Annotated in this window: 45 protein-coding genes (2 of these 45 only partly in view); 18 read left to right on the top strand and 27 right to left on the bottom strand. The window is 66.9% G+C overall.

Annotated features, from left to right (window positions below; genetic code table 11):
• Positions 1 to 5,917, bottom strand: the 5' portion of a protein-coding gene (locus A5760_RS05200; protein ID WP_064878324.1) for a type I polyketide synthase. Its footprint begins 5,129 nt before the window's first position; the window shows 5,917 of its 11,046 coding nt (coding positions 1-5,917); it begins with the start codon at positions 5,915 to 5,917; its stop codon lies beyond the left edge, outside the window.
• Between the two features lie 286 nt (positions 5,918 to 6,203).
• Between A5760_RS05200 and A5760_RS05205 the strand changes: the two genes are divergently transcribed.
• The 8 genes from A5760_RS05205 to A5760_RS05240 all read left to right on the top strand — a co-directional run bounded on the left by A5760_RS05205 (position 6,204) and on the right by A5760_RS05240 (position 18,987).
• A complete protein-coding gene (locus A5760_RS05205; protein WP_064878444.1) occupies positions 6,204 to 7,625 on the top strand; it encodes a condensation domain-containing protein in 1,422 nt (473 codons plus the stop codon).
• 117 nt (positions 7,626 to 7,742) lie between these two features.
• Positions 7,743 to 10,754, top strand: coding sequence for an RND family transporter (locus A5760_RS05210; RefSeq protein ID WP_082279343.1), 3,012 nt, complete (start codon positions 7,743 to 7,745; stop codon positions 10,752 to 10,754).
• A gap of 57 nt (positions 10,755 to 10,811) precedes the next feature.
• The gene (gene pe / locus A5760_RS05215; RefSeq protein WP_064878328.1) at positions 10,812 to 11,924 is read left to right on the top strand and encodes an acyltransferase PE; all 1,113 of its coding nucleotides are present in this window, start codon (positions 10,812 to 10,814) and stop codon (positions 11,922 to 11,924) included.
• 10 nt (positions 11,925 to 11,934) lie between these two features.
• Complete coding sequence (locus A5760_RS05220) at positions 11,935 to 13,671, top strand: AMP-binding protein (protein ID WP_082279344.1); 1,737 nt, start codon at positions 11,935 to 11,937, stop codon at positions 13,669 to 13,671.
• Positions 13,672 to 13,704: 33 nt separating this feature from the next.
• Positions 13,705 to 14,355, top strand: a complete 651-nt coding sequence (locus tag A5760_RS05225) for a GAP family protein (protein WP_064878332.1) — start codon at positions 13,705 to 13,707, stop codon at positions 14,353 to 14,355.
• Positions 14,356 to 14,424: 69 nt separating this feature from the next.
• Positions 14,425 to 15,483: a hypothetical protein gene (locus A5760_RS05230; protein ID WP_064878334.1), complete on the top strand. Its 1,059-nt coding sequence runs from the start codon at positions 14,425 to 14,427 to the stop codon at positions 15,481 to 15,483.
• Positions 15,484 to 15,622: 139 nt separating this feature from the next.
• The gene (locus tag A5760_RS05235) at positions 15,623 to 16,090 is read left to right on the top strand and encodes an MmpS family transport accessory protein (RefSeq protein WP_196771996.1); all 468 of its coding nucleotides are present in this window, start codon (positions 15,623 to 15,625) and stop codon (positions 16,088 to 16,090) included.
• A complete protein-coding gene (locus A5760_RS05240; protein WP_064878336.1) occupies positions 16,087 to 18,987 on the top strand; it encodes an RND family transporter in 2,901 nt (966 codons plus the stop codon). Before A5760_RS05235 ends, A5760_RS05240 begins: the two co-directional genes overlap by 4 nt.
• Here A5760_RS05240 and A5760_RS05245 read toward each other — a convergent pair.
• The 10 genes from A5760_RS05245 to A5760_RS05290 all read right to left on the bottom strand — a co-directional run bounded on the left by A5760_RS05245 (position 18,984) and on the right by A5760_RS05290 (position 29,829).
• Positions 18,984 to 19,817, bottom strand: coding sequence for a DegV family protein (locus tag A5760_RS05245; RefSeq protein ID WP_064878337.1), 834 nt, complete (start codon positions 19,815 to 19,817; stop codon positions 18,984 to 18,986). The genes A5760_RS05240 and A5760_RS05245 overlap by 4 nt on opposite strands.
• Before the next feature lie 2 nt (positions 19,818 to 19,819).
• On the bottom strand, positions 19,820 to 20,563 hold the full coding sequence (gene octT / locus A5760_RS05250) for a diglucosylglycerate octanoyltransferase (RefSeq protein WP_064878339.1): 744 nt from the start codon (positions 20,561 to 20,563) through the stop codon (positions 19,820 to 19,822).
• Positions 20,553 to 21,227, bottom strand: coding sequence for a glucosyl-3-phosphoglycerate phosphatase (gene gpgP, locus A5760_RS05255; protein WP_064878341.1), 675 nt, complete (start codon positions 21,225 to 21,227; stop codon positions 20,553 to 20,555). The genes octT and gpgP overlap by 11 nt, the downstream gene beginning before the upstream one ends.
• Complete coding sequence (gene rsfS, locus A5760_RS05260) at positions 21,224 to 21,619, bottom strand: ribosome silencing factor (RefSeq protein ID WP_064878343.1); 396 nt, start codon at positions 21,617 to 21,619, stop codon at positions 21,224 to 21,226. Before rsfS ends, gpgP begins: the two co-directional genes overlap by 4 nt.
• Positions 21,616 to 22,281 (bottom strand): nicotinate-nucleotide adenylyltransferase, encoded by a 666-nt coding sequence (gene nadD / locus A5760_RS05265; protein WP_082279346.1) that lies wholly within the window; start codon positions 22,279 to 22,281, stop codon positions 21,616 to 21,618. Before nadD ends, rsfS begins: the two co-directional genes overlap by 4 nt.
• Before the next feature lie 164 nt (positions 22,282 to 22,445).
• Positions 22,446 to 23,891, bottom strand: a complete 1,446-nt coding sequence (locus A5760_RS05270) for a vWA domain-containing protein (RefSeq protein WP_064878347.1) — start codon at positions 23,889 to 23,891, stop codon at positions 22,446 to 22,448.
• Between the two features lie 10 nt (positions 23,892 to 23,901).
• Positions 23,902 to 24,777 (bottom strand): AAA family ATPase, encoded by an 876-nt coding sequence (locus tag A5760_RS05275; RefSeq protein WP_007769847.1) that lies wholly within the window; start codon positions 24,775 to 24,777, stop codon positions 23,902 to 23,904.
• Between the two features lie 37 nt (positions 24,778 to 24,814).
• Positions 24,815 to 26,074 (bottom strand): glutamate-5-semialdehyde dehydrogenase, encoded by a 1,260-nt coding sequence (locus A5760_RS05280; RefSeq protein ID WP_064878349.1) that lies wholly within the window; start codon positions 26,072 to 26,074, stop codon positions 24,815 to 24,817.
• A 159-nt stretch (positions 26,075 to 26,233) separates the two neighbouring features.
• The gene (locus A5760_RS05285; protein WP_064878351.1) at positions 26,234 to 27,637 is read right to left on the bottom strand and encodes a mechanosensitive ion channel domain-containing protein; all 1,404 of its coding nucleotides are present in this window, start codon (positions 27,635 to 27,637) and stop codon (positions 26,234 to 26,236) included.
• Positions 27,637 to 29,829 (bottom strand): adenylate/guanylate cyclase domain-containing protein, encoded by a 2,193-nt coding sequence (locus A5760_RS05290; RefSeq protein WP_064878448.1) that lies wholly within the window; start codon positions 29,827 to 29,829, stop codon positions 27,637 to 27,639. The genes A5760_RS05285 and A5760_RS05290 overlap by 1 nt, the downstream gene beginning before the upstream one ends.
• 155 nt (positions 29,830 to 29,984) lie before the next feature.
• Here A5760_RS05290 and A5760_RS05295 point away from each other — a divergent pair, with 155 nt between their 5' ends.
• A complete protein-coding gene (locus A5760_RS05295) occupies positions 29,985 to 30,863 on the top strand; it encodes a ribokinase (RefSeq protein ID WP_082279348.1) in 879 nt (292 codons plus the stop codon).
• Here the strand turns inward: A5760_RS05295 and A5760_RS05300 are convergent.
• Positions 30,860 to 31,672: a GntR family transcriptional regulator gene (locus tag A5760_RS05300; protein WP_155764213.1), complete on the bottom strand. Its 813-nt coding sequence runs from the start codon at positions 31,670 to 31,672 to the stop codon at positions 30,860 to 30,862. The two genes, A5760_RS05295 and A5760_RS05300, sit on opposite strands and share 4 nt — an antisense overlap.
• 83 nt (positions 31,673 to 31,755) lie before the next feature.
• Here A5760_RS05300 and A5760_RS05305 point away from each other — a divergent pair, with 83 nt between their 5' ends.
• The 6 genes from A5760_RS05305 to A5760_RS05330 all read left to right on the top strand — a co-directional run bounded on the left by A5760_RS05305 (position 31,756) and on the right by A5760_RS05330 (position 36,953).
• Entirely contained in the window at positions 31,756 to 33,186 is a 1,431-nt protein-coding gene (locus A5760_RS05305; RefSeq protein ID WP_064878357.1) for an MmgE/PrpD family protein, read from the top strand.
• Positions 33,187 to 33,197: 11 nt separating this feature from the next.
• On the top strand, positions 33,198 to 34,085 hold the full coding sequence (locus A5760_RS05310; RefSeq protein WP_064878359.1) for an isocitrate lyase/PEP mutase family protein: 888 nt from the start codon (positions 33,198 to 33,200) through the stop codon (positions 34,083 to 34,085).
• Complete coding sequence (locus A5760_RS05315) at positions 34,076 to 35,323, top strand: 3-isopropylmalate dehydratase large subunit (RefSeq protein ID WP_064878361.1); 1,248 nt, start codon at positions 34,076 to 34,078, stop codon at positions 35,321 to 35,323. Before A5760_RS05310 ends, A5760_RS05315 begins: the two co-directional genes overlap by 10 nt.
• Positions 35,320 to 35,880: a 3-isopropylmalate dehydratase gene (locus A5760_RS05320; RefSeq protein WP_064878363.1), complete on the top strand. Its 561-nt coding sequence runs from the start codon at positions 35,320 to 35,322 to the stop codon at positions 35,878 to 35,880. Before A5760_RS05315 ends, A5760_RS05320 begins: the two co-directional genes overlap by 4 nt.
• Positions 35,877 to 36,425: a YbhB/YbcL family Raf kinase inhibitor-like protein gene (locus A5760_RS05325; protein ID WP_064878365.1), complete on the top strand. Its 549-nt coding sequence runs from the start codon at positions 35,877 to 35,879 to the stop codon at positions 36,423 to 36,425. Before A5760_RS05320 ends, A5760_RS05325 begins: the two co-directional genes overlap by 4 nt.
• Positions 36,426 to 36,545: 120 nt before the next feature.
• Positions 36,546 to 36,953: a hypothetical protein gene (locus tag A5760_RS05330; protein ID WP_064878367.1), complete on the top strand. Its 408-nt coding sequence runs from the start codon at positions 36,546 to 36,548 to the stop codon at positions 36,951 to 36,953.
• Between the two features lie 57 nt (positions 36,954 to 37,010).
• Here the strand turns inward: A5760_RS05330 and A5760_RS05335 are convergent, their stop codons facing one another.
• Complete coding sequence (locus A5760_RS05335) at positions 37,011 to 39,053, bottom strand: NAD(+) synthase (protein ID WP_064878369.1); 2,043 nt, start codon at positions 39,051 to 39,053, stop codon at positions 37,011 to 37,013.
• A gap of 59 nt (positions 39,054 to 39,112) precedes the next feature.
• Here A5760_RS05335 and A5760_RS05340 point away from each other — a divergent pair, with 59 nt between their 5' ends.
• Both A5760_RS05340 and A5760_RS05345 read left to right on the top strand, forming a co-directional pair.
• Positions 39,113 to 39,652: a cysteine hydrolase family protein gene (locus A5760_RS05340; RefSeq protein ID WP_064878451.1), complete on the top strand. Its 540-nt coding sequence runs from the start codon at positions 39,113 to 39,115 to the stop codon at positions 39,650 to 39,652.
• 17 nt (positions 39,653 to 39,669) lie between these two features.
• A complete protein-coding gene (locus tag A5760_RS05345; RefSeq protein WP_064878371.1) occupies positions 39,670 to 40,518 on the top strand; it encodes an SIR2 family NAD-dependent protein deacylase in 849 nt (282 codons plus the stop codon).
• Here A5760_RS05345 and A5760_RS05350 read toward each other — a convergent pair.
• Positions 40,515 to 41,792, bottom strand: a complete 1,278-nt coding sequence (locus A5760_RS05350) for a cytochrome P450 (protein ID WP_064878373.1) — start codon at positions 41,790 to 41,792, stop codon at positions 40,515 to 40,517. The two genes, A5760_RS05345 and A5760_RS05350, sit on opposite strands and share 4 nt — an antisense overlap.
• A 103-nt stretch (positions 41,793 to 41,895) precedes the next feature.
• Here A5760_RS05350 and A5760_RS05355 point away from each other — a divergent pair, with 103 nt between their 5' ends.
• The gene (locus A5760_RS05355; RefSeq protein ID WP_064878375.1) at positions 41,896 to 42,546 is read left to right on the top strand and encodes a TetR/AcrR family transcriptional regulator; all 651 of its coding nucleotides are present in this window, start codon (positions 41,896 to 41,898) and stop codon (positions 42,544 to 42,546) included.
• A gap of 44 nt (positions 42,547 to 42,590) precedes the next feature.
• Here the strand turns inward: A5760_RS05355 and proB are convergent, their stop codons facing one another.
• From proB to A5760_RS05420, 13 genes are all read right to left on the bottom strand, one after another.
• Complete coding sequence (gene proB, locus A5760_RS05360; RefSeq protein WP_064878453.1) at positions 42,591 to 43,697, bottom strand: glutamate 5-kinase; 1,107 nt, start codon at positions 43,695 to 43,697, stop codon at positions 42,591 to 42,593.
• 44 nt (positions 43,698 to 43,741) lie between these two features.
• Positions 43,742 to 45,190 carry a GTPase ObgE gene (gene obgE / locus A5760_RS05365; RefSeq protein ID WP_064878377.1) on the bottom strand — a complete coding sequence of 483 codons (1,449 nt, stop codon included), beginning with the start codon at positions 45,188 to 45,190 and terminating at the stop codon, positions 43,742 to 43,744.
• A 61-nt stretch (positions 45,191 to 45,251) separates the two neighbouring features.
• Complete coding sequence (gene rpmA / locus A5760_RS05370) at positions 45,252 to 45,518, bottom strand: 50S ribosomal protein L27 (RefSeq protein ID WP_008255217.1); 267 nt, start codon at positions 45,516 to 45,518, stop codon at positions 45,252 to 45,254.
• 15 nt (positions 45,519 to 45,533) lie between these two features.
• Positions 45,534 to 45,845 carry a 50S ribosomal protein L21 gene (rplU, locus tag A5760_RS05375; RefSeq protein WP_007769829.1) on the bottom strand — a complete coding sequence of 104 codons (312 nt, stop codon included), beginning with the start codon at positions 45,843 to 45,845 and terminating at the stop codon, positions 45,534 to 45,536.
• A 211-nt stretch (positions 45,846 to 46,056) separates the two neighbouring features.
• Positions 46,057 to 48,936 carry an Rne/Rng family ribonuclease gene (locus A5760_RS05380; protein WP_064878380.1) on the bottom strand — a complete coding sequence of 960 codons (2,880 nt, stop codon included), beginning with the start codon at positions 48,934 to 48,936 and terminating at the stop codon, positions 46,057 to 46,059.
• A 332-nt stretch (positions 48,937 to 49,268) separates the two neighbouring features.
• On the bottom strand, positions 49,269 to 49,679 hold the full coding sequence (gene ndk, locus A5760_RS05385) for a nucleoside-diphosphate kinase (protein ID WP_064878382.1): 411 nt from the start codon (positions 49,677 to 49,679) through the stop codon (positions 49,269 to 49,271).
• Positions 49,680 to 49,765: 86 nt separating this feature from the next.
• Positions 49,766 to 50,143, bottom strand: a complete 378-nt coding sequence (locus tag A5760_RS05390; RefSeq protein WP_064878384.1) for a DUF4233 domain-containing protein — start codon at positions 50,141 to 50,143, stop codon at positions 49,766 to 49,768.
• The gene (gene folC / locus A5760_RS05395; protein ID WP_064878455.1) at positions 50,140 to 51,612 is read right to left on the bottom strand and encodes a bifunctional tetrahydrofolate synthase/dihydrofolate synthase; all 1,473 of its coding nucleotides are present in this window, start codon (positions 51,610 to 51,612) and stop codon (positions 50,140 to 50,142) included. Before folC ends, A5760_RS05390 begins: the two co-directional genes overlap by 4 nt.
• Before the next feature lie 7 nt (positions 51,613 to 51,619).
• Positions 51,620 to 54,277, bottom strand: coding sequence for a valine--tRNA ligase (locus tag A5760_RS05400; protein WP_064878386.1), 2,658 nt, complete (start codon positions 54,275 to 54,277; stop codon positions 51,620 to 51,622).
• A 77-nt stretch (positions 54,278 to 54,354) separates the two neighbouring features.
• A complete protein-coding gene (locus A5760_RS05405) occupies positions 54,355 to 54,963 on the bottom strand; it encodes a LysM peptidoglycan-binding domain-containing protein (RefSeq protein WP_064878388.1) in 609 nt (202 codons plus the stop codon).
• A 170-nt stretch (positions 54,964 to 55,133) separates the two neighbouring features.
• Complete coding sequence (locus tag A5760_RS05410) at positions 55,134 to 55,733, bottom strand: DUF937 domain-containing protein (RefSeq protein WP_064878390.1); 600 nt, start codon at positions 55,731 to 55,733, stop codon at positions 55,134 to 55,136.
• 110 nt (positions 55,734 to 55,843) lie between these two features.
• Positions 55,844 to 57,100 carry a saccharopine dehydrogenase family protein gene (locus A5760_RS05415; protein ID WP_064878392.1) on the bottom strand — a complete coding sequence of 419 codons (1,257 nt, stop codon included), beginning with the start codon at positions 57,098 to 57,100 and terminating at the stop codon, positions 55,844 to 55,846.
• A gap of 109 nt (positions 57,101 to 57,209) precedes the next feature.
• Positions 57,210 to 57,671, bottom strand: the 3' portion of a protein-coding gene (locus A5760_RS05420; RefSeq protein WP_064878457.1) for a transglycosylase family protein. 99 nt of this gene lie beyond the right edge of the window; 462 of the gene's 561 nt are visible here — the last part of the coding sequence; the start codon falls outside the window, past its right edge — the gene reads right to left on this strand; its stop codon occupies positions 57,210 to 57,212.

Here is a 57,671-nt window from a genome sequence, read left to right on the forward strand (position 1 = left end):
TGGGCCGCCACGGCATCGCCTTGTCCACGACCCGTACCGGCAGCGAATCCCACGGGATGTGCGGCGACGGCTCCTCGAAGTGGAGGCTTTGCGGCAGGACGTCGTGCTGCAGCGACAACACAACTTTGATCAGACCTGCTGCGCCTGACGCGGATTCGGTGTGACCGATATTGGTCTTCACCGAGCCCATCAGCAGCGGCCGGTCCGCGTCGCGCGAGCCGCCGTAGGCGGCGGCCGCCGCCTGCACCTCGATCGGATCGCCGAGCGGGGTGCCCGTCCCATGCGCCTCGAGGTAATCGACATCTCCGCCTGCCAGACCGGCACGAGCGAGCGCCGTCCCGATAAGCCGTTGCTGTGCACCACCATTGGGCACTGTCAGGCCACTTGATGCCCCGTCCTGGTTGACCGCGCTGCTGGCAATGACCGCACAGATCCGATCACCTTCGCGCTCGGCGTCGCTCAGTCGCTTGAGCACGAGAATCCCGCAGCCTTCACTGCGCACGTAACCGTCGGCGGAGGCGTCGAAGGTCTTGCATCGCCCCACCGGGGAAAGCATTCTCGCGCGCGAGGCGGCAACAACGGTCACTGGACTGAGCAAGACGTTCACGCCCCCGGCGAGCGCCATGTCACAGTCACCGGAGTGCAATGCCTGGCAGGCCTGATGGACGGCCACCAGCGCGGAGCTGCATGCGGTGTCGATCGCTACCGCCGGTCCTTCGAGTCCCAGGGCGAAGGCAACGCGACCGGAGATGGCGTTGAGCGCATTGCCGGTGATGAAGTGCGGTTCTATCTTGTCGATCGACTCCGACGACAGCAGGTGCGCATACTCGTTGGCCGCCACACCCACGAAAACTCCGGTCCGGCTGCCGCGCAACGTCGCTGGCGAGTGCCCGGCGCGTTCCAGGCCTTCCCATACCGTTTCGAGCATCAGACGTTGCTGCGGCTCGATCCAGACAGCCTCGCGGGGCGAGATGCCGAAGAATTCGGGATCGAATCCGTCTATTTCGTCGAGGAATCCGCCGAACCGCGTGTACGTCTTGCCCGGAGCGTCCGGATCCGGATCGTAGAACTCGTCGATGTCGAACCGGTCCTCCGGGACCTCCCGGATCGCATCGACACCGCCGGACAACACCTCCCAGAACGCTTCCGGATCGGGCGCGCCGGGGAAACGGCACGACACCGCGACGATCGCGATCGGTTCATCCGTGCGCGTCGTCACCTCGGCTGTCGGCTGAGGTCTGGGTTTGGAGGACGCCTGATCACCGAGCTCGAGCACATCGCCGAGCAGGTAGTCGGCCACGTCGGACAGCCGCGGGTGATCCATGGCCAGGGTGGCCGGGACCTGCTTGCCCACCCCTTGTTCGATGCGGCGCCGCAATTCGACCGCCATCAACGAATCCATGCCGAGATCGAAAAACCCTGCGTCCTCGCGGATTTCCGCGGCATCGACCCGCGTCACCTCCGCGACCGCATCACGGAGATAGTCGGTCAACAGTTTCTTGCGCTGCTGCACCGGAGCGCTCGTGAGCCGCTCGACCAACGGGGTCTTCCCGGCGGGCGTTGCGGAAGGCCCCGCGGTATTCATCAGGCTGGGCACCTCGCGCTCCAGCTCCGCCAGGAACGCACGCCTACCCGCTTGCTGGTAGAGCGGCAAGAAGCGGTCCCAGTCGATCCGGGCCACAACTGCGTGTGCGGGGCCCTGCGCCGGAGCGGCCGCCACAACATCGGCCAAACCGGCAAGCGCAGCGGCCGGTGCCAGCGTCCGGATCCCACGCTGATCCAGTCGGGCACGAGATTCCGCGTCCGCCATGCCCGCCGACCACGGCCCGAAATTGACGCTGACGCCGAGGATGCCCTGCTCACGTAGGCGCCAGGCGAGACCGTCGAGGAAGGCGTTCGCCGCGCTGTAGGCGCTCTGGCCGAATCCCCCCCACACCGAGGCGATCGAGGAAGTGCTGATGAAGAAGTCGAGCTGCAGATCAGCCGCCGCTTCGCTCAAATGCCAAGCACCCCAGACCTTGCCGGCGAACACGCGGTCGACCTCGGCGTCCTGAAGGGCGCTCAGCGGCGTGGTGCCGATCTCACCCGCAGCGTGGACGATGCCTGCCAACGGCGGCAGCTCGGCTTGCACGCCTGCCAGCAGGCGGGCGACGTCGTGCGCATCGGCGACATCGGCGGTGACGACCCGGATTTGGCAGCCGTGCGCTTCGCCCAGTGCATCGATGCGCTGTTGGACGGCATCGGTTGGTGCGCGCCGGCTGGTCAGCACCAGATGCCCGGCGCCGTTCGCTGCCAGGTATCCGGCGATCTCGAGCCCGATCGCACCCAGCCCGCCGGTCACCAAATACGTTGCGCTGTCCCGTATCTGCAGCGGCGCACCGCGCGACGGCCCAGCGCGTCGAACCAACCGGGGAACGTAGACCGCCTCATCACGCAGTGCGAGCTGGTCTTCCCTGGCGACTGAGTCGCGCGGCGTGCTGATCCGGTCGATGAGCCGAGACCATTCGCCGGCAGTCCCTGCGCCCAGATCTGCGAGTCCGCCCCATACCTGCGGCAGCTCCAGCGATGCGGCGCGACCGAAACCCCACAGGCAACTCTGATGCGGCGCCACAGTGTCGGTGTCGGTGACGCGCTGCGCGCTGCGCGTCACGATCCAGATCGGGCTGCGTAGCTCGGCGGCGACCGCTGCGCGAAAGAGCCGCCGTGTTCCGCCAAGAATCCGGTGTTGCGTCCGCAACAGTGAGCGCATCGTTGGTGTGGTCCCGGCCGCCAAAGCCGCGACATGCACGATGCGTAGCGTCGAATCGTCTGCAGCGGCAGCGCGTAATGCGCCAACGAGCTGTTCCTCGTCGGCGTCGGACACCGGTAACCCGACGACCCGATGCCGGTGGCTGCGTGCGGTCAGCCAGTCGACCAACGGCTGGACGGAATCCGTATCGTCGCCGACGATGATCCAGCTCGACTCACCGACCACTTCTGCGCGGGAAGGCGGAGTTGTTGTTTTGTCCCACCGGATCTCGTAGCGGTCGTCCGCGACGGGCCGGGTGGTGCGCTGTTGATTGTGTTGTGCTGCAAGCTTGGTGAGCACCTGCACGGTCTGATCATTACCGCTCGCACCGTCGATCAGGGTCGCCAGTTCCTGGATCCGGCCGTCCTCGAGCAGGCGCACGGCTTCGGTACGCGGTGCGCCGACGTCCTGTCGTTGTTCGGGGCGCTCACGATCATTCCGGAACCAGTACTGGCGACGCTCGAAAGGATAGGTGGGTAGATCGAGTTTTTGCGTGTGCGCCCTCCGTAAAGCGTCAAAGTCGGGCAGGTGACCCGCGACATACGCATCGGCGACCGCTTCGGTGATTTGCCGGTGGTCAGCGGTATTTCGGCGCAGCGACGGGATCGCTCGCGGCGCGGTGGCCGGATCAGGCCATGCACTCAGAGCCGAGGCGGTGAGCACCGGTCGGGGACCGATCTCGAGCAACACCTTGCAGCTCAGCTCGGCAAGAGTGCGCACGCTCTTGGCGAATTCCACCGGTTGTCGCGCGTGCCGGCGCCAATAGGCGCCATCGAGCTTCACGCTCCGGCCGAGCGCGGCGCCGGTGCGGTTGTCGATCAAAATGCGTTGAGGCGCTTTGAAGTCGAACTGCCCCGCATACGATTCGAAATCGTCGAGGATCGGGTCCAGGAGCGCTGAGTGGAACGCATGGCTGGTGTCCAACCAGTCACATCGGATACCGTCGGCCGTCAGTCCGGCCACCGCCTGCTCCAGATCCGCTGCAGGGCCGGATAATACGGTGTTGGCACCGTTGTAGGCGGCGACCGACACAGCCGGGAAATCGTCGGTCAGTCGCTCGACTCGCTCGGCGGCGGTGAACACCGCAACCATCCGGCCGCCCGCAGGCAGACTGCCGAAGAGACGACCACGTTCGGCCGTCAGCAGCGCGCCGTCTTCGAGGCTGAGCACGCCTGCCACGCAGGCCGCCGAATACTGGCCGACGCTGTGGCCCAGCACGACGTCCGGTTCGAAGCCCCATGATTGCCAGAGCCGGGCCAGGCCCATCTCCACCGCAAAGAGCGCGGGCTGTGCGTAGGAGGTCTGCTGCAGCGTCGCGTCGCCGTCCGGGCTGTTCCCGCCGAAAATTACGTCCAACAACGGCTTTTCGAGAACGCCGGCGACCGCAGCAGCGCAACGATTCAGTGTCTCGGCAAACACCGGCTCGGTGTCGAACAACTCTTGAGCCATGCCGGGGTATTGGCTGCCTTGACCGGTGAACAGCCACGCCGTCTTCGGCGGGTCCTGGGATTCGCCGCGGAACAAACCGGGTGCCGGGCGATCCTCCGCGAGTGCGCCGAGTAGCTCCACGGCAGATTCTCGCGAGTTGACCACCAACGCGGCCCGCTGCTCCAAGTGTGCTCGCCCAGCGCCGGCGGTGAAGCATACGTCGCGCAGGGTCGCCTCCGGGTGCGCGCTCAACCAACTGCGGTAGTCAGCTGCGAGCCGTGCCAATGCGGCGGGCGTTCGCGCCGAGAGCGGCAGGATGCTGAACCGTCGGTCCCCGGGATGCTCGAGGGGAACCGGCGCCGCGAGAAGCGCTTCGGGTTGCTCGGGTGCTTCCTCGAGAATGACGTGAGCGTTCGTGCCGGCGAATCCAAATGAGCTGATTCCCGCAATGCGGGGCTCTCCGTTGCGTTCCCAGGCGGTGGCCTCCTCGACAACCTGCACCGCGAGCCGATCCCAGGGAATGTGGGGCGACGGGTTCTGAAAGTGGAGGTGTTGCGGCAGTAGTTCGTTCTCGAGCGACAGGATGACTTTGATGACGCCGGCAATACCCGCTGCTGCTTCCAGATGCCCGATATTCGTCTTCACCGAGCCCATCAGCAGCGGCCGGCCCGGTTCGCGTCCGGCGCCGAGTACCGCACCCGCGGCCTGGGCCTCGATGGGGTCACCCAGTGATGTCCCGGTGCCGTGCGCTTCCAGGTACCCGATGTCGCGGGGTTCGAGGTTGGCTCGCTTCAGCGCGTCGGCGATAACACGTTGTTGGGCAACGCCGTTCGGCACGGTCAAGCCGCCCGAAGCCCCGTCCTGGTTGATCGCGCTGCCGCGGATCACGGCGCGTATCCGATCACCATCGCGGATCGCGTCCTCGAGGCGCTTGATCACGATGACACCGCAGCCCTCGCCGCGTACATAGCCGTCCGCCGCCGCGTCGAATGTCTTGCACCGGCCGTCGGGTGCAAGCATGTGCGCGCTGGAGAACGTAATCATGGTCGCCGGGGTGAGCAGGACGTTCGCCCCGCCGGCAAGGGCCAGGTCGCATTCGCCAAGACGCAGCGCTTGGCACGCCTGATGGATGGCCACCAGCGACGAGCTGCACGCCGTGTCGACGGCGACTGCCGGACCCTGCAACCCCAACCGATAGCTGATCCGGCCCGCCGCCGCGGCGTTCGACGTCCCGATGGCCAGGTAGGCCTCGATTTCGGCGTAAGTCAGCTCGTCGGACACCATTCCCAGGTAGTCATGCGTGGCCAAACCCACGAAGACACCAGTGTTGCTGTTCGCCAGATCAGTTGGCGCAGTTCCCGAATGCTCCACTGCGCGCCACGCCGTTTCCAGCAAGATCCGGTGCTGCGGGTCCATCAGCCTGACCTCGCGCGTCGACATACCGAAGAACGGAGCGTCGAATCCCGTTACGTCGTCGACGAAACCGGCACGACGGGTGACGACCTTGCCGGGCGCACCCGGTTCCGGGTCGAAGAATTCGTCGACATCCCACCGGTCCTGCGGCACTTCAGATACCACATCTCGGCCTTGCCGCAACACATCCCAGAACTCATCCGCATCAGCAGCTCCCGGAAATCGCGCAGCGTAGCCGACAATCGCAAAGCCCGATGCCGGCTCTTCCAAACCCTTGACGGATGGCATGCGCTTGTCCTCTCTTGGCCGGTCAAGATCGATCCCCGCGGGAGGCAGTTGCGCTCGGAGAATCATTTCCGGAGGCCGACACCGCGCCCACACCGCGCAACGACAGCCGGTTCGGCTGCCGCCCTGCGTCCCCGCTCGGCCGTTCGATCTCTACAACGGCCCACCCGGTTCCGTGAGCGAGTGTAGGCGGTGGCCCGCGCATGCCTGCCAAGGTGATCGCCGGGAGGGTTATCTTGGTCTCGCCGCCAGCGTGGCCGCAGCCGTTCAAACCGAGGAGGACGAAGTTTTGCGCATCGGGAAGATTACGATCGGCGCACTCGACGATTGGACGCTGACCCCTGGCTCGGTCACCTCATGGCACCCGACGGCCGCGGCAATCGAAAAAGCCCGGCAAGCACCGGTGAGCTCTGTGCCGGTCAGCCATATGCAGGGCCAACATCTTCGTAACTACTGTGAACGGACGGCCGCGGGGCTGAATTTCTCCCGGCAGATCATCGCTACCTGCGAACTGCCGGGGATGTGCGATGTCCCCGCCATGAACCACGCTGTCAACGCGTACCTGCGTCGGCATGACACGTTCCGCAGTTGGTTCGAGCACACCGGTAACGGAGAGTTCGTCCGCCATACCATGAGCGATCCTGCCGATATTGAATTCGCGCCGATCGAGCACGGCGGGATGACGGCTGACGAAATACACGCTCACGCCGTGGCCATCCCGAGCCCGCTGGAGTGGGGCTGCTTCACCTTCGGGATTATCCAAAGCGAGAGCCACTTCACTTTCTTTGCCGCCATGGATCATGTCCACGGGGACGCGACGCTAATAGGCACCACGATGATGGAAGCCAACGGCATGTATACGGCGTTGAGCGGAGGCGGTGAGGCCCTTGCGCTTCCCGATGCCGGCAGCTTCGATGATTTCTGCACCCGCGAACGCGAATACACGTCAACGCTGACCGTTGATTCGCCCGAGGTGCGCGCGTGGATCGACTTCGCCGAGAACAATAACGGTGGCTTCCCCGAGTTCCCGCTCCCGCTGGGTAACCCGCGGGAGTCCAGTAGCAGCGACATGACCTCGGAACTCCTGATGGACGCGACACAGACGGAGCGATTCGAATCGGCCTGCGCGGCGGTCGGCGCGCGCTTTGTCGGGGGTCTGTTCGCCTGCCTCGCCCTGGTGGAGCACGAATTTACCGGGGCTCTTACGTATTACGCGCTTACGCCCAGGGATTCCCGCAAAGCCACGGACAATTTCATGACGCAAGGCTGGTTTACCGGTTTGATTCCCATCACCGTGCCCATAGCTGCGGCCTCTTTTGGCGATGCCGCGTGGGCGGCGCAGACTTCCTTCGATTCAAGTCTGGACATGGCGAAAGTTCCCTACTATCGCGTGTTGGAACTGGCGCCGTGGTTGCGCTGGCCACGGCCCAACTTTCCGGTATCGAACTTCTTTCATGGCGGCGCTGCTCCGCTCAATGCCATTCTTGCCGCAGCCGACCTAGGGCTTGCGAACAATATCGGAATCTATCCTGACGGCCGGTATTCATATCAACTGACCATTTATATCTTCCGGTACGGCGAGGGCACGGTCATGGCGATCATGCATCCCGACAACCCGGTCGCCCGGAAGTCGGTTGTCCGCTACATGGAAGCGATGAAGTCGGTCTGCGTGCGGGTCGCCGGCAGCGGGAGTTGGGGACGCGTCGCGTAGCGTGGAGCACTTCGATGGCTCGCGAGGCGAAATTGCGTGGTTTAACCGGGCTCGGGCGATGCGGCCGAGTGTCGCCGGCGGGCACACCCGACTGCGAAACCCGGGGATGAGGGCGGTATGCGACGGCTAGCCGATTCTGTGGTGCGGTGGCCCTGGGTAGTGGTCGGGATCTGGGTCGCGATTGCGGTCGCGCTACCGCTGGCTCTTCCCTCGCTGGGCGAGATGGCCGAGAAGCATCCGCTCGCTATCCTGCCCAGCGATGCGCCATCGAGCGTCACCGCCCGAAAGATGACCGAGGCGTTTCACGAATCGGGCTCAGAAAACCTCCTGTTGGTGGTCCTGACCGACGACAAGGGGCTCGGCCCCGCCGACGAAGCCGCTTACGGCAAACTTGCGGACGCGCTGCGCCGGGACACGCGAGATGTGGTCATGGTGCAGGATTTCATCAGCACACCGGCGTTGCGCTCGGTCGTTACCAGCAAAGACCACAAAGCGTGGGTGGTACCGATCGGCGTTGCGGGCGAGTTGGGCACTCCCAGCTCGTATGCGGCTTTCAACCGGATCGGCGACGTCGTCAAACGCGCCGTCAGCGGCACGCCGCTGACGGCGAACCTTACCGGCCCCGCAGCGACCGTCGCCGACCTCACGGTCGCGGGCGCTCGGGATCGGATGCCGATCGAGCTGGCGATCGCGGTGCTGGTGCTCATCGTCCTGCTGGTGATCTACCGCAGTGCGGTCACGATGCTGCTGCCGTTGCTGACGATCGGGATTTCCCTGGTGATCGCGCAGGCGGTGGTAGCGGGCTACTCACAACTAACCGGCGCGGGCGTCTCAAACCAGTCCGTCGTGTTCTTGAGCGCCATAATGGCCGGCGCCGGAACGGATTACGCAGTCTTTCTCATCAGCCGGTATCACGACTATTTGCGGTCGGGTGCGAATTCCGATCAGGCGGTCAAGCGCGCGATGTTCTCGATCGGAAAAGTGATCGCCGCCTCCGCCGCCACCGTCGGAATCACGTTTCTCCTCATCAGCTTCGCCCGAATGGGAGTCTTCAAAACGGTTGGGGTGTCGGCGGCGATCGGGATCGGAGTGGCATTCCTCGCCGCGGTGACGTTGCTGCCGGCAGTGCTGGTGCTTGCGGGGCGGCGTGGCTGGGTCCAGCCACGGCGCGAGCTGACCGCCCGGTTCTGGCGGCGTTCGGGCATCCGCATCGTGCGGCGACCGAAGGTCAATCTGATTGCCAGCGTGCTTGTGTTGATCATCCTGGCCAGCTGCGCCGGCCTGGTGCGTTACAACTACGACGATCGCAAGGCACTGCGGTCTTCCGCCCCGAGTTCCGTCGGGTACGCGGCGCTGGACCGTCACTTCCCGGTGAACCAGTCCATTCCGCAGTACATCCTGGTCCAATCACCGCATGACCTTCGCACGCCGAAGACCCTTGCGGACTTGGAACAAATGGCGGACCGAGTCAGTCAATTGCCGAACGTTGCTGCAGTCAGCGGCATTACGCGTCCCACCGGGAATGTGCCAGAACAATTCAGGGCCACCTATCAAGCGGGCGCCATCGGCACCTTGCTGGCCGGCGGATCCACCCTGATCAAAGACCACACCAATGACCTCAATCGGCTGGTAGATGGGGCCGGTACGCTCGCCGACAACCTCGGCAATATGCGGGGCCAGGTCATCCAGCTGGCTGCCAGCGTGCAGGAGGTGGAGAGCGCCTTCTCGTCGACGAAGAACCAGTACAGCGGCGACGCGCTGGTGAAAGAGGTCGACATCGCGGCCCAGCTCGTAGACCATGTCAACGCGCTCAGCAATGCGATGGGCTGGAACTTCTCAGCGGCCAAGAACATGTTCGCTTGGATCGGCCCGGTGCTGGCGGCGCTGCAGGGTAACCCGAGATGCGACGTCGACCCGTCGTGCAGCGCCACCCGCGGGACATTTGAGCAACTGGTTGGCGCACGCGATCAAGCAGACCTAGACGCGATCAATGATTTGGCCCACCAACTGCAGGAGTACCCGGACAAACGGGCGCTGAAAGCGTCGACCGACCGCCTGCGTGCCGCATTGGCGAAGCTCACCAACGTGCTGCATTCCCTGGGGATGGATAAGCCCGGTGGTCTACAGACCAACCTGAACAGCTTGCAAGATGGCGCAAACCGATTCGCCGGTGGGAGCCGCCAAGTGGCCGACGCAGTGGCTCAAGTCGTCGACCAAGTCAAACAGCTCGGTAGCGGGCTCAATGAGTCAGCTGCGTTTTTGTTGTCGCTGAAACGCGACGCGGCACAACCGGCTATGGCTGGGTTCAATATCCCGCCCCAGCTGCTGCACCTAGCGGAGTTCCAGAAGGCCGCCAAGGCGTTCATTTCGCCCGACGGCCACTCCGTGCGGTACCTAGTTCAAACCAAACTCAATCCGTTCAGCACCGAAGCCATGGATCAGGTCAACGCGATCGAAGCGGCCGCTCGGGGGGCTCAACCGAACACCGCATTGGCGGACGCCACGGTATCGATGGCGGGATACACCGTCGCCCTGAAGGACACGCGTGATTACTACCAACACGATATCCGGTTCATCATCGCGGTAACCCTCTTAGTCGTGCTACTGACCTTGATCGCGCTGCTGCGCGCGATTGTTGCGCCGCTGTATCTTGTTGCCTCCGTGGTCATTTCGTATTTGTCGGCGGTGGGTATTGGCGTGCTCGTATTCCAATACGTACTGGGCCAGCAATTACATTGGAGTGTTCCCCCGCTGGCGTTCGTCGTGTTGGTCGCGGTGGGGGCCGACTACAACATGCTGCTCGTCTCGCGAATGCGGGAGGAGTCTGGACACAGCGTGCGTTACGGCATCATCCGGACCCTGGGTTCGACGGGCGGTGTCATCACCGCGGCAGGTCTGATCTTCGCAGCCTCGATGTGCGGTCTCTTGTTCTCCAGCATCAGCACCGTGGTCCAGGGTGGTTTCGTGATCGGGGTGGGAATCCTGCTGGATACCTTCTTGGTTCGCACCATCACGGTTCCCGCCATCGCCGCGTTGGTCGGACGGGCGAACTGGTGGCCGTCCCCAGTGGGCGTGCGACGGCCGTCGTTGCGGTCGCCGGAGGGACGCGCCGACGCGCGGCCCGGTTAGCACCCGCACATGATGTATGTGAGACTACGAGGCGAATCCGAGCGGTCAGGACTAGGGATGAAGAAACTACTCGCCGGAGTTACGGCGCTGGTAACCGTCGGTGCCACAGGGTGTTTCGGCGTCAATACCGCGACGGCAGACGATGCGCCCATCGGCGGTCCACCGACCCCCGGGGCGCCGGGCGACCAGACAGCGTTCGCCCTCGGAGGCGCTCACGTTGCGGGCATCCCCTACGACGAGTACATACGTCAGGAGGGCGCCCAATGGTTCCCCGGCCAGAAGCGCGAAATCGTCCCCTACCCGGCGGGCCAGATTCAGGGCCACGTGCTGGAGCGACTCTTCCCGGGCATCGGCAAGATCGATGAGCAGTTCCCGGGCCTGGGTGTGGACGGCCCCAGCATCGGCGAGTCTGTCGTCGAGGGAATAGGCAACCTCGATGCAGCGATCCGCACCGGACACCCGGGTACGGCGATCGGCTTGTCCGAGGGCGGGTTCGTGGTCGACGGCGAGCAGGCTCGGCTGGCGAATGACCCGGCTGCTCCCCCGGCGGACAAACTGAACTTCGCCACATTCGGCGACCCGATTGGGCATCACGCCTTCGGTCAGAGCTTCCTGACCGCCATGTTCCCGGTCGGCAGCGTTGTTCCCGCTCTGGACTACACCATGCCACCGACGTATGAGAGCCAGTACGACACGAACAGGTTCGTGGCTGCATACGACTTGATCGCGGACTTCCCCGATCGGCCGGACAACATGTTCGCTCTGGCCAACACGCTGCTGGGCCTGGCCACCGGTCACACGGCGGTGGCCTTTACGAACCCGAGCATGGTGCCGCCCCAGAACATCAGGACGACGACGAACTCCAGGGGCGCGAAAGACACCACCATCATGGTTCCGGAAAAGCACCTTCCGCTCGTCATGCCGCTGGCCTACCTCGGCATCCCGGAAGACACCCTGAACAAGCTCGACGCGATCCTGATCCCCCGAGTGAATGCGGGCTACGCGCGAAATGACGACCCATCGACCGCTCCGGTTCAGGTGGATCCCGTGCACGGCTTCGACCCAGCGCAAGTTATCGCGCCAGTCAACCAGGCGGCACTCGGCAGCGGCGACCCTCTTTCGCAAATCGTCAGCGGCGCCACGTCCGCGCTTTCCAACGGCACCGGCTGACAACGCGCCTATGTCTGGACCATCGATTCTCTCCATGCTGCACGGACGTGCCAGCCTGCGGCCCGACGATGTGGCGTACAGGTTTACCGATTACCAGGACGACGCCGACGGTGTTCCCGAGAGCCTCACGTGGTCGCAAGTGTCCCGCCGGACATTCAATGTGGCGCGCGACCTCGGCGAGCATGGGTCGGTCGGCGACAGGGCGGTAATTCTGGCGCCGCAGGGTCTTGATTACATTGCGGCGTTCCTGGGATCCATGCAGGCCGGGCTCATCGCAGTTCCGCTCCCGCTGCCGCATCGCGGATCGAGCGACGAGCGGGTCAGCGCGGTGCTCGCCGATACGTCGCCTTCGGTCGTTCTCACGACGTCCGCGGTCGCCGAAGATGTCGCTGAATACGTCGATCGGGCACGCATGGACGATGTTCCAAAGATCGTCGAAATCGATTCGATGAATCTGGACGCCGATGGCGGAACCAGCGTTCTGGCGGCCGATTTGCCTGACATCGCGTATCTGCAATACAGCTCAGGTTCGACCCGAACGCCGACCGGCGTGAAGATTTCGCACCGCAATCTCCAAGTGAATTTCGAGCAGCTGATGCGCAGCTTCTTCACCGAGTCCCACATGCAAGCCCCGTCGGACACCACGATGGTGTCGTGGCTGCCCTTCTACCATGACATGGGTTTGGTGCTGGGAGTCTGCGCGCCAATCCTGGGCGGCTGGCGCGGCGAGCTGATGAGTCCGGTTGCGTTCTTGGAACGGCCGGCCAGATGGGTGCAATCTCTGGCCGCGAATACTTCTTCGTGGTCGGCGGCGCCCAACTTCGCCTTCGACTTGGCGGCCCGCAAAACACGTGACCGTGACCTGGCCGGGCTCGACCTCGGCGGGGTGCTGGGCATCATCAGTGGTGCCGAACGCGTCGAGCCGGCCACCTTGAACCGCTTCGTTGATCGGTTTGCCCACTTCAACTTTCGGGACAACATGATGCGTCCGTCCTACGGCTTGGCGGAGGCGGTCGTCTTCGTGGCGAGTGGCACCTGGAGTGACTCGTCAACGGTTCACTTCGATATCGACGAGCTGTCCGCAGGTCGCGCTCGGCCCGGCGCGGCCGGGACTGGCTCATCGCTGGTGAAGTACGAGGTACCGCAATCACCGACACTGCGAATCGTCGACGGCGACACCAACCGCGAGTGCCCGCAGGGCGTGGTGGGCGAGATCTGGGTACACGGCGCCAATGTGGCCGAGGGCTACTGGCGCAAGCCGCCGGAGGAACAGCGCTGCTTCGGAGCGATGCTCGTCGAGCCGTCGCCAGGTACGCCTGACGGCCCCTGGCTGAAGACCGGCGACCTGGGTTTCGTCTACCAGGGCGGGCTGTTCATCGTCGGGCGTATCAAGGATCTGCTGATAATCCGTGGACGGAATCACCATCCCGAGGACATCGAGGCGACGGTCCAAGAGATCACAGGTGGCCGGGTCGCGGCGATATCGGTTCCGGTGAACAGTACCGAGAAGCTCGTCACCGTCGTCGAGTTCAAAAAGCGAGGCGAGTCCAACGAGGAGGCCATGCACTCGCTGACCTGCGTCAAACGGGACGTCACCTCGGCGATTTCCAATGCGCACGGCGTGAATGTAGGGGACCTCGTCCTGGTACCGCCCGGCTCGATCCCCACCACGACGAGTGGCAAGATCCGGCGCGCCGCCTGTGTCGAGCAGTACCACCGGCACCAATTCGCCCGGTTGGACGCCTGAGCCGGGGGCGGCGGGCGCGCCTCCACAATGCCAATGTTGGTCACTGTCCTGGTGATGGCCGTTGCAGTCAGCGTCGAACCGTTCCGAATCGGCATGACCGTGCTGATGCTGAACAGACCACGCCCGGCGCTGCAACTGCTCGCGTTTCTGTCCGGCGGTTTCACAATGGGAACGGCGGTGGGTCTGGTCGTGTTGTTCGCCTTTCGGCGCAGGATGCTGGGCTCGAGCTACTTCGCGTTGCCCAAGGTGCAGATTCTGGTTGGTCTGCTGGCACTGACAGTCGCGGCAGTCGTGGCCGCGAATCTCCCTGCGCGGCTGGGCTCGCGGCCGACAAGATTGGCGACGCCGTTCCAGCGATTGCTGAGCCGGCATTCGCTGACGGTTGCCGGCATCGCCGGCCTCGGCATCGCATTGCCGTCGGTGGACTACCTTGCCGCGCTAGCCGTCATTCTCGCCTCCGGCGCGACAGCCCTGGCGCAAGTCACAGTGGTGTTGATGTTCAACGCCGTGGCCTTCGCCCTCATAGAAATTCCGCTGCTGGCCCATCTGCTGGCACCTGAGGCAACCGCCAGGTGGGTGGCGGCGCTGCACGGCTGGATTCGATCGCGTCGACGCGCCGACGTTGCACTCGTGCTGGCCGCGGCCGGCTGCGCTTTCGTGGCGGTCGGCACGGCCGGGCTTTGACCTTATCTGGAAACGCCGCGTTAGCCGCTGACTGATAATGAGTCCAACCGCACTGGCAAAGGAGCCGCGATGAGCAAGGCAAGCACAGACCGTCCGCTGCGGGTGATCCAGTGGACGACCGGCAACATCGGTCGTCGTTCGCTGCACGCCATCATCGGACGGCCCGACCTCGAACTGGCCGGGGTGTATGCGCACGGCGCGGACAAGGTGGGCGTCGACGCCGCCGACCTGGCGGGCTGGCCCGAGCCGACCGGGGTGCACGCGACGAACGACATCGACGCGCTGCTGGCCCTGGACGCCGACGTGTGTTGCTATAACCCGTTGTGGCCCAACGTCGATGAGCTGGTGCGGCTGCTGGAATCGGGAGTCAACGTGTGCACCAGCGCGGCGTGGATCACCGGCGGCAAGCAGACACCGCAGGACCGCAAGCGCATCGAGGACGCCTGCCAGAACGGCAATTCGACGATCTTCGGCAGCGGTGCCCACCCGGGCATGACGAACATGGTGGGCATGGTGCTGTCTGCCTCGTGCGAGCGCGTCGACGAGATCCGGATCACCGAGTCCGTCGACTGCTCGACCTACGAGTCGGCGGAAACCCAGACGGCCATGGGGTTTTCGCAAGATCCCGATACCCCGGGGCTGGCCGAAAACGTCCGGCGGGAAAGCGAGGTCTTCGCCGAATCGGCCGCGATGATGGCCGACGCGATCGGGGCGAAGCTGGACAAGATGACCTTCGACGTCACGTTCACCGCGGCCACCGGCGACTCCGATCTGGGCTTCATGAAGATTCCCGCCGGAACGGTCGGCAGCGTCTACGGCTACCACCGCGGCTGGGTCGGCGATCGCAACGTCGTCAGCGTCGGGTTCAACTGGACCATGGGCAGTCACGTCGTCCCACCCAAACCACTCGAGCACGGCCACGTCATCCAGGTGTTCGGGCTGCCCAACATGCGCACCGTGTTGCACTGCCTGCCGCCCAAGGATTGGACAGAGCCCGGGTTCATGGGATTGGGAATGATTTACACCGCGATGCCGGTTACCAATGCCGTCCCGGCGGTGGTGGCCGCCGAGCCCGGGATCGTGACGCTCGCGGATTTGCCGCCCGTCACCGGTCGGGTCGCCTACTAGCGGATATGCGGTTCGCCACAACCGGCGGCCCCAGGAGGAACGCTTGCGTGCACTAAGGTTAGGATCCCTAGCTGAGCAAATGTTCCGTTGACAGTGGTGTCGTCGGCGACGGTTGGTGAGCTTTGCGGAAGGCGGTCAGGTGGTGGCTAGTCCGGACTCAGGTGCCCGCCCCGGCATTGTGACCCGCGTGCTGAAACAAGGGTGGATCCCGCTGCTGCTGGTGGTCGTTCTGGCGATCTCGGCGCTGATCGTGTCGCGGCTGCACAAGATCTTCGGCTCGGAAGATCTCAACGCAAACGCCGGCAAGGGGATCGAAATCGTGCAGTTCAACCCGAAGGTCGTCGTCTACGAAATCTCCGGCAACCCGGGTACGACCGCGAACATCAACTACTGGGACGAAAACGCCAACACGCATCAGGTCAACAACGCCCCACTGCCCTGGACGACCACGATCTCGACCACGCTGCCCTCGGTCAGCGCCAACATCATGGCGCAGGGCGACGGCAGCGCGATCAGCTGCAAGATCACCGTGGACGGCATCGTCCGCGACAACCAGAACTCCAACGGCCATAACGCCCAGACCTTCTGCCTGGTGAAGTCCGCATGAGCGACACGAGCAACAAGACCGAGCGCGACCTGAGCGCCGCCGACACCGGCCCGATCAAAACGGGGGGCCTGTCCAAGGCCGAGCGGGGCCACCGGCCCTACCTTCCCCATGCGATCCGCATCTTCGCGATACCGATCATCTTGGGCTGGGTGGCCATCACCGTGTTGGTCAACGTCGTCGTCCCCACGCTGGAAAAAGTCGGCGAGGCGCACTCGGCGCCGATGACACCGCTGGACGCGCCGTCGATGAAGGCGATGATGCGCCTAGGCCACAACTTCCACGAGTTCGACTCCAACAGCACCGTCATGATCGTGCTCGAGGGCCAGCACCCCCTCGGCCCGGACGCGCACCAGTACTACGACAAGCTGATTCGCCAACTCCGCCAGGACCCCAAGCACATTCAGCACATCCAGGACTTCTGGGGCGACCGGCTGACCGCCGCGGGCGCCCAGAGCGCCGACGCCAAGGCCGCCTATGTGCAGGTGAACCTCGCCGGTAACCAGGGCACGACGCTGGCCAACGAATCCGTCGACGCCGTACGCAAGGTCATCGACGAGAACAGGGCGCCACCCGGTGTGAAGGCCTACGTCACCGGTCCCGCAGCGCTGTCCGACGACATGCACATCATAGGTAACGCGAGCCTGGCCAAGATCACGCTGTTCACCCTGGGCGCGATCGCGATCATGTTGCTGCTGGTCTACCGGTCCATCGTCACCACGCTGATCCAGCTGTTCATGACCTTTGTCGCGCTGGCCTGTTCGCGCGGCGTCGTCGCGGTTCTCGCGTACCACAACGCATTCGGGCTCACCACCTTCGCCGCCAACATCCTCACCATGCTGGCGATCGCCGCGGGAACGGACTACGGCATCTTCCTGCTCGGCCGCTATCAGGAGGCGTTGGCCGAGGGCGAGGATCGAGAAACCGCGTACTACACCACATTCAAGGGTGTCGCCCCGGTCGTCTTGGGGTCGGGCCTGACGATTGCGGGCGCGACCTATTGCCTGAGTTTTTCGCGGCTACCGTGGTTCAACACCATGGGCGCGCCCGTGGCGATCGGCATGCTGGTCGTGGTGCTGGCCGGCCTCACGCTGGGCCCCGCGGTGGTCTTCATCGGCAGTCGCTTCCACCTCTTCGAAAAGCAGGCCAAACGTGGTCGGCTGTGGCGACGGGTCGGCACCGCCGTAGTGCGTTGGCCCGCACCGGTTTTGGCCGTCAGCGCCGCGGTCGTGCTGGTCGGCATGATCGCCCTGCCGAGCTTCCACACGAGCTACAACGACCGCCATTACCTGCCGTTGTCCGCCCCGTCCAATCAAGGGCAAGAGGCCGCGAATCGGCATTTCTCCGAAGCACGGATGAATCCCGACCTGCTGATGGTCGAGTCCGACCACGACATGCGCAACCCGGCCGACATGCTGGTGCTGGACCGGGTGGCCAAGAACGAGATGCGCACGCTCGGCATCGCCATGGTCCAGGACATCACGCGGCCACTGGGCATCCCGATTCAGCACAGCTCGATTCCGTTCCAGAACAGCGTCCAAAGCCAAACCACGATGCAGAACATGAGCTTCCTCAAGGAGCGCATGAACGACATCCTGAAGATGGCCGACGACCTGCAGACCCAGATCGACACCACGCAGCGCCAATACGAGGTGTCGCTGGACCTGGCCAACGCCGCCGACGACAGCGCAAAGACCACGGCGGTGACGTCGCAGATCACTGATACCCTGCGCGACCACATCGCGGATTTCGACGACACCTTCCGGCCGGTCCGCACCTACTTCTACTGGGAAAAGCACTGCTACGACATTCCCGTGTGCATCGGGCTGCGGTCCCTTTTCGACACGTTCGACGGGTTCGACCAACTAGCCGAGCAGTTCCACTATTTGACGACAGACATCGCGCACACCGCCAAAGCCTCACGCGACCTGACTGCGCTGTTTCCCACGCTGATCACCACGCTGAAGACCACCAGGGGCATCACGCTGACGCTGTACCAGACGTTCAAGGCGATGATCGACCAGATGGAGGCGATGAGCAACACCGCCATCGTGATGGGACAAAGCTTCGACGCGTCGAAGAACGACGACTTCTTCTATCTCCCGCCGGAAGCCTTTGACAACCCCGACTTCCAGACGGGTCTTCGGATGTTCCTGTCGCCCGACGGTAAGTCGGCGCGGTTCTTCATCACACATCAGGGCGATCCGATGTCGCCAGATGGCATTGCAAGGGTCGACGCCGAGCGCACTGCCGCGCAAGAGGCGTTGAAGCAGTCCTCGCTGTCGGATGCCAGGGTGTATCTCGGCGGAACCGCCGCGACCTTCAAGGACATGGCCGACGGCGAGAAATACGACCTGATGATCGCGGTGGTGTCGGCCCTGACGCTGATCTTCATGATCATGCTGCTGCTGACCCGAAGTGTGGTGGCCGCGCTGGTGATCGTCGGCACCGCGGCCAGTTCGATCGCGGCGTCTTTCGGTCTGTCCGTGCTGATTTGGCAGGACCTGTTCGGCATCAGGATCCACTGGATCGTGATGGCGCTGTCGGTCATCATCCTGCTGGCCGTCGGATCCGACTACAACCTGCTACTGGTCTCCCGGTTCCGCGAAGAGATCCATCGCGGGCTCAAGACAGGAATCATCCGGTCGATGGCCGGCACCGGTGGTGTGGTGACGGCCGCGGGTCTGGTGTTCGCGTTCACCATGGCATCCATGCTGGGTAGCGATCTTCGCGTGTTGGGTCAGTTCGGCTCGACCGTCTGCATCGGTCTGCTGCTCGACACGCTGGTCGTGCGAACGCTACTGATGCCCTCGATCGCCACGCTGCTCGGGCGGTGGTTCTGGTGGCCACAGGTGGTGCACCCGCGCGGTGACAACGCGCGACGGCCGGTGACCGCCTAATCCGCTGGGAGCGCCACGCTCACCGCGACCGCGCCCGCACCGACATGCAGCGCCAGTACCGGCCCCAGCTCGGTGATGATCGCCGGCTCGCACGCCGGCAGCCGCTCGCCCAAGGCCGTCGCCACCTCACGGGCGCCGTCCGCGTTGTTGACGTGGTGCACCGCCAGGGCGGCGGTGTCGTTGCCGACGACCTGACAGACCCGATCGATCATCGCCTCCGTCGCATGGCTGACGGTGCGCACCCGTTGGGCCAGAACGAGTTTGCCGTCATCGATGCGCAACAGCGGCTTGAGGGCCAGCGCGGTGCCCAGCCACGCCTTCGCCCCGCCGATGCGTCCGCTGCGGCGCAGGTTGTCCAGCCGGTGCACCACGATGAAGGCATGTCCGCGGTCCACGGCCGCGCGCGCGGCGGCGGCGACGGCGTCGACGTCTTTACCGTCGGCCGCGGCCCGCGCGGCGGCCAACGCGACGAAGCCGGTGCCCATCGCGGCCGACTTGGAATCGACGACGCGCACGTTCGGATCGAGATCGGCGGCGGTGCGTTCGGCGGCCCGGCAGGTGCCCGACAGCGCCGACGAAAGATGCACGGCCACAACCCCGTCGGCCCCGCTGTCGGTCAGCGCCTGCTGATAGACGTCGGCCAGTTCGGCCGGAGTGGCCGCCGCAGTGGTGGCCGCGAGTTTGTAGATGTCGCCGGGGACGTCGTCGACACCGTCGCGCAGATCGTTGCCGTCGAGCAGGATGTGCAGCGGAACGACGCGGATCCCCCACTTTTCGAGCAGGTCGGCCGGCAGACGCGCCGACGAATCGGTCACCACCACGACGGACATGGCTATCCGCGGTGCTTCTCGTTGGGCACGCCGGCCTCGGCGAGCGCCTTGAGCATCAACTCCGCGACCGCCTGGTGAGCCTCGAAATTCCAGTGAATGCCGTCGGGGTTTCCGCGGCCACTCATAACCTGCTCGGCAACAGCGGCTTTGAGGTCGACCAGGGGTACCTGGTGGTTTTGCGCCCACTCGGTGATCGCGGCCACCGTCCCCGCGCGCCCGTGGTGAGCCCGACCGTAGGTGTCGGCGATGTGCACCGACGGCAGCGAGGCCACGATCGGGATGCCGGGGCGGTTGAAATCGATTGCGCCACGGGTCTGTTCGAGGTAGTCCGCACTCAGGTGCGGAGGCAGGGCCGATCGGGCCACCGGCGAGAGCCTGGGCTGCAGCCAGCCATACCCGTCGCGGGCCCAGCGCCGCAGCCAGGGCGGCCGCACGTAGCGGATCAGCTCGCGCAGCGCGGTCGGCAGCACCGACGGCAGTGAATCCATGCCGCCGGTGGCGAAGATGACCGCGCCGGCCCTGGGCAGCGCCGCCCACGCCCGCGGGTCCTGGGTCGCCGCCCACCAGATGTCGCGGCACGTCCAACCGATGCGGCCGATCAGCTCGACATCCCAACCCAATTGCGCCGCAACGATGTTCGGCCAGATACGGGGATCGTCGGCGGGCAGCCCCCCGGTCGGCCCATAGTAGGCCAACGAGTCGGCGAAAATCAGCAGTGTGGGCTTCGGCGGCCGTTCAGAGGACATCGTTGGACACCTGCGCCGAAGCGTTCCACACATCCAGACGCCAACGGATGCTGTCGAATTCGTCGGCGGGATCGTCGTTGTGTCCGGACAGTTGCACCCAGCTGGCATTGCCCATGCCACCCAGAATCGGCCAGTTGGCGACCGGAAGCTTCAGCAGCGCGGCCGACAGCGCGGCGATCAGGCCCCCGTGGGCCACCAGCACGACCGGGCGATCCGGCCCGTCGGGATCGCCCCATTCCGGCTCGCCGGACACCAGTTCGGCGACCAACGGCACGCTGCGGGCCGCGACGTCGACCCTGCTCTCGCCCCCGTGCGGTGCCCAGGTGGCGTCCTCGCGCCAGGCCAGCCGTGCACCCGGGGCCTGCGTGTCGACCTCGGTGTGGGTCAGGCCCTGCCAGTCGCCCAGATGGGTTTCCCGCAATCGCTGGTCCACCCGGATCGGCACACCGGTCACCTCCCCCAGCCTGACCGCCGTGTCGTAGGCACGATGCAGATCCGACGACACGATCAGCAGCGGCTGCAGCTTGCCCAGCACCTCGGCGGCGGCGACCGCCTGCGCCCGCCCGAGTTCGCTCAGTTCGGAATCCAGCTGGCCCTGCATCCGGCTACCGGCATTGAACTCGGTTTGCCCGTGCCGCAACATGATCAGACGACGAATTCTCATTGCGCGCCCGAGTCTTCAGAGTTCTCGGGACTCTCGTCCAGCTCTACTGGCACCGTCGGGCAGTCGCTCCACAGCCGGTCCAGGGCATAGAAGTCGCGGTCTTCCTGGTGCTGAATGTGCACGACGATGTCGCGATAGTCCAGCAGCGTCCAGCGGCCTTCCCGTGTGCCCTCGCGACGCGCCGGCTTGTAGCCGGCCTTGCGCATCTTCTCCTCGACCTCGTCGACGATGGCGTTGACCTGTCGCTCGTTGGACGCCGAGGCGATCACGAAGCAGTCCGTGATGGCGAGCTGGGCCGACACGTCGATGACGACGACGTCGTCGGCCAGCTTCGCGGCGGCGGCGCCGGCGGCCACCGTTGCCATGTCGATGGCCTCCTGGGTGGCGCTCACGGGTGTTCCCCTGTGCTCAGGCGTGTTTCGTTGACGATCACTGGCGGCCCCTCATCGCGGTAGAGCCGGCGCTTGGAGACGTACTGCACGACGCCGTCGGGCATCAGGTACCACAGCGGCCGGCGCTGCGCCGCGCGTTGACGGCAGTCGGTCGAGGAGATGGCCAACGCCGGGATCTCGACCAGCGTCAGGGCGTCCTCGGGCAGCTCACCGAGGACGCCGGTGATGTGTTCGCGGCGCAGCTCGTAACCGGGCCGGCTGACGCCGATGAACCGCGCCAGGTCGAACACCGTCTCCCAGCCCTGCCACGACAGAATGGAGGCCAGTGCGTCGGCCCCGGTGATGAAGTACAACTCGGAGTCCGGGTTGAGGGCGTGCAGGTCGCGCAGTGTGTCCTTGGTGTAGGTGGGGCCGCCACGGTCGATGTCGACCCGGCTGACCGAGAAGCGCGGATTGGACGCCGTGGCGATCACCGTCATCAGATATCGGTCCTCGGCGGCGGAAACGTGCCGCTCCTTCTGCCAGGGCTGCCCGCTGGGCACGAACACCACCTGGTCGAGGTCGAACAGGTCGGCGACCTCACTGGCGGCAACCAGGTGGCCGTAATGGATGGGGTCGAACGTCCCACCCATCACTCCTAACCTGCGAAGCTGCTTTTGCACGATTTGCCAGCTTACTTGAGCCGGTGTTACGACCCGATTTCCCAGGCGCCGGTCACACCTGTCACACCAGCCTCTGCGCGGGGCGGACCCGCGGTTGTCGCTGTGAGGCGGGCACAAACAACACCCCCGCCGACGGCCGGTGTGAAACGACGCGGCGCCCGCCCCTACACCGGCAGCAGCTGGTCGATCACCGCGGCCAGCTGCTTGGCGGACCGGCACTCATGCATCGGGATGACCTCTTGATAGCGCGGCACCGCCGAGTCGCCGCTACCCCACAAGTGCTTGGGTTCGGGATTCAGCCAGTGCGCGTGCCGGCTGGCGGTCACCATGTGGGTGAGCAGCTCGATCTCCGGGTTGCGGTAATTGGTGCGGCCATCCCCGAGGACCAGCAGCGACGTTCGCGGTGACAGCACATTGGGGAACGCCTGCACGAACGACGCGAACGCGTTGCCGTAATCCGAATGCCCGTCACGGCTGTACACGCCCGACTCCCGGGTGATCCGCTGGATGGCCACGGCCAGGTCGGCCTCCGGGCCGAACATGTGGGTCACCTCGTCGGTGGTGTCGATGAAGGCGAACACGCGCACCCGCGAGAACTGTTGGCGCAGAGCGTGTACCAGCAGCAGGGTGAAATGACTGAACCCGGCCACCGAGCCGGATACGTCGCACAGCACCACCAGCTCCGGCCGTGCCGGGCGCGGCTTGGCCAGCACCACGTCGATCGGCACGCCGCCGGTGGACATCGACTTGCGCAACGTCTTGCGCAGATCGATCGACCCCGCACGTGCGCGTCGCCGCCGCGCCGCCAGACGGGTCGCCAGCGTGCGGGCCAGCGGGGCCACCACCCGGCGCATCTGGCGCAGCTGCTCACCGGAGGCGCGCAGGAATTCGACGTTCTCGGAAAGCTGTGGAATGCCGTACATCTGGACGTGATCGCGGCCCAGCTGCTCCGCGGTGCGCCGTTTGGTCTCCGAGTCGACCAGCTTGCGCAGCTGGGATATCCGCTGCGCGGCAAGCGCTTTGGCGATCTCCTCCTGGCTGGGAGTGGGTTCCTCGCCGTACGAGGCGAGCAGCCCGGCCAGCAGCTTGCCCTCGAGCTCGTCCAGCGCCATCGCCTTGAGCGCCTGGTACGACGAGAACGACGGACCGCGACTGGAGCTGTATTTGCCGTAGGCCTCGACGATTTGGGCAATCATTGCCACCAGGCGCTCGTCCATGTCGGCGAGGTCGGGGTTCTCGGTCAGCAGGTCCGCCAGCATCTGGCGCATAGCCTCGATGTCGTCGGCCGGCAACGCGTCGTCGGCCGGCGCGTCGTCGGCCTCGTCGGTGACCACCGCGCGGGCGCCCAGCGCCGCGGGGAACCACAGGTCGAACATCGCGTCGTAGGTCTCGCGGTGATCCGAGCGGCGCAGCACGGCGCACGCGAGGCCCTCGCGCAGCACCTTCCGGTCACCCAGGCCGAGCGTCGCCATCACCCGCCCGGCGTCCACCGTCTCCGACGGACCGACCGAAATCCCCGCCCCGCGAAGCGCTTCCACAAATCCCACCAGGTGGCCCGGCAGCCCGTGCGGGGCGAGCGGCCGGGAGGGTCGGATACGGCGGGTGGCCATCGCAGTCGTCCTAGTTCAGCCGAAGCTCGCCGGTTGCGCGCTGCTGGTCGGACTGGTGTTTGAGCACCACGCCGAGCGTGGCGGCGACGACCGCGTCGTCGATGGTGTCCAGGCCCAGCGCGAGCAGCGTGCGGCCCCAGTCGATGGTCTCGGCGATGGACGGCACCTTCTTGAGCTGCATGCCGCGCAGCACGCCGATGATGCGAACGAGCTCCTCGGCCAGGTGCGCGGGCAGCTCGGGGACCCGGGACAACAGGATGCGGCGTTCCAGGTCGGGGCTGGGAAAGTCGATGTGCAGGAACAGGCACCGACGCTTGAGCGCCTCGGACAGTTCGCGGGTGGCGTTGGAGGTCAGCACCACTAGCGGCGTGCGCTCGGCGGTGATCGTGCCCAGCTCGGGAACGGTCACGGCGAAGTCCGACAGCACCTCCAGCAGCAGGCCCTCGATCTCGATGTCGGCCTTGTCGGTCTCGTCAATGAGCAGCACCGTGGGCTCGGTGCGGCGGATGGCGGTCAGCAACGGACGCTGCAGCAGGAACTCCTCGCTGAACACGTCGTCCTTGGTCTGGTCCCAGTCCCCGGAACCGGCCTGGATGCGCAGGATCTGCTTGGCGTGGTTCCACTCGTAGAGCGCGCGCGCCTCGTCGACGCCCTCGTAGCACTGCAGGCGCACCAGGCCCGAGCCGGTGGCCTGGGCGATGGCGCGGGCCAGCTCGGTCTTGCCCACGCCGGCCGGGCCTTCCACCAACAACGGCTTGCCGAGCCGGTCGGCCAGGAACACGGCCGTCGCGGTGGCGGTGTCGGGCAGGTAGCCGGTCTCGGCCAACCGCCGCGAGACGTCGTCGATGTCATCGAACAACGGCTTGGACCGGGCGGGCACACTCACAATCGGTTCTCCTAAAACACTTGCTGCACGCGGGGTATCAGGCCGGACGAGTTTGTCCGTCTCCCCACGCAATCCATTTGGTCGACGTCAATTCGGGCAGCCCCATCGGGCCGCGGGCATGCAGTTTCTGGGTGGAGATGCCGATTTCGGCGCCGAAGCCGAACTGCTCACCGTCGGTGAAGGCCGTGGACGCGTTCACCATCACCGCGGCGGCGTCAACGCCGTCCGTAAACTTCTGCGCCGCAGCCATATTGGTAGTCACGATGGCCTCGGTGTGTCCAGTGCCGTACTCGTTGATGTGAGCGATCGCGGCGTCGATACCGTCGACCACCGCCACCGCGATGTCCATCGACAGGTACTCGCGACGCAGGTCGTCCTCGTGCGCGTCCTTGGAAAATCCACCGTGCACGGTCACGCCGGCGTCTTGCAGGGCGGCCACCAGCCGGGGCAGCGCCTCCTCGGCGATCCCGACGTCGATCAGCAATGTCTCGGCGGCGTTGCACACACTGGGCCGACGGGTCTTGGAATTCAGTAGGATTCGCTCCGCCACATCCAGATCGGCACCCTCGTGCACGTAGACGTGACAGTTGCCGACGCCGGTCTCGATGGTGGGCACCTGCGCGTCGCGGACCACCGCGTCGATCAGGCTCGCCCCGCCGCGCGGAATCACCACGTCGACCAGGCCGCGGGCCTGGATCAGATGCGTCACCGTGGAGCGGTCATCGGCCGAAAGCAGTTGCACCGCATCGGCGGGCAGGTCCTCGCTGACCAGCGACGCCCGCAGCACCTGCACCAGCGCCTGGTTGGACCGCGACGCCGACGAACTTCCGCGCAGCAGCACGGCATTGCCGGACTTCAGCGCCAAACCGAAGGCGTCGACGGTCACGTTGGGCCGGCCCTCGTAGATCATGCCGACGACGCCCAGCGGAACCCGCTGCTGGCGCAGCTGCAGCCCATTGGGCAGCGTGTAACCGCGCAACACCTCCCCGACCGGGTCGGGCAGCCCGGCGACCTGACGCAGGCCGGCGGCGATGCCCTCGACGCGTTTGGAGTCCAGGGCCAACCGGTCGAGCATCGCGGGCGGCGTTCCGGCGGCCAGGGCGGCGTCGAGGTCTTCGGCGTTGGCCGACAGGATCAAATCGCTGTGGGCGGCTACCGCGTCGGCAGCTGAGCGCAGTGCCTGATCCTTGGCAACCGTCGGCAACAACGCCAGAACACGTGACGCAACGCGGGCGCGGCGTGCGGCGTTGTGCACCTCCTGACGCAAGTCAGGAAGCGATGGTGCTTGCAGACTCATTGAACCAGGGTATCCGGCGGCAAAACCCCGGGTGAGGCGACCCGATTCGTGCGACTCGATGGTGGCGACCCGCTTCGCCCGGCACCGCCGCGCTCGCGATCGCCGCTACCCGATGGTGGCGACCCGCTTCGCCCGGCACCGCCGCGCTCGCGATCGCCGCTACCCGACTCGCTCACCGCGCCGCGCATTGCGCACCTTGCTGCGCCGCTCTTCGATGATGTTGCCGAAGTTCTGCAGCAATAGGGGCGCACGTGTCACCAGGTGCTCGATGTGTTCGCGGTCAATCTCCAGCGCGGTGACCTCTTCCAGCGCGTATGCGCTGGCCAGGTTCGGTTGCCGGGTCAGCGCCGTCAGCCCCAGGTACGAGCCCTCGACCAGCGTGCTGATCGGCACCAGCGACCCGTCGTCGGCAGCCGCGGTCAGCTGCACGCGCCCGGAGACCAGGAACGTCATGGCCGCGGGCACCTGGCCGGCGTACTCCACCACCTCATCGGCGCCGTAGCGGACGATCCGCGCCGCCGACCGCAGCGATCGCTGCTCCTCGGCGCCGATCCGCAACGCCGGCGCCACCACCGTGTGCAACGCGTGCTCGACCCGTTCGATGGTGGAGAAGTCGTCGTCGGCGTCATCGAGGTGCAATTCCTCCCGGCGGGCCGCATACCAGGCCCAGCGCAGGAACGTGGCCTTGGCGGCGCCGGCGTCCGCCGGTGAGTTCACCCCGATGGTCGTGCGGTACTCGCCCGCGCCCACCGGGACCGTGCGCGGCACGCTGCCGGCCTTGAGTTGCGGCAATCCCTGGGCGATCCGTGACAGCAGCGCGCACACCCGGTCGGGCGGATCGACGCTGGAGAACGTCGTCGTCACCGCCAGCTTGTGCGGGCCCGGCGGGCGGCTGAGATTCGTGAACGCGGTGCTGGCGAGCATCGAGTTCGGCATCACCCGAATTCCACTGCCGGTATCGATGTGCACGGCGCGCCAGTTCACCTCGACCACGCGTCCGCGCGCGGTGCCGGTGTCCAGCCACTCATCGATGCGGAAGGGCTGCTCGAACAGCATGAACAAACCCGAGACGATCTGGCCGACGGAGTTCTGCAGCATCAGACCGATCACGACCGACGTGACGCCCAGCGCGGTGAAGATGCCGCCGATCCGCACACCCCAGATGTAGGACGACATCACCGCCAGACCGACACCGATCACCGCGAACCGGGCGCAGTCCAGAAAGATGGTGGGTAGCCTTTTGCGCCAACTCTTTTCGGGTGCGCCTTCGAACATCGTCGCGTTGAGTCCGGACAGCACGAGCACCAGCACCAGCAGGCCGAACACCGTGGTGAGGACGCGCACCGGAACGTCGCCGGCCGGAACCTGCGAGGCCTGGACCAACAGCAGCAACAGCGCACCGAGCGGGAGCAGGTAGTTGCGCAACAGGCTCACCTGCCGGGCCAGTGGGCTGTTCCGGCGCAGCAGCGCGTCGTGCAACTCGGTCAGCGCGATCAGCCCGACCGGCAGTCCGACCGCGATGCCGATCGCCCAGTAGAACCACGTCGAGTTGAAGAGGTTCATCAGCGCTCCTGCAACCGGTAGATGGCCTGATCGACGCCGCCGACGGAGATGGTGCCCGCCGGCGTGAACTGCCGTACGTCCCGCATCGCCTCATACACCTGCGAACTGACGTAGATGCCCGGTTGCGGTGCGCCACTGTGCATTTGATAGGCCAGGCTGACGGCGCCGCCCCACATGTCATAAACCAGGCTGGAGCGGCCGACCAGCCCGCTCACCACGTTGCCCGTGTTGACGCCGACTCGTAGGCCCAGCTGGTGCACCGATTGGCCGTTGAATCGATCGATGATGCGACCGATTTCGAGGGCGAAGTCCACGGAGCGGTGAATGCTGTCCAGCCGCGGGGTCACCACCCCGCAGCTGGCGAGATAGCCGTTGTGGAATGTTCGAATCCGTTCGACGCCAAGGGCTTCGGCGGCCGAATCGAATTGCCGGAAGAGATCGTCGACGGTGGCGACCAACTCGTCTTCCGGCACGTCGCTGGAAATCTCGTCCAGGCCGACGATGTCGGCATAGATGATGGCGACGTCCTGATGCTTCTGCGCGATGGTCTCCTCGCCTTCGCGATAGCGGCGCAGCACCGATTCGGGCATCAACGCCAGCAGCAGGCGGTCGTTTTCCCGACGCTGCTCGTTGAGCAGCTCATCCTTGATCGCCAGACTGCGGCTCATCTCGTTGAAAGCCGCCGTGAGATCGCCGATCTCGTCGCGCCGCCGAACCGGAATGTTGATCTCGTAGTCGCCGGAGCTGATCTTCCGGGTGCCTTCTTCGAGGCGCCGGACCGGCCGCACCGCGGCCTGAGCGACGAACATCGAGGCCACACAGATGGCGAAGATCATTGCGGCGACCGCGATCACCAGCGTCTTGCTGAACCTGCCCAGTCGGGCGAACGCGTCGGAGTTGTCGCGCGTCGCGAGGATCGACCAGTGCAGGTCGGAGTTCGGGATGCTCAGTGGGGCATAGGCTTCCAGCTCCCTGTTGCCCAGGTAATCGGTGGCGCTGACCACTCCTGTCTCGCCGCGTTTGGCCGCGCGGAGGCCGACTGTGTCAACCGGCTGCACCAGGGTCGTGGTGCCCAGCCGCAGCGCCCGGTCCACCACGTCGGGCGGTGTGCCGGCATCGATCGCCGCGCGCCGGTATTCCTTCGGGTCCTCGATGAAATCCCGTGAATCGGAACGCATCAGGTCGTCGGGGCCGGCCAGATATGTTTCGGTGGCGGGCCCCATCCCGGCGGCGTCCCAGTGCTTGTCGGCGGTCATGATCTTGTTGATCTTCGCGACCGGCACCGGCAGCGCCATCACGCCTTCGAACTTGCCGTTCATGCCGATCGGTGACACCACCCACGCCGTGGGGGTGTCGAGTGCCGGCTGGTACTGCTGGAAGTCGGTGATCCAGACGAAGTCGAGGTCGTTGGACGCCAAGGCTTTCTGATACGCCTCCCGCAACTTCGACTCGCGATACGGGCCGGTCAGAATGTTGGTCCCGAGATCGGGACCCTTCAGCACGCTGTAGACGACATTGCCCTGCATGTCCAACAGCAGAGCGTCGCGATAGTCGAAACGATTGACGATGCCGCGCATGTAGAAGTCGAAGCGCGCGTTCGCCGCCGACCAGGCACTGCCGTCACCGGCGTCCAGGACGGGCAACGCATCGGGGTTCGACCGGGGCGCGGCGGTGTAATACGCCTGAATATATTTCTGCGCGTTGGAACTTGGCAGGACGGCCCGAATATCGATGGTGTCCCCGGTGATTTGCTTGATCGGTTTGATCATGTCTTTGTCGTAGTAATTGACCAGCGACTGCTGTTGTTCCGGCGTGATGGTCGCGTTGTTCAATTGGGCGAAGTCCGCCGTGAGGGCCGTCGCCGCCTGGTTGATGCCGAACCCGCCGCTCCAGACGATCAGCGAGTTCGACACCTCGCGAAACAACGCCTGCACCGCTCGCTTCTGGGATTCGCGCATCTCGATCAGGCGTTCGGACTCGACCTGCCGCAGCGCGTTGCGCCCGGACGCCGCCCCGATGGCGCCGATCACCGCCACGCCCAGGATGCTCGACAGCAGCATGGTGATCAGAATCTTGGATTGGATACCGAACCGGAATCGGGCCAGGGCACGCTGACGCGGGCGCTTGGTGGCCGGTTGGGCCGGTTCGGAATCTATATGGGGTTCAGCGTCCGTTAGCTCGCTCGTGGTCAACCGCCTGCCCCTTTTCTTGGGATCCAGCACCCCTAACGCAGCAGAATATCGCGCGGCCATCGAGTTATTCAGCGTTTGCCGTGACCCGATTCGGCATCGAAAGTGCTGCTGGCTTTGGTGTGCTTTGCCATCCCGCCGCGACTAACGTCGGCGTCATGGCTGGGGTTTGTGTAGTGGGCAGCGTGAATCTCGATCTGTCGTTGGGTGTCGACGCCCTTCCGCGGCCTGGCGAAACGGTTTTGGCGTCGTCGTTGACTCAGGCTCCCGGCGGAAAGGGCGGCAATCAGGCGGTGGCGGCGGCACGCGCGGGCGCGCAGGTGCAGTTCGTCGGTGCGGTGGGTGATGACGCGGCCGCCGAACAATTGCGCGCGCACCTCGAGGCCAACGGTGTCGGGCTCGACGGAGCCGTCGAGATTCCCGGCCCCAGCGGCACGGCCATCGTGGTGGTCGACGCAAACGCCGAGAACACCATCGTGGTCGCGCCGGGCGCCAACGGTCGTTTCACGCTGACCGACGACCGTGCGCGCGCGGTCGTCGCGCACTGCGATGTGATGTTGACCCAGTTGGAGATTCCGGTGGACACGGCCGTCGCGGCGGCCCAACACGCGCGTTCGGCCGGGGCGATCGTCGTCGTGAATGCCTCGCCGGCCGGCCAGAATCCCCGCTCGTTGGGCGAATTGGCGGCCGCGGCGGACGTCGTGATCACCAACGAAGACGAGGCCGACGAATGGCCTTGGTGTCCAGAGCATTTAGTGATCACGCTGGGCGCGCACGGCGCCCGCTACGTTGGCACGGACGGCGAGTACACCGTGTCGGCTCCGACAGTGGATCCGGTGGACACTACCGGGGCCGGCGACGTGTTCGCCGGGGTGCTGGCCGCGAATTGGCCGTCCAATCCTGGCTCGCCGCATCAACGGCGGCTCGCGTTGCAGCGGGCGTGCGCGGCGGGTGCGCTGGCGACGTTGGTCGCCGGCGCCGGTGATTGCGCACCCGACGTCAGGGCGATCGACAAGGCGCTGCGGGACGCGTCCTAGCCGCCCCGCCCGCCGACGTCGTGCGCGATTCTCAGACCGTCGCCGGTCTCCATCTCGCCCGCCGCCTGGGTGAGCAGCACGCGACTTCGGCTCGGCGATAGTAGGGCCGAGAGATAGTGATGCGGGGCGTCGGCCGCGTAGACGAGGCGGTTGACCCGTAACAGGGCCGCGCCGATCGGCATGCCGAGCAGGCGCGCGTTGCGCGGGCCCGCGATTTCGGCCGTGATCTCGTGCCGCACCCGGTTCATGGTGATGCCGCCGCCGGACAGCAGCTCGTAGAGGGGTGCGCGCCGCAACGCGGCCTCGGTCAGCACCGGGGCCAGTTCCGGGGGCAGCCAGGCGTCGGTCACCAGCAACGGCTCGCCGGTCCTGCGTTGCCGGCGCACGCGGACGATGTGCAGCAACTCGCCGGTGCGCCCGAGGGTTTCGGCGACGACCCGGGTGGGCGACCGCGTGCCCAGCTCGACCACCTCGACCTCGGTCTCGAATTGGGTTTGGCGCAGTTCTTGCAGATATGAGCGGCCCGTTGGCGCCTCGGTTGGATCATGTTGGCGCACAAACGAACCGACGCCATGCCGACGTTCGATGTAGCCCTGTTCGGCGAGGTCGGCCAGCGCGCGCCGCACGGTGATGCGAGAAACCCCGAACTGATCGCACAGGGTCTGCTCGGTGGGCAGCGCCTCGCCGGGAGCTATGACACCGCGGTCGATCTCGTCGTGCAGCACCAAGTACAGCTGCCGGTGCAACGGCACGCCGGCGGTCGCGGACACCGGCCCGGACTTCTCGCTGCGCTGCTGCACGGTACTCAATGCTGTCACACCGCCTCCCTTGCGCGATCCGATCAGTTGTTATAAACATATAACAACTAGTCAACCATCCACAGGGGGTCGCGATGACCGCGGTGCAGCAGCGGGCCGCCACAGATCCGGCCGGGCCCACCGGGCGCCTTGCCACCTGGGTCGCCGATCTCACGCTCGACGACGTTCCCTCCACCGTCGTCGAGCGCGCCAAACACCTGCTGCTCGACGGCATCGGCTGCGCCCTGGTGGGGGCCCAATTGCCGTGGTCACGCGTCGCCACCGGCGCCGTGCTGGGTTTGGAGGGCCCCGGCGACTGCGCCGTCATCGGGACCGGCCAGCGGACCAGCGCGCCCGCGGCCGCGGTGCTCAACGGCACGTTCATCCAGGGCTTTGAACTCGACGACTTCCACCCGCTGGCCCCGCTGCACAGCTGCTCGCTGCTCATCCCGGCGCTGCTGTCGACGGCGTCGACACGTCCTGTTCCGACGGCCGGCGCCGACCTGTTGCTCGCGGCCACCGCCGGGTTCGAGGTCGGACCCCGCGTGGGCTACACCCTGCACGGCACCCAAATGCTCGACCGCGGATGGCATTCGGGCCCGGTCTTCGGCACCCATTCGGCGGCGATGGCGTCCGGCAAGCTGCGCGGACTGCCACCGGCGCAACTGGAAGACGCCCTGGGCCTGGCCGCAACCCAGTCGGCGGGTCTGATGGCCGCGCAGTACGAAGCGATGAGCAAGCGGATGCACCACGGGCTGGCCGCGCGCAACGGCTTCTACGCGGCGGGTCTGGCAGCCGCCGGGTACACCGGGATCAAGCGGGTGTTCGAACGTGAATATGGCGGTTTCCTCAGTGTTTTCGGGGAGGGCCACGAACCGGATGCCGCACTGCTGACCGGTGGTCTCGGCCACCGCTGGGAGACCTCGCTCATCATGGTCAAGTCCTACGCCGCGATGGGTGGGCTGCACGGTGCCATCGACGCCGCCCGGCAGTTGCGGAATTCGGTTGCACCGGAAGATATCTCGTCGGTCGACATCACCGTCGGAGAGACCGTGTACAAGCACGGTTGGTGGCTGCCGGAGCGCCCGCTCACCCCGATCGGGGCACAGATGAACATCGGGTACGCCACCGCGGCGGCGCTGCTCGACGGCAACGTGCTGCCCGAACAGTTCACCCCGGCCCGGCTCGATTCCGACGACATCTGGTCGCTGATCGCGGCCACCACGGTGCATCTCGACGAATCACTGGCCGGCGCCGGCATCGCCGAGAAATTCCGCACCGATGTCGCGGTGACCACCCGGGACGGAACCGTGCACCGCGCGCGAGTGGCCCTGCCGCACGGCGCGCCCAACGATCCGGTCACCAACGAGGAACTGGTGGCCAAGTTCCACGCGCTGGCCGACCGGGTCACCGATCGCGGCCGCGCCGCGGCGATCGAGCGCGCGGTGGTCGGGCTCGACGACCTGACCGACGTCAACCACCTGATCGACCTGCTCGCCGGCCCCGTCGCCGGCGCGCTGGACTGAAAGGACGCACGATGGCGACAACACCGGCCCGCACCCGGCTCAGAGCATTGCTGGACAAACGCGAACTCATCGTCGCGCCAGGCGTTTTCGATGGCCTCTCCGCGCACCTGACCAGGCGCACCGGGCATGTGGCCGCGTACATGACCGGCGCAGGTGTGGCGGCGTCGGGCTTTGGCTTGCCCGACATCGGCCTGGTCACCGCGACCGAGATGGCCGATCGGGTCGCGATGATCACCGGCGCGCTGGGTGACGTCCCGCTGATCGCCGACGCCGACACCGGCTACGGCGGACCGATGAACGTTGTGCGCACGGTTCGTTCCTACGACGCGGCCGGGGTCGCCGCCATCCAGCTGGAGGACCAGGTGTTCCCCAAGCGCTGCGGGCACCTGCCGGACAAGCAGGTCGTCGACGCGGCGGTGTTCGAACAGACGCTGGCGGCCGCACTGGACGCCAGATCCGATGACAACCTGCTGCTGGTGGCCCGCACCGACGCCCGCGCACCACTCGGTCTGGACGCGGCGATCGAGCGCGCCAACCGGTACGCGCAGGCGGGCGCCGACATCATCTTCGTGGAGGCGCCGCAGGACGTCGGCGAAATCGAGCGCATCGCACACGAAGTCGACGCTCCCCTGCTGATCAACCTGGTGCTCGGCGGCCTGACACCGCTGCAGTCGGCGTCACGACTGCAGGAATTGGGTTACGCGATCGCCATCCACCCCAGCAATCTGCTGATGCAGACGACGTTCGCCATGCTGCAAAGCCTCTGCGAACTCAACGGCACCGACCTCGCCGCCCAGCTACCCACCTCCCCGGTTGACTTCTTCAACCTGGTGGGCATGTCGGAATGGCGGGCGCTCGACGAGAAATACGCACACACCAAGGACCGCACATGGGCATGACCATCGTCGAAAAAATCTTCGCCCGCAAGGCCGGGCTGGACTCGGTGGCACCGGGTGACACCGTCGTGGTCGACGTCGACATGACCGTCCTGATCGACCTGCAGTTCGCCACCATGTGGATACAGCCCAACAGGATTCACGACCCCGACAAGCTCGCGGTGATCATGGATCACGCTGTGCCCGCCCCGACCATCAAGGATGCCGAGGGCGGCCGCCACGCCCGCAAATTCGTCGCCGACTTCGGCATCGAGCGCTTCTACGACGTCGGCCGGCACGGCATCTGCCATCAGGTGATCGCGGAAAACGGGCTGGCCCGCCCGGGAGAAGTGCTGGCCTGTACCGACTCTCACACCTGCGCGGCCGGCGCGTACAACACCGCCGCCCGCGGGCTGGGCCCCGCCGAGATCTATTCGATCATGTGCACCGGATCCACCTGGTTCCAGGTCGCGCCGACGATCCGCTACGAATTCCACGGCGCCAAACCGGAAGTGGTGAGCGGCAAGGACATTTTCCTGCACATCGCCAACGAGTACGGCGATGCGCCCAACCAGAACCTCGAGTTCGGCGGGCCCGGCCTGGCCGGCATCCCGATGCACGATAGGCGAACGATCGCGACGCAGGGCGCCGAGGTCTCGGCCGATTTCAGCACGTTCGAGCCCGACGACGTGTTGGCGTCGTTCCTCGGCGGACGCGGGACCGTCGGATTCGACGCCGTCACACCGGATTCCGACGCCGCCTACCGGGACATCCGGCGCATCGACCTGGCGGCGCTGGAACCCTACGTGGCGCGGCCGGGCACCGTCAGCCGTAACGGTTCGCCGGTATCGCAGCTGGGCAAACAGAAAATCGACCAGGCCTTCATCGGCTCCTGCGCCAACGGGCAACTCGAGGACCTGCAGATCGCCGCGCAGGTGTTGCGCGGCAAGACCGTCGCACCCGGCGTGCGACTGCTGGTGACGCCCGCCTCGCAGGCCGTGTACCGCGAGGCCATGCGGCGCGGCTACCTTCAGGACCTCGCCGACGCCGGCGCCGTCGTCACCAACTCCACCTGCGGAGCCTGTTTCGGCTACCACATGGGCGTGGTGGGCCCCGGCGAGGTGTGCATCACGGCCAGCACCCGCAACTTCACCGGGCGCATGGGCAGCACCGAGGCCGAGATCTACATGGCCTCCCCGGCCACCGTCGCCGCGTCCGCGGTCACCGGCTACATCAGCGACCCGAGGAGCGTGATCGAATGACGCTGCGTTTCAGCGGCAAAGTCTGGGTGTTCGGCGACAACCTGAACACCGACGCCATGTATCCGGCGTTCGCCATGAAGATGGAACCCGCCGAGGCCGCCAGGCACGTCTTCTACGAGGTGCGGCCGGGCTGGACCGACGAGGTGTCGCCGGGCGATATCGTGTTGGCCGGCAAGAACTTCGGGCTCGGCTCCTCGCGGCCCGTGGCGGCGTTGTTCGTCGAGCTCGGCGTCGCCGGCCTGGTCGCCGAGGAATTCAACTCGCTGTTCTTTCGCAACGCCGTGAACTCCGGGCTGCCGGCGATCACCGTCCCCGACGCCACCTCGGCGTTCAGCGACGGCGACACCGCAACGTTCGACCTGGTCGACGGCAGCTGGCGCAACGACACCACCGGCGCCTCCGGCACCGTCGCAAAACTGCCCGACCTGATCCTCGACATCATCGAGAGCGGCGGCGTATTGCCCCGCCTCGCCCGGCAGGACTACCTGCCCGGCGAATTGGGCGACCTGCTGCGCTCACCCGCGGTGGCGATGCGCGGCGCGGGCAGCGGCGCATGATCGAGCGGCTGGGCCGCCTGCTCCGCGGCGTGCGCGCGGGTGCCCACCGAAGTCCGCTCGCCGGTGGCGCATTCGCCGTCCCCACCAGCATCACGGTCACCAGCACCGCGTTCGGCGACGGCGGCGCCATGCCGGCGTCCAGCGCGGGCAAAGGCGTGGGTGACAACACGTCACCGCCGTTGCGCTGGGCGGGGCCACCGCCCGGCACGCGTCAGCTGGCGCTCCTCATCGACGACGTCGACGTCCCGCTCCCCCGCCCGCTCGTGCACACCGCCGCGGTGATCGAACCGCGCGTCGACGGCGTGGCCGCGGGCGCACTGCAACCGGGATGCGCGGGGATCCGCTTCCTGCGGGCCGACCTCGGTCACCACGGCTACGCCGGTCCACGACCGATTCCCGGCCACGGTCCACACCACTACCGCTTTCACGTGTTCGCGCTCGACGCCGCCCTCCCGGACACCGTGACCACCGCCAAGGGACTGCTGGCCGCGATGCGCGGGCACGTGCTCGCGCGGGGCACGCTGACCGGAACCTACGAGCGCTGAACGGACGAGATACCCGCTGACCTGCGGTTGGCAGTGTTTGGCAGCGCCTGGCGTCGATCTGGCAGTGGTTCGCGAGCAGCGTCGGTGGTGATCGCAGTCCGCCATCGAGAAAGGAACATCATGTCCGCAACCACGATTGACCGCACGGGCACCCGGGACGGCTTGCTTCGCCTTGCCATGCGCGCCGACGCCGCCATCAGCGGGCTGGTCGGCCTGGCCGGTATGCCGTTGGCCGGCTGGCTCGCCGACATCTCGGGCACCACGAAGGCGTTCGAATACGGCATGGGCGCGTTCTTGATCGCCTACGGCGTCGTCGTGTTCGGTTTGGCCACCCTGCCGTCGGTGCGGCGCGCCGGCCTGGCCGTCATCATCGCGAACGTGGCGTACACGGTGGCCGCAATCGTGCTGGTGCTCGCCGACGTCTTCCCGTTGACGTCGACCGGCGTGGTGTTGAACCTGGCCGCCGGCGTGGGCACGCTGGTGATCGCGGAAGTGCAGTACCAGGGCTGGCGCCGCGCGAAGGCCTGAGTCCCAACGCTCATAGGCCCGCTCGGTGCTGTCCGAGCGGGCCTATGAGTGCGCGGGCTAGTCCTCGGGGACCTCGCGGTCGATCTCGTCGAGCCAGATGCGCGCCGACATGTCGGACGGCGCGCGCCAATCCCCCCGCGGCGACAACGAACCACCGTGCGACACCTTGGGCCCATTGGGCAGGGCCGAACGCTTGAACTGGCTGAAGGAGTAGAACCGCTGCACAAAAACCTGCAGCCAGTGCCGAATCTCCTTCAGCGAGTAGGACGGCCGTTTGTTCTCGGGGAAACCGGGCGGCCAGATGCCCTGCTCGGGATCGCTCCACGCATGCCAGGCCAGGAAGGCGATCTTCGACGGCCGGAATCCGAAACGCAGCACGTGGAACAGCGAAAAGTCTTGCAGCGCAAACGGGCCCACTTTCGCCTCGCTGCTCTGCAGCTCCTCCTCCTCGCCGCTGGGAACCAGCTCGGGGGTGATCTCGGTGTCGAGCACCGACTGCAGCACCTCGCCGACCTCCGGCTCGAACTGTTCCGACGAGATCACCCAGCGGATCAGGTGCTGGATCAGCGTTTTGGGCACGCCGCCGTTGACGTTGTAGTGCGACATCTGGTCGCCGACACCGTATGTCGACCAGCCCAGCCCGAGCTCGGACAGGTCGCCGGTGCCCAGCACGATGCCGCCGCGCTGGTTGGCCAGCCGGAACAGGTAGTCGGTGCGCAGACCGGCCTGGACGTTTTCGAAGGTGACGTCGTACACCTTCTCGCCCCGGCCGAATGGGTGGTCCATCTCCTTGAGCATCAGCCCCGCGGTCTCGCGGATGTCGATCTCGGAGAACGTCACCCCCAGCGTGCGGCACAGTTCGGCCGCGTTGCGTTTGGTGTGGTCCCCAGTCGCGAAGCCGGGCAGCGTGAACGCCAGAATGTCACTGCGCGGCCGTTGTTCGCGATCCATCGCGCGGGCGGCGACGATCAGGGCGTGCGTCGAGTCCAGTCCGCCGGATATCCCGATGATGATTTTCGGGAAATCCAGTGCGCGCAGCCGCTGTTCGAGACCGGCGACCTGGATGTTGTAGCCCTCGAAGCAATCCTGTTCCAGCCGTTGCGGATCGGCGGGAACGAAGGGAAAACGCTCGACCTCGCGCCGCAGCCCGATGTCGCCCCCCGGGGGGTCCAGCCGGAACTCGATGCGCCGGTAGCTGTCCGTCGTCGTCCGGTGGTGACGCCGGTTGTCGTCGAAGGTGCCCATCCGGAGCCGTTCCGAGCGAAGCAATTCGATGTCGATGTCGGCGACGCTGAGTCGCTCGCCTTTGGGGAATCGTTCGGACTGGGCCAGCATCACGCCGTTCTCGAACACCATGGTCTGACCGTCCCAGGCCAGGTCGGTCGTCGATTCACCTTCCCCGGCAGCCGAATACACGTAGCCGGCCAGGCAACGTGACGAGGCCGAACGAGCCAGCAGGCAGCGGTCCTCGGCGCGGCCGATCGTGATCGGACTGCCGGACAGGTTGGCCAGCACCGTCGCACCCGCCAGCGCGGCCTCGGCGCTGGGCGGGATCGGCACGAACATGTCCTCACAGATTTCCACGTGCAGCACCAGCCCGGGTACGTCGGAAGCCTCGAAGAGCAGGTCGGGACCGAACGGCACCTCGGCGCCGGCGACGCGGATGGTGCCGCGCTCGTCGTCTCCGGGTGCGATCTGGCGGCGTTCGTAGAACTCCCGATAGGTGGGCAGGTACGACTTCGGCGCGACCCCGAGCACCGCGCCGCGGTGGATGATCACGGCGGCGTTGTAGATCCGGTGCCGATGTCGCAGCGGGGCCCCGACGACCAGGACCGGCAGCAATTCGACCGACGCCGCGACGATCTCCGCGACGGCCTTCTCGACATCGTCGAGCAGCAGGTCCTGCAGCACGATGTCTTCGATGGAGTACCCGGACAGCGTCATTTCCGGGAAGACGGCCAGCGCGACGGCATCGTCGTGGCACTCCCTGGCCATCCGCAGAACCGATTCGGCATTCGCGGCCGGGTCACCGATGACCGTGTGGTGGGTGCATGCGGCGACGCGGGCGAAGCCCTGGCTGTAAGCGTTGTAAAAGTCCATCGCCCTTCCATTGTCGTCCCATGCGTGTCAACCGGTGGCCGCCGGGTATCCCGGACGGCATGAGTGACACCGCTGTCCTAGTGGTCGACATGATGAACACGTATCAGCATCCCGACGCTGAAAATCTAATACCCAATGTCGAGAAGATCATTGAGCCTTTGACCGATTTGGTTCGGCGGGCACGTGAAGCCGATGACGTCGACCTGGTCTATGTCAACGACAATTACGGCGACTTCACCGCGGAGTTCTCCGACATCGTCCGCGCCGCGTGCGACGGGGCCCGGCTCGATCTGGTCAAGCCGATCCTGCCGACCGAGGAGTGCCGCGTGATGACGAAGGTCCGGCACAGCGCGTTTTATGCGACGGCGCTGGCGTATCTGCTCAACCGGCTGGAAACCAAGCGGCTGATCATCACCGGTCAGGTCACCGAGCAATGCATCCTCTACACGGCGCTGGATGCGTACGTCCGGCACTTCTCGGTCGTGATCCCGACCGATGCCGTCGCACACATCGACCCCGACCTGGGAGAGGCGGCGTGCAAGATGATGAAGCAGAATATGTCCGCCGAACTCACGACGGCGGCCGACTGCCTGGGCTGATCCGTACTCTGGATGAGGTGACCGTCGGCCGCGCAGAATCGCCTGAACTGGTCACGCTGCTGGCCGGTCGCCGGATCGCGGTGCTGACGGGTGCGGGCATCTCCACCGATTCGGGCATTCCCGACTACCGCGGGCCGGACTCACCACCGAGCAATCCCATGACGATCCGCCAGTTCACCAGCGATCCGGCGTTTCGGCGGCGATACTGGGCACGCAACCACGTCGGCTGGCGGCACATGGACGACACGATGCCCAACGCCGGCCACCGGGCACTCGCCGCGCTCGAGGACGCGTCGGTGGTCACCGGCGTGATCACCCAGAACGTCGACCTGCTGCACACCAAGGCCGGCAGCCACAATGTCATCAACCTGCACGGCACCTACGCTCAGGTGATCTGTCTGGACTGTGGGTCCACCATGACGCGGGCCGCATTGGGCGAGCGGCTGGAGGCACTCAACCCCGGCTTCATCGAGCGCGCCGAAGCGATCGGTGGACTGGCGGTGGCTCCCGACGCCGACGCGGTCGTCGCCGATACCGCGTCGTTCCGCTACCTGGATTGCGAGCGCTGCGGCGGCATGCTCAAGCCGGACATCGTCTATTTCGGCGAAAACGTTCGCAACGACGTTGTGGCGGAAGCTTATGGGTGGGTCGAGCGGGCCGACTCGCTGCTGGTCGCGGGCTCGTCGCTGACGGTGTTCTCCGGGTACCGGTTTGTGCGGCACGCCGCCGCGCTGGGCATTCCGATCGCGATCATCAATCGCGGCGCCACCCGCGGCGACGACCTGGCCACCGTCAAGGTCGAGGGCGGGTGCTCGGAGTTGCTCGCGCTGCTGGCCGACGAGTTAGCGCCCCTGGCAACGCATTAGAAGGTACACGGCATGCTGCGGATGGCGTGCACGAAGTTGCCCGCCAGGTAGGCGGGCTCACCCGCGCGGATGTCGGGCAGCCGACGGAACAGCTCGCCGAAGATGGCCCGCAGCTGCGCGCGGGCCACGTGCGCACCGAGGCAGAAGTGCAGCCCGCCACCGCCGAAGCCGACGTGCGGATTCGGGTCGCGGCTCAGGTTCAGGCGTTCCGGGTGGTCGAAGGCCTCGGCGTCCCAGTTGCCGGACGGATAGAACATGACCACCTTCTCACCCGCCAGGATGGTCTGACCGCCCAGCTCGACATCCGTTGCGGCGGTGCGGCGGAAGGTCATGACCGGCGTCGCCCAGCGGATGAACTCCTCGATGGCGGTGCCGATGCGGTTGTCGAAATCCTCGAGCAGCCAAGCCTTTTGGTCGGGGAAGTCGGTGAGGGCGCGCAGCGTGTGGCTGATGGTCTGCCTTGTGGTGTCGTTGCCCGCCACCGAGAGCAGCACGAAGAACGCCGCCACCTCCCCGTCTTCCAGTCGGTCGCCGTCCACCTCGGCGGTGACCAGGCTGCTGATCAGGTCGTCGCCGGGGTGCTCGCGACGTTCCGTGGCCAGGGCGCCGACGACCTGGTGCAGATATAGCTGGTTTTCCACCAGCACTTCCATCGCCGGGCGCCCGTCGAGGAATTCCGGGTCGGCCCAGGAGACCAGGGCGTCGGTGGCGTGCGCCATGCGCTCACGCTCGGATTCGGGGATCCCCATCATGTCCGACAGGGTGCGGATGGGCAGTTCCTTGGCGCAGTGGTCGACGAAATCCGCACCGCTGCCGGCGGCATGCAGTTCTTCGACGATGGTCTTGGCGTTGGCCTTGATCGAGTCCTCGATGCGGCGGACCTGCCGGGGGCTGAGCGCGGCGTGAGCGAGCTTGCGCACCTTGGTGTGTCGCGGTGGGTCCATCGCCAGGAATGACTGCGACGCCTCGAGCAGCTCCACCGGAATGCTCTCGAACATCACGCCCTGGCCGGACAGGAAGACGTCGTTGTTGCGGCTGACCGCGACGATGTCGGAGCGCCGGGTGACCGCCCAGAATCCGGGATCGGTGGGATCGGGCATCAGCGAGTCTTCGACCGGCGGATGCCAGCTCACCGGGCGCTCGGCGCGCAGCACGGCGAAGGAGCGTTCCCGATCCACCGCGGTGGTGGACCAGAACGCGCGCGAGGACAGATCGATCTCGTCGTAGGCACGACCGGACTTGTCGGTCCCGGACTTACCCGTCAGCACGGCCATGGTGGTCCTCCGTCTCGTATGACCCCGGTCACAAACTCCCCGCGACGATATGCCTAGACAGTGTGTCTAGTCAATATGTCGATTACTCGGCTATGCTCGGCGCATGCCGTCGCTCACCCGCAAGCCGCAGGGCCACCGGAGCCTGGGGCGCGAGCAGCGGCGCGAGCAAATGGAGCGCCGCCTGCTGGACGCCACCGAGCGGCTGATGCGCGACGGTGCGAGCTTCACCGAACTGAGCGTGGATCGGCTCTCCGGCGAGGCCGGCATCTCCCGGGCCAGCTTCTACATCTACTTCGAGGACAAGGGCCATCTGCTGCGCCGCCTCGCGGGCCAGGTGTTCGGCGATCTGACCGACGGCGCGCGGAGTTGGTGGAGCGTGGCCGGGCGGCATGACCCGGACGACGTGCGCAGCGCGATGAGCCGCATCATCGCCACCTACCGGCGCCACCAGGCGGTGCTGGTCGCGCTCAACGAGATGGCCGCGTATGACCCGCTGACGGCGGAAACGTATCGCGAACTGCTGACCGGCATCTCCGAGCAGCTCACCCACGTCATCGAGGCCGGCCAGGCCGACGGTTCGATCCGCCCCGCGCTGGCGCCGCTGACCACCGCCAGCGCGCTGACCTGGATGGTCGAACGGGCCTGCCAGCAGAACCTGCCGGCGAAGCCGCCCGACTACGATGCTGAGCTGGCCGCGACCCTGGCCGAAATCGTCTGGGGCGCACTGTATCTCAAGCCAACCTCAGAGCGCTGACCTTGATCCTCAGAGCCTTGTTCACCCGCGTCGGCGAAAGCGCTTCACACCGCCACCAGGTCGTCGGCGTGCACCGCGGGCCGGCGCAACTCGCCCGGCAGCTCAGAGGTTGAGCGGCCCATCATGGCGGTCAGTTCGGTCGCGTCATAGGCGACCACACCGCGAGCCACCATCACCGCGTCCGGGTCGCGCAATTCGACGACGTCGCCGGCGTAGAACCGCCCGGCCACCGCGGTGATCCCGGCGGGCAGCAGCGAACGACGCTGCCGCACCACCGCGCGCACCGCACCCTCGTCCAGAGTCAGCTCGCCGGCCGCCTCAGCGGCGTAACGCACCCAGAACCGGCGTGCAGACATTCGTACCGGGCGTGCGGCGAACACCGTGCCGACCGAGGCGTCGGTGAGCGCGGTCGCGGCGTCGTCCGCTGCGGCCAATAACACCGGCACACCGGCGTCCGCGGCCAGCAGCGCCGACGACATCTTCGAGGTCATCCCACCGGTACCCAAATGGCTTCCGGGCCCGGCGATTACACCGATCAGGTCCGCTGAGCCCGACACCTCCGAGATGAACCTGGCGCCGTCGGTCTTTCGCGGATCCGAGTCGTAGAGCCCGTCGATGTCGGACAGCAACACCAACGCCTCGGCGCCGACCAGGTGGGCCACGAGCGCCGAGAGCCGGTCGTTGTCACCGAACCGGATCTCGTTGGTGGCCACGGTGTCGTTCTCATTGACGATCGCCACCGCGTGCAGTGCGCGCAGCCGATCCAGCGTGCGCTGGGCGTTGGTGTGCTGGGCCCGCATCGAGATGTCGTGCGCGCTCAGCAGCACCTGCCCGACCGTGCGGCCATAGCGGGCGAACGCGGCGCTCCACGAATTCACCAGCGCCACCTGGCCGACGCTGGCCGCGGCCTGCTTAGTCGCCAAATCCCTTGGGCGACGGGATAATCCGAGTGGCTCGATGCCGGCGGCGATGGCTCCCGACGACACGATGACGACGTCGGTGCCCGCCTTCATCCGCGCCTCGATCGCGTCGACGAGTCCGGCCAGCCGGCTGGCGTCGAACACCCCCGCCGGTGTGGTCAGCGCGTTGGTCCCCACCTTGACGACCAGGCTGCGCGCAGTGCGGATGACGTCGCGGTGGGCGCTTACGATGCGCCGCTCTCCCCCATCGCTTCGCTCCGCATCGTCACCGGCGCTCACGACTCGTCACCGTGTTCGCGGCGCTGCCGCCGGGCGGCCTTGCGGTCCGCGGCGCCGACGCGGTCGGTGCGCTCCAACCGCGCGTCGGTTCCGCGTCCCGACAGCGCAACCTGTTGTCCGGCAGGCGTTTGCGGCTCCCAATCGAACGTCATGTCCCCGATGGTCACTTGGCAACCCGGTCGCGCCCCCAGCCGCAGCAATTCCTCTTCGACACCGAGGCGCGCCAACCGGTCGGCGAGGTACCCGACGGCCTCGTCGTTGTCGAAGTTGGTCTGATGGATCCACCGCTCGGGGCGCGCGCCGCTGACCACGAAGGCGCCCGGCTGCTGCGGATCCGGCTCGACGCTGAAACCGCTGTCGTCAACGGGAACCGGACGGATCACCGGACGGCGCGGCACGATCTCCGGCTGGGCGGCCTGGTACTCCGAGATCATCTTCCACAATCCGAAGATCAACGGCTGCAAGCCGTCTCGCGCGACCGCCGACACCAAAAACACCGGCCAGCCGCGCTCGGCGATCTCGTCACGGACGAATTCGGCGAGCTCGCGCGCCTCGGGCACGTCGATCTTGTTGAGTACCACCGCGCGGGGTCGCTCGGCCAGATCACCCAACGTCGCATCCCCCTGCAGGGTGGGCGTATACGCGGCGAGTTCGGCCTCCAGCGCGTCGATGTCGGAGATCGGGTCACGGCCGGGTTCCGCGGTGGCGCAGTCGACGACGTGCACCAGCACCGCGCATCTTTCGATGTGCCGGAGGAAGTCCAGCCCCAGGCCGCGGCCCTCGGACGCGCCCGGTATCAGGCCGGGCACGTCGGCGACGGTGAAGGTGTGCTCCCCCGCCGACACCACGCCGAGGTTGGGAACCAGCGTGGTGAACGGGTAGTCGGCGATCTTGGGCTTGGCCGCCGAGATCGTCGACACCAGCGACGATTTGCCGGCCGAGGGAAAACCGATCAGGCCGGCATCGGCGACGGTCTTGAGTTCCAGGGTCAGGTCGCGGGTCTGGCCCTGTTCGCCCAGCAGCGCGAAGCCGGGAGCCTTGCGCGCCCGCGACGCGAGAGCGGCGTTGCCCAGCCCGCCGCGCCCACCCGCGGCGGCTTCAAAGCGGGTGCCCGCGCCGACCAGGTCGGCCAGCAGCCGACCGTTCTCGTCGAGGACGACGGTGCCGTCGGGCACCTTGACTTCCAGGTCGGCTCCGGCGGCGCCGTCCCGATTGTTGCCCATCCCCTGCTTGCCCGAGGGCGCGGTGACGTGCGGATGGAAATGGAAGTCGAGCAGGGTGTGCACCTGCGGATCGACGACGAAGACAATGCTGCCGCCGCGTCCGCCGTTGCCACCGTCGGGGCCGCCGAGCGGCTTGAATTTCTCGCGATGGACCGAGGCGCAGCCGTTACCCCCGGCACCGGCGCGCGCATGGATGACGACGCGGTCGACGAACCGAGGCATCGTGAATCCTCTCACCTACCACCGGGCGCCGAAATCACCGGGCTGGGCCCGGAAACACGGGTCAGTCGGTGGCTTGTCCGGCCGCGACGATGTTGACGGTCTTGCGGCCGCGCTTGATGCCGAACTCCACGGCGCCGGCCTCCTTGGCGAACAACGTGTCGTCCCCGCCGCGCCCAACACCCACGCCCGGGTGGAACTTGGTGCCGCGCTGCCGAACGATGATCTCGCCCGCCTTGACGACCTGGCCGCCGAATCGCTTCACGCCCAGCCGCTGTGCGGCGGAATCGCGACCGTTGCGCGAGCTGGAAGCGCCCTTCTTGTGTGCCATGTTCTGTCGCCTTCGCTACTTGATTCCGGTGACCTTCAGGACCGTCAGCTGCTGACGGTGCCCCTGACGCTTGTGGTAGCCGGTCTTGTTCCTGAACTTGTGGATACGGATCTTGGGGCCCTTGGTGTGCTCTAGCACCTCGCCGGTCACCGCGACCTTGGCCAGCGCGGCCGCGTCGGTGGTCACCTTGGCGCCGTCCACCACCAGGGCGACCGGCAGCGACACGTTCGAGCCGGGCTCGGATTCGAGCTTCTCGACCTTGACCACGTCCCCGACGGCGACCTTGTACTGCTTGCCGCCCGTCTTCACGATTGCGTAGGTCGCCATCGTCGCTCTGCTCCTTCTGCTAGCCGCTGCTCTGCGCGTCGCGCGCGAACCAGCCGCGGTGCGCGTGGTGGGTCTGGGTTGCGGGTCTGCGCCGATTCCCCGGGAGTCCCGCTGCCGCCGGCCAAAGTTTAGCCGCCGGCCTGACGACAACTGTCCAAGGGTACGTGACCAGCGGCTACAGGGTCAAACCGGACATGTCCGGTCAGCCAGGTCAGTCCGCGTGGATCGGCGGTCCGGCCGGCCTACCCGCAGCGCGTCGGCGCCTGGGGCGTCCCGAGCCGGCCTGGCCGGCCCGAGCGGAGGCCTGCCCGGCGTCGGTGTCGTCCGAATCGTCGTCCTCGGTGTCCAGATCGTCGTCGTCGAGCTCGAGGTCCTCGTCATCGTCGCCGAGGTCCTCTTCATCGTCGATGTCGTCGTCATCGTCGTCATCGTCATCGTCATCGTCATCGTCGTCGAGGTCGTCGTCATCGTCCGAATCGTCGTCGTCATCCGTGTCGTCGTCGTCCTCGTCCGAATCGTCGTCCGAGTCCTCGTCGTCGGTGTCGTCGAAGTCCTCTTGGTCGGTGTCCGCGACGCCGCCGGCGCGTCCCGCCTGCTCCTGGTCGAGCTCGTCGGTGGTTTCTTCGGTGGTCTCGTCGGACTCGTCGTCCTCGGACTGCGTGGAGGAGCCGGCGGCCATCGCCTTGAACATCGGGTGCTCGCCGGGGGCGTGGGTGGGCACCTTGGCCACCACCTGCTCTTCGGCTTTGTTCTTCTTGCGCCTGCCCCGGCGGCCGCCCCCACCGGATTCGGATTTGCGCCCGTTCGACGGGGCCGAATCCACCGGGTCGGTGTGCAGCAGGATGCCACGCCCACCACAGTTCGAGCACGACGTCGAGAAGGCTTCGATGAGGCCGGTGCCCAACCGCTTGCGGGTCAGCTGGACCAAACCGAGCGATGTCACCTCGGACACCTGATGGCGGGTGCGGTCGCGGGCCAGCGCCTCGGTCAGCCGCCGGAGCACCAGATCGCGGTTGGACTCCAGCACCATGTCGATGAAGTCGATGACCACGATGCCGCCGATGTCGCGCAGCCGCAGCTGGCGCACGATCTCCTCGGCCGCCTCCAGGTTGTTCTTGGTGACCGTCTGCTCGAGGTTGCCCCCGGACCCGGTGAACTTGCCGGTGTTGACGTCGACCACCGTCATGGCCTCGGTCCGGTCGATCACCAGCGTGCCGCCCGACGGCAGCCACACCTTGCGCTCCATCGCCTTGGCCAGCTGCTCGTCGATGCGGTGCACCGCGAACACGTCCGGCCCGGCCTGCCCTTCCGGCCCGGCGGGCGCCTCGTACTTGGTCAGCTTCGAAACCAGGTCGGGGGCAACGGAATTCACGTAGTCGTTGATCGTGGTCCAGGCCTCGTCACCGGAGACGATGAGGCCGGCGAAGTCCTCGTTGAACAGGTCGCGGATCACCTTGACCAGCACGTCGGGCTCTTCGTAGAGGGCCACCGCGGCGCCGGCGGCCTTCTCCTTGATCTCGATCGCCTTGGCCTCGATCTGCTTCCAGCGCTCCTGCAGGCGGGTGACGTCGCTGCGAATGTCCTCTTCCTTGACGCCCTCGGACGCGGTCCGGATGATCACCCCGGCGTCGGACGGCACCACTTCACGCAGGATCTCTTTGAGCCGCTGGCGCTCGGTGTCGGGCAGCTTGCGGCTGATCCCGGTCGACGACGCCCCCGGCACGTAGACCAGGTAGCGGCCCGCCAGCGAAACCTGCGTGGTGAGCCGCGCGCCCTTGTGCCCGACCGGGTCCTTGCTGACCTGGACGACGACGTAGTCGCCGGGTTTGAGCGCTTGTTCGATCTTGCGGTCGGACCCGCCGAGCCCCGCGGCTTCCCAGTTGACCTCGCCGGCGTAGAGCACACCGTTGCGGCCGCGGCCGATGTCGACGAATGCCGCTTCCATAGATGGCAGCACGTTCTGCACGATGCCCAGGTAGATGTTGCCCACCAGGGAGGCCGACGCGGCCGACGTGACGAAGTGCTCGACGACGATGCCGTCCTCGAGCACCGCGATCTGGGTGTAGCGCGACCCCTGATGCGGCTGCTCGGTGCGGACCCGGTCGCGCACGACCATCATCCGCTCGACGGCCTCGCGGCGGGCCAGGAATTCGGCCTCGGTCAGCACCGGGGGGCGGCGCCGCCCGGCGTCGCGGCCGTCCCGGCGCCGCTGCCGCTTGGCTTCCAGCCGAGTGGAGCCGTTGATGCCCTTGATCTCGTTGTTCGACCCGCCGGAATCATCTCCGCCGCCCTTGCCGCTACGGGGCGCCCGCTCGTGCACCACCGTGTTGGGCGGGTCGTCCGGCGATGAGCTCTCGTCGTTGTCGTCGCCCGATCCGGATTTGCGCCGTCGGCGCCGGCGGCGACGGCGGTTGCCGCCGTCTCCCGAACCGTCGTCACCGTTGTCGGAATCGTCGGAGTCGTCGGAATCGTCGGAATCTTGACCGTCGGAGTCCTCGGAGTCGGCCTGACCGCCCTTCTTGCCCCGCGGTTGCCCCTCGTCGTCGTCACCGTCGTCCTGGCCGTCGGATCCGCCCTGCTCACCGCGCCCGCGGCCACGGCCGCGACGGCCGCGGCGGCGCCGCCGGTTCGACGGCCGGTCGGACTGCTCGTCGTCGTCGCTGTCGGAATCGTCGGAGTCGGCGCCGTCGTCGGTGCCGGCGTCCTCCTCGAGGGCATCGATCGGCTGCGGCGCGACGAACAGCGGCATGTAATGCGGCCGCTCCGCGGCGTTGTCCGGGGTCTCGAGCAGCAACCGGGATTCGGGTTCGTCGGCCTCGGCGCCGCCGGCCGCCGGTGCGCTGTCCGCGTCCTCCGCGCTCACCGGGGGCTGCGCGGACGCCAGCAGGTCGCGCACCCGGACCGCGTCATCGCGGTCCACGGTGGAATGTGCGCTGCGGATTCGCCCGTCCAGCTCGCTCAGTGCGTCCAGCACCCGCTTGCTGGTGGTTCCCAGCGTTCGGGCCAGCGAATGAACTCTTAAGCGGTCCGGCAGTTCCCCGGGCCGAGTCGATTCTTCTGATGGGTCTGCAGTCGGTGCACCGTCTACCACGTATTCTCCTCAAGCCCCCGGGCGCGTCTGTTGCGACGCGGCCACGCGAGGGCTTCGCTATGGACCCGGGCCACTTCTCCCGGGCTTGTAATGGTCTCGCCCCGAGCGGCCCAGGATCAGGACCCACTCGGCGCCGTGCTGAATGACGGCCTGACATGCAGCGAACCAAGGCGACGGGGCTATGATCGCGCTTGTCTAAGTCTTCATTCGGGTGTCTGACACCGGTCCGGCGACGTTCACCCGAGACCAGTATCCCACATCACGTAGCCGTCCCAGCCACACCTGATGCTGCCCGCTTCAGCAAAGTCGCTCGGGACGGCGTCGCCGCAGCTCTAGGCGTTGGGAAACCAGAGCGCGATTTCGCGCTTCGCGGACTCCACCGAGTCCGACCCGTGCACCAGGTTGAACTGGGTCTCCAGCCCGAAGTCGCCGCGAATCGTGCCGGGGATCGCCTTCTCCACCGGGTCGGTACCGCCCGCGAGCTGCCGAAACGCCGCGATCGCCCGCGGCCCCTCCACGATGGCCGCCACCACCGGTCCCGAGGTGATGAACTCCAGCAGCGACTCGAAGAAGGGCTTGCCGTCGTGTTCCGCGTAGTGCTGGGCGGCGAGGTCGCGGCCGACGGGCCGCAGCTCCAGCGCAGCGATGGAAAGGCCTTTGCGCTCGATGCGGGCGATGATCTCCCCCACCAGCTGCCGCTGCACGGCGTCGGGCTTGATCAGTACCAATGTCCGTTCGGTCACGGCGGACAGCGTACATAACCAGGAGGCATTGGGTCGGGCGACGGCGGCCGGGCCCTGCTCGGGTGGTTTCCGCGTCTGCTGCCGGCCTACTGCTGCCTGCGCCGGACCTCGGCCCGGAAGTAGGCGATCAAGCCCCACAGGCCAGTGAACAGCACGCCGATGAACCCCACCCCCGGGTAGACCGCGAAGCCGGCGAGCAGGATCACCTGCACGCCGAGGTTGGCCCAGATCGCCCAGGGTTTGCGCTGCACCCCGGCCATCAAGATCAGCAGCGTGGCCAGCCCGATCAGGTACACCAGCGACGCCGTCGTCAGGCCGCCGCCGACCGCGCCGACCACCGGGATCGCCAGCAGCACCACGATCGCTTCCAGAAACAGCGTCAGGGCCATCACCGCGCCGAAGCTGCGCCACGGGTCGGCCGGCGCCTGGGCCCGCTCCTCGGGGTTCTCGGGCACGTCCGTCATTGCGGATCACGACCGAACAGGGTCCGCGCCGCCCCGGCGGTCACCACCGACCCGGTGATGACGATGCCGGTGCCGGAGAAGGCTTCGGCTGGTCCGTCCGCCGCGGCGTCGTCGACCAGTGCGGTCGCGACGTCGATGGCCTCGCGCAGGTTCTCGGCGGTGCTCACCCGGTCGGGCCCGAACCGCTCGCGCGCCGCCAGGGCCAGCGACTCGACGTCGAGCGCCCGCGCGGATCCGTTGTGGGTCACCACGACAGCGTCGAACACCGGCTGCAGGGCGGCCAGGATGCCGTCGACGTCCTTGTCCGCGAGCACGCTGAGCACCCCGACGAGATAGCGGAAGTCGAATTCGTCGGCCAGGGTCTGCGCCAGCGCGGTCGCACCGGCGGGGTTGTGCGCGGCGTCGAGGAACACGGTGGGGGCGCTGCGCATCCGCTCCAGCCGGCCGGGGCTGGTGACGGCGGCGAAGCCGGCGCGCACCGCCTCGACGTCGAGCTGACGCTGCGCGCCGGCGCCGAAGAACGCCTCGACGGCCGCGAGGGCCAGCACGGCGTTGTGCGCCTGGTGTTCGCCGTGCAGCGGCAGGTAGACATCGGAATACACCCCACCCAGGCCCTGCAGCTGCAGCACCTGCCCGCCGATCGCGACCTGACGGCCCAGGACGGCGAACTCGGAGTCCTCGCGGGCCACCGCGGCGTCGGCTTGGACGGTCTGGGTCAACAGGACCTCCATCGCCTCGGGGGCCTGACGCCCGATGACGGCGACGGTATCGGGTGCACCCTCGGGCGCCCGGGTGATGATGCCGGCCTTCTCCCCCGCGATGGCGGGGAGATCGTCGCCCAGGTATTCGACGTGGTCGATGGAGATCGGAGTGATGACCGCGACGGGGGCGTTGATCACGTTGGTGGCATCCCAGCGTCCGCCCATGCCCACCTCGACCACGGCGACGTCGACGGGGGCGTCCGCGAACGCGGCGAACGCCATCGCGGTCAGCACCTCGAACTTGCTCATCGCGGGGCCGCCCTCGGCCTGCGACTGCGCGTCGACCATCTGCACGAACGGCTCGATCTCGCGGTAGGTCGCCACGTACTGCGCCGGGCTGATCGGCTTGGAGTCGATCGAGATGCGTTCCACCGCCGATTGCAGGTGCGGGCTGGTGGTGCGCCCGGTGCGCCGCTGCAACGCGGTGATCAGCGCGTCGATCATCCGCGCCACCGAGGTCTTGCCGTTGGTGCCCGCGACATGGATCGACGGGTAGGCCAGTTGCGGCGAGCCCAGCAGGTCCATCAGCGCGCTGATCCGGGTCAGGCTCGGCTCGATCTTGGTCTCCGGCCAGCGCTGGTCCAGCAGGTGCTCGACCTGCAACAGCGACGCGATCTCGTCCGGGGTGGGGGCCGGGTCGGGGATCTCGGCGGGAACCTCGCCCTGCGGCCAGTCGGGGTCCTGCGGCCAGTCGGGCGGCTCGGTCATCGGACCCTCACTGCAGCCCGGCCAGCCGCGCATTGATCCGCTCGGTTTCCTCCTGGGCCAGGCGCTGACGATCGCGGATCTTGTCGACGACGTTTTGCGGGGCCTTGCCCAGGAATTCGTCGTTGGCCAATTTGGCAGTGGTCGATGCCAGCTCCTTGTGCGCCGCGGCCAGATCCTTTTCCAGCCGGCGACGTTCGGCGGCGACGTCGATGGTGCCGGAGGTGTCGAGTTCGACGACGACGGTGCCGCCGCTGAGCCGCACCTCCACCGACGCCGACGGGCGAAACTCCGGGCCCGCGGCGGTGAGCCACGCCAGCGACGTCACCGCGCTCACCTGGGTGCTCAGATCGGATTCGTCGACACCGGCCATCCGCGCCGGCACCTTCTGCCGGTCCGCCAGGCCCTGATCGCTGCGGAACCGGCGCACCTCGGTAACCAGCTTCTGCATGTCGGTAATCCGCTGTGCCGCAACCTTATCCAGGATGATCCCGGACGACCGCGGCCAGTCGGCGATCACCAGCGATTCCTGGGCCTCGTCGCCGGTCAGCGCCTGCCACAGCGCCTCGGTGATGAAGGGGATCACCGGGTGCAGCAACCGCAACAGGGTATCCAGCACCGCCGCCAGCACGGCCGTGGTGTGCGTGATCCCTTCGGCCAGTTGCGTCTTGGCCAATTCGACGTACCAGTCACAGAATTCGTCCCACGCGAAGTGGTAGAGCGCCTCGCAGGCGCGACTGAACTCGTAGCTGTCGAACGCCGAATCAACCTCCGCGCGAACCTCTTCCAGCCGCCCGAGAATCCACCGGTCGGCGTCGGTGAGCTCGGCCGCCGCGGGCAGCGGGGCCAGCTTCGCGCCGTTGAGCAGCGCGTAGCGGGTGGCGTTGAACAGCTTGGTGCAGAAGTTGCGCGACGCGCGGACGTGGTCCTCGCCGACCGCCAGGTCGCCGCCGGGGCTGGCGCCGCGGGCCAGCGTGAACCGCAGCGCGTCGGCGCCGAAAGCGTCCACCCAGTCCAGCGGGTCGATGACGTTGCCCTTGGACTTGCTCATCTTGCGACCGGACTCGTCGCGGATCAGCCCGTGCAGGAAGACATCGGTGAACGGCACCTGCGGACCGCGGCGGCCGTCCAAGGTGATGGCCTCGTCGTCGCCGACGAAGGTGCCGAACATCATCATCCTGGCCACCCAGAAAAACAGGATGTCATAGCCGGTAACCAGAACGCTTGTGGGATAGAACTTTTCGAGCTCCAGGGTCCTATCGGGCCAGCCCAGCGTGGAGAACGGCCACAGCCCCGAGGAGAACCAGGTGTCCAGCACGTCGGGATCCTGTTCCCAACCCTCCGGCGGCGTCTCGTCGGGACCGACGCAGCGCTGTTCACCGTTGGGGCCGTACCAGATCGGGATGCGGTGGCCCCACCACAGCTGACGCGAGATACACCAGTCGTGCATGTCGTCGACCCAGGCGAACCAGCGCGGTTCCAGGCTGGCGGGGTGAATCACGGTGTCCCCGTTGCGCACCGCGTCACCGGCGGCCTTGGCGAGCGATTCCACCCGGACCCACCACTGCAGGGACAGGCGCGGTTCGATCGGCTCGCCGGTGCGCTCGGAGTGCCCGACGCTGTGCAGGTACGGCCGCTTCTCCTCGACGACCCGGCCCTCGGCCGCCAGTGCCTCGCGCACCGCGACCCGGGCCTGGAATCGGTCCATGCCGTCGAATTGCGTTCCGGTGTCGGTGATCCGGCCTTTGGTGTCCATGATCGAGATCATCGGCAGCTGATGCCGAACGCCGATCTCGAAGTCATTGGGGTCGTGCGCGGGCGTGACTTTGACTGCGCCGGTGCCGAATTCGGGATCAACGTGCTCGTCGGCAACCACCAGCAGCTGACGGTCCACAAACGGGTGCGGCAGGCTGGTGCCGACCAGCTGCCGGTAGCGTTCGTCGTCGGGATGCACCGCGATCGCGGTGTCGCCGAGCATCGTTTCCATCCGGGTGGTGGCCACCACGATGTGGGGTTGCGAGTCGTCCATCGAGCCGTACCGGAACGACACCAGCTCGCCTTCGACCTCTTGATAGTCGACCTCGATGTCCGAGATCGCCGTCTGCAGCACGGGCGACCAGTTGACCAGCCGCTCGGCCCGATAGATCAGTCCGGCGTCGTAGAGGCGCTTGAAGATCGCGCGGACCGCCCGCGACAGGCCCTCGTCCATGGTAAAGCGATCGCGGCTCCAGTCCACGCCGTCGCCGAGCCGGCGCATCTGGCCGCCGATGGCGCCGCCGGACTCTCGCTTCCAGTCCCAGACCTTTTCGATGAACAGCTCTCGACCGAAGTCCTCTTTGGTCTTGCCGTCGAGCGCGAGCTGCTTTTCCACCACGCTCTGCGTCGCGATCCCGGCGTGGTCCATGCCCGGCTGCCACAGCACCTCATAACCCTGCATCCGCTTGCGCCGGGTCAGGGCGTCCATCATGGTGTGTTCGAGCGCATGGCCCATGTGCAGGCTGCCGGTCACGTTCGGCGGCGGCAGCACAATCGAATAGCCGGGCTTGGTGCTGTTGGCGTCCGCCGTGAAGTAGCCCGCGTCCACCCACTTCTGGTAGATCGCGCTTTCTACCGCAGCGGGATCCCACGACTTGGGCAGGTCGGTGGCGGGGCTGCGGCTGGCGGTCACCCGTCAATTCTAGGGAGCGGTGTTTACCTTCATGTAAGCGCCCAAACCCGCAGGTGGCCGGGTCGGTTGCCCGGTGATCAGGGGATCGTGAGCACTTGGCCGGGCTGAATCAGGTCCGGGTTGGAGATGCCGCTGGCGTCGGCGATCGCCTGATATCGGTTGCCGTCACCGTAGAAGCGCTCCGCGATCGCCCACAGGGTATCGCCGGAGGCGACGGTGTAGGTCCGCGCCGCGGGCTCCGGCGCTGGCTCCGGCTCTGCGGCGACCTCGGCCGGGGCCTCTTCGGCGGCGGCATCCTCGGCCTGTGCGGCGGGCTCGTCGGCAGCGGCCTCGGGTGCCGGTGGCGGCGGGTTGTCGGTCTCTGTGTGCGTCGACCATGCCGGCCCGTCGGAGGCATACAGCACCAAGTTGCGGTCGTCTTGAAGCACGAGTTTGACGTCCTTCTTGCCCTTGGTGTCGGTATGCCAGACCGGTTTGTCCGCCGTGTAGAGGACGAAGTTGCCGTCGGGCTGCACCTCGGCGCGCACCACATTCTGGCCCTCGGTCGACGTGGACCACAAAGCCTGACCTCGCGAGGCCAGCACCAAGTTGCCGTCGTCCTCCAGGGTCAAGGTGTAGGCGCCGTTGTTGGAGGCGAGCGATTCCCCGCGCACAAGCTTTTGACCACCAGTAAGCGTGTCTGACATAGCATTACCTCTCTCATCAACGCAGTCCGGCCACGCCAAGGCCGAACATTGCTCGTACCCGCTAGGGGCTGTTCGATTTCTTATTGGGGCCTGGGCATCCCTCCCTCGACGCAATCGACATCACCCGGGAAATGCTGGTGAAGACTCCGCGTGGATTTTGCGGCGCTCGGCTACTTCTTGCCGCCGAGCAACCCACCGAGGATGTCGCCCAGCGCACCGCCCTTGCCGCCCAACACGTTTCCGAGGATGCCGCCAAAGGATTTGTCACCGGAACCGGCACCGAGGATGCTGCCCAGAACTTCACCCAGGGCGCCACCCGAAGCGGCCTGCGTTGTCCGAGGAACCGTTTCCGGCGACCCCCGGCCCCCCGAATTCATCTGTTTTCCGATGTATGCCAACACGATCGGGACCAAGACCGGCAGCAACTGCTTGAGCATGTCGCTGTTACCGGCGCCTCCCTTGGCCAGGGCCGACGCGACTTGATCGGCGTCGTTGCCACCGAAGATCGTCGCGATCGCCTGCCGACCGTCGCCGGCGTCAACCTGCCCGACGTCGCCGCCGGCGTCGAGCAGGCCACGGGCGGCGTGGCTCGTGGCAGCGGACTCGATCCGGTCGGCTGCCGCGGGATCCTGCGAGTTCTGGTGAAGGCCGCTCAGCAGCACCGGCACCAGTGTGTGAACCGCGCTCACGACTTCGTCTTCGTTCGCGCCGAGCCTTGTCGCGATTTCAGATGTAGGGATCTGGGCGTACAGATCATCAAGACCGGCCATCGGGGGTCACCCGCCTCTATCGCTGGATGTATGAGCCAAGTCAGATACGACACTAGACTCATGCGGCCCCACACAACAGCCCTCGCGGTGGGCGGTGCAACGCAGCCGGATCAGTGCAGCCGCTCGACCTCCAATGCCACGCCCGCGGCGGGGAACCGGTCCAGCAGCGCGTCGCCCATCGCGGCCGCGGGGGTGAGAACGCCGTGCAGATCCGGGAGCTTGTCGCGGTCCACGGCCAGCGCGAGGCCGCACTCCCCCAGCAACACCGAAGTCGCCTTGTAGCCCGGGTCGCCGCGCTGTTCCATGCGCGCCATGTAACGGGCGCCGGTGGTTGTGGTGGTGAAGGTCTCGATCCGGTAATAGCCGCGTTCGCGGGTGGCCTCGCTCGGGCCGGTTCCCGGTTTGGGCACGATGCGCTCCACCAGTTTGCGTGGCAGCAGCCGGAAATACCGGCTGCCCAATCCGAAGGTCGCGGCGCCGACCCCGCCCACCACCGCGGACGCCACCGGAGCCAGCGGCGACGAGCCCAGGCTCATGCTTTCGCTGTACCGCAACTGGCGTCCGTAGGCCCAGTCCAGCAATGCGTTGCTGCGCCGCACAATTCGCGTGTTGTAGGGAGCCATCAGGAAGCCCGACGTCCACAACCCGGCCAGCTCCGGCGCGATCCGACGACCCCGGCGCCAGGGCAGATCGGGCTGGGGGCCGATTTCAGGTTCGGCGCCGCGGTCGGTGGTCAGCGTGTACGGGTCGGCGAGCTGGCGGCGGGCGTCGGGATCGCGGGAGGCCGTATCGAGCACTTCCAGCATCGACGCGACGGTTCCGCCGGACACGCCGCCGGAGAAGGAGCGGACCACCAGGTCGGTGTCGCCGAGCTCTCCGGCGCCCTCGTCCCGCGCCGCCCGGTAGAGCGCATACACGCTGAGGTCCGAAGGGACCGAATCGAATCCGCACGCGTGCACAATCCGGGCGCCGGTGTCCGCCGCCTGCTTGTGGTACAGGTCGATGCTTTCGCGGACGAACATCGCCTCGCCGGTCAGGTCGGCGTAGTCGGTGCCCGCGCCGGCGCAGGCAGCCACCAGCGGCAGCCCATAGCGGGTGTAGGGCCCGACCGTGGTGATGACGACCTGGGTGCGGGCGGCCATCTCGTCGAGAGTCGAGGGCGACGACGCGTCGGCGTTCAGGATGGGCCACGACTGCGCGCTGTCGCCGAGCGTGTCGCGGACGGCGCGCAACCGGTCGGCCGATCTTCCGGCCAGCGCGATCCGCCTGTCCGGTGCCGAGCCGGCCAGGTATTCGGCGGTGAGTTTTCCGACGAAGCCGGTCGCCCCGTACAGCACAATGTCGAATTCGCGCGGCGTTGCGGTCACGGGCCCGACGCTACCCGACGCCGGGTGTCGTACCCCCTGGAGCTAAGGAGTGCCGGGCGTGAGGCCCGGCACTCCTTATATGTATGACAGCGAAGCCGTCGGCTGCGGCTCAGCCGCGGCGGCCGCAGACCGGCCACGCGCCGATGCCCTGCGAATGCAGCACGTTCTCGGCGACCCGGATCTGCTCGTCGCGGCTCGCGCCTGAGGGGGAACCCGACCCACCGTTGGCGCGCCAGGTGCTCGGGGTGAACTGCAGGCCACCGGCGAAGCCGTTACCGGTGCTGATCCCCCAGTTGCCACCCGACTCGCACTGCGCGATGGCATCCCAGTTCACGCTGTACGCGCGGTGGGCGGGAGGCGGCGGGACGTCCGGGCCAGGCGGAGGTGCAGCCGGGGCCGGCGGCGGCGGAGCGTCCGGAGCCGGGGGCGGCGGAGCGTCCGGAGCCGGCGGCGGCGGAGCGTCCGGAGCCGGCGGCGGCGGAGCGTCTGGAGCCGGCGGCGGCGGAGCGTCTGGAGCCGGCGGCGGCGGAGCGTCCGGTGCGGGGCCGGCGGCCGGCGCGTTGGGGTCGAA

Origin of the sequence: Mycobacterium colombiense, from assembly GCF_001665835.1 — a bacterium.
GTDB classification, from domain to species: domain Bacteria; phylum Actinomycetota; class Actinomycetes; order Mycobacteriales; family Mycobacteriaceae; genus Mycobacterium; species Mycobacterium colombiense_A.

Coding starts and splice junctions, on each gene's coding strand:
- A5760_RS05315 (WP_064878361.1), top strand. CDS start 34,076: ATGGGCATGACCATCGTCGAAAAAATCTTCGCCCGCAAGGCCGGGCTG.
- obgE (WP_064878377.1), bottom strand. CDS start 45,190: ATGCCTCGGTTCGTCGACCGCGTCGTCATCCATGCGCGCGCCGGTGCC.
- A5760_RS05210 (WP_082279343.1), top strand. CDS start 7,743: ATGCGACGGCTAGCCGATTCTGTGGTGCGGTGGCCCTGGGTAGTGGTC.
- A5760_RS05405 (WP_064878388.1), bottom strand. CDS start 54,963: ATGTCAGACACGCTTACTGGTGGTCAAAAGCTTGTGCGCGGGGAATCG.
- A5760_RS05230 (WP_064878334.1), top strand. CDS start 14,425: ATGAGCAAGGCAAGCACAGACCGTCCGCTGCGGGTGATCCAGTGGACG.
- gpgP (WP_064878341.1), bottom strand. CDS start 21,227: ATGAGAATTCGTCGTCTGATCATGTTGCGGCACGGGCAAACCGAGTTC.
- A5760_RS05340 (WP_064878451.1), top strand. CDS start 39,113: ATGAGTGACACCGCTGTCCTAGTGGTCGACATGATGAACACGTATCAG.
- A5760_RS05295 (WP_082279348.1), top strand. CDS start 29,985: ATGGCTGGGGTTTGTGTAGTGGGCAGCGTGAATCTCGATCTGTCGTTG.
- A5760_RS05410 (WP_064878390.1), bottom strand. CDS start 55,733: ATGGCCGGTCTTGATGATCTGTACGCCCAGATCCCTACATCTGAAATC.
- A5760_RS05325 (WP_064878365.1), top strand. CDS start 35,877: ATGATCGAGCGGCTGGGCCGCCTGCTCCGCGGCGTGCGCGCGGGTGCC.
- A5760_RS05390 (WP_064878384.1), bottom strand. CDS start 50,143: ATGACGGACGTGCCCGAGAACCCCGAGGAGCGGGCCCAGGCGCCGGCC.
- A5760_RS05310 (WP_064878359.1), top strand. CDS start 33,198: ATGGCGACAACACCGGCCCGCACCCGGCTCAGAGCATTGCTGGACAAA.
- rpmA (WP_008255217.1), bottom strand. CDS start 45,518: ATGGCACACAAGAAGGGCGCTTCCAGCTCGCGCAACGGTCGCGATTCC.
- A5760_RS05330 (WP_064878367.1), top strand. CDS start 36,546: ATGTCCGCAACCACGATTGACCGCACGGGCACCCGGGACGGCTTGCTT.
- A5760_RS05335 (WP_064878369.1), bottom strand. CDS start 39,053: ATGGACTTTTACAACGCTTACAGCCAGGGCTTCGCCCGCGTCGCCGCA.
- A5760_RS05320 (WP_064878363.1), top strand. CDS start 35,320: ATGACGCTGCGTTTCAGCGGCAAAGTCTGGGTGTTCGGCGACAACCTG.
- rplU (WP_007769829.1), bottom strand. CDS start 45,845: ATGGCGACCTACGCAATCGTGAAGACGGGCGGCAAGCAGTACAAGGTC.
- A5760_RS05285 (WP_064878351.1), bottom strand. CDS start 27,637: ATGAACCTCTTCAACTCGACGTGGTTCTACTGGGCGATCGGCATCGCG.
- A5760_RS05350 (WP_064878373.1), bottom strand. CDS start 41,792: ATGGCCGTGCTGACGGGTAAGTCCGGGACCGACAAGTCCGGTCGTGCC.
- pe (WP_064878328.1), top strand. CDS start 10,812: ATGAAGAAACTACTCGCCGGAGTTACGGCGCTGGTAACCGTCGGTGCC.
- A5760_RS05305 (WP_064878357.1), top strand. CDS start 31,756: ATGACCGCGGTGCAGCAGCGGGCCGCCACAGATCCGGCCGGGCCCACC.
- A5760_RS05240 (WP_064878336.1), top strand. CDS start 16,087: ATGAGCGACACGAGCAACAAGACCGAGCGCGACCTGAGCGCCGCCGAC.
- A5760_RS05280 (WP_064878349.1), bottom strand. CDS start 26,074: ATGAGTCTGCAAGCACCATCGCTTCCTGACTTGCGTCAGGAGGTGCAC.
- A5760_RS05225 (WP_064878332.1), top strand. CDS start 13,705: ATGTTGGTCACTGTCCTGGTGATGGCCGTTGCAGTCAGCGTCGAACCG.
- A5760_RS05220 (WP_082279344.1), top strand. CDS start 11,935: ATGTCTGGACCATCGATTCTCTCCATGCTGCACGGACGTGCCAGCCTG.
- A5760_RS05245 (WP_064878337.1), bottom strand. CDS start 19,817: ATGTCCGTCGTGGTGGTGACCGATTCGTCGGCGCGTCTGCCGGCCGAC.
- folC (WP_064878455.1), bottom strand. CDS start 51,612: ATGACCGAGCCGCCCGACTGGCCGCAGGACCCCGACTGGCCGCAGGGC.
- A5760_RS05270 (WP_064878347.1), bottom strand. CDS start 23,891: ATGGCCACCCGCCGTATCCGACCCTCCCGGCCGCTCGCCCCGCACGGG.
- octT (WP_064878339.1), bottom strand. CDS start 20,563: ATGTCCTCTGAACGGCCGCCGAAGCCCACACTGCTGATTTTCGCCGAC.
- A5760_RS05355 (WP_064878375.1), top strand. CDS start 41,896: ATGCCGTCGCTCACCCGCAAGCCGCAGGGCCACCGGAGCCTGGGGCGC.